55 protein-coding genes are annotated in these 56,552 nt (G+C 61.7%); 25 read left to right on the top strand and 30 right to left on the bottom strand.

The genetic code is table 11. The features are described from left to right. The 5 genes from RH950_RS18240 to RH950_RS18260 all read right to left on the bottom strand — a co-directional run. A partial coding sequence (locus RH950_RS18240) for a bifunctional alpha/beta hydrolase/OsmC family protein (RefSeq protein ID WP_350059176.1) occupies window positions 1–1,188 on the bottom strand: 1,188 nt, incomplete at its 3' end. Between the two features lie 267 nt (window positions 1,189–1,455). Beyond that, window positions 1,456–2,091, bottom strand: coding sequence for a DNA-3-methyladenine glycosylase I (locus RH950_RS18245; RefSeq protein WP_350059177.1), 636 nt, complete (start codon window positions 2,089–2,091; stop codon window positions 1,456–1,458). Between the two features lie 4 nt (window positions 2,092–2,095). Beyond that, entirely contained in the window at window positions 2,096–2,392 is a 297-nt protein-coding gene (locus tag RH950_RS18250) for a YciI family protein (protein ID WP_350059178.1), read from the bottom strand. A gap of 16 nt (window positions 2,393–2,408) precedes the next feature. Beyond that, entirely contained in the window at window positions 2,409–3,011 is a 603-nt protein-coding gene (locus RH950_RS18255; RefSeq protein ID WP_350059179.1) for a TetR/AcrR family transcriptional regulator, read from the bottom strand. A gap of 104 nt (window positions 3,012–3,115) precedes the next feature. Further along, on the bottom strand, window positions 3,116–4,069 hold the full coding sequence (locus tag RH950_RS18260) for a GlxA family transcriptional regulator (protein WP_350059180.1): 954 nt from the start codon (window positions 4,067–4,069) through the stop codon (window positions 3,116–3,118). 82 nt (window positions 4,070–4,151) lie between these two features. Between RH950_RS18260 and RH950_RS18265 the strand changes: the two genes are divergently transcribed. Next, entirely contained in the window at window positions 4,152–4,817 is a 666-nt protein-coding gene (locus tag RH950_RS18265; RefSeq protein WP_350059181.1) for a DJ-1/PfpI family protein, read from the top strand. 175 nt (window positions 4,818–4,992) lie between these two features. On the opposite strand, the gene serA is transcribed toward RH950_RS18265, so the two are convergent. Both serA and RH950_RS18275 read right to left on the bottom strand, forming a co-directional pair. Next, entirely contained in the window at window positions 4,993–6,570 is a 1,578-nt protein-coding gene (gene serA / locus RH950_RS18270) for a phosphoglycerate dehydrogenase (protein ID WP_350059182.1), read from the bottom strand. 100 nt (window positions 6,571–6,670) lie between these two features. Beyond that, window positions 6,671–7,834 (bottom strand): phosphoserine transaminase, encoded by a 1,164-nt coding sequence (locus RH950_RS18275; protein ID WP_350059183.1) that lies wholly within the window; start codon window positions 7,832–7,834, stop codon window positions 6,671–6,673. A gap of 611 nt (window positions 7,835–8,445) precedes the next feature. Between RH950_RS18275 and RH950_RS18280 the strand changes: the two genes are divergently transcribed. Next, window positions 8,446–8,952, top strand: a complete 507-nt coding sequence (locus tag RH950_RS18280) for a hypothetical protein (RefSeq protein ID WP_350059184.1) — start codon at window positions 8,446–8,448, stop codon at window positions 8,950–8,952. A gap of 281 nt (window positions 8,953–9,233) precedes the next feature. On the opposite strand, the gene RH950_RS18285 is transcribed toward RH950_RS18280, so the two are convergent. The 3 genes from RH950_RS18285 to RH950_RS18295 form a co-directional block, all read right to left on the bottom strand. Beyond that, a complete protein-coding gene (locus tag RH950_RS18285; protein ID WP_350059185.1) occupies window positions 9,234–9,614 on the bottom strand; it encodes a hypothetical protein in 381 nt (126 codons plus the stop codon). Between the two features lie 121 nt (window positions 9,615–9,735). After that, window positions 9,736–10,404, bottom strand: a complete 669-nt coding sequence (locus RH950_RS18290) for a hypothetical protein (RefSeq protein ID WP_350059186.1) — start codon at window positions 10,402–10,404, stop codon at window positions 9,736–9,738. 80 nt (window positions 10,405–10,484) lie between these two features. Continuing rightward, entirely contained in the window at window positions 10,485–11,459 is a 975-nt protein-coding gene (locus tag RH950_RS18295; RefSeq protein ID WP_350059187.1) for a glutathione S-transferase family protein, read from the bottom strand. Between the two features lie 126 nt (window positions 11,460–11,585). Between RH950_RS18295 and RH950_RS18300 the strand changes: the two genes are divergently transcribed. Continuing rightward, window positions 11,586–12,257, top strand: coding sequence for a Fe2+-dependent dioxygenase (locus tag RH950_RS18300; protein ID WP_350059188.1), 672 nt, complete (start codon window positions 11,586–11,588; stop codon window positions 12,255–12,257). Between the two features lie 14 nt (window positions 12,258–12,271). Here RH950_RS18300 and RH950_RS18305 read toward each other — a convergent pair whose 3' ends face one another. After that, window positions 12,272–12,859 carry an NUDIX domain-containing protein gene (locus tag RH950_RS18305; protein WP_350059189.1) on the bottom strand — a complete coding sequence of 196 codons (588 nt, stop codon included), beginning with the start codon at window positions 12,857–12,859 and terminating at the stop codon, window positions 12,272–12,274. 75 nt (window positions 12,860–12,934) lie between these two features. Continuing rightward, a complete protein-coding gene (mdoH, locus tag RH950_RS18310; protein WP_350059190.1) occupies window positions 12,935–14,767 on the bottom strand; it encodes a glucans biosynthesis glucosyltransferase MdoH in 1,833 nt (610 codons plus the stop codon). A 324-nt stretch (window positions 14,768–15,091) separates the two neighbouring features. Here mdoH and RH950_RS18315 point away from each other — a divergent pair, with 324 nt between their 5' ends. Beyond that, the gene (locus RH950_RS18315; RefSeq protein WP_350059191.1) at window positions 15,092–16,303 is read left to right on the top strand and encodes an OpgC family protein; all 1,212 of its coding nucleotides are present in this window, start codon (window positions 15,092–15,094) and stop codon (window positions 16,301–16,303) included. Beyond that, the gene (locus RH950_RS18320) at window positions 16,300–17,175 is read left to right on the top strand and encodes an alpha/beta hydrolase (RefSeq protein ID WP_350059192.1); all 876 of its coding nucleotides are present in this window, start codon (window positions 16,300–16,302) and stop codon (window positions 17,173–17,175) included. The genes RH950_RS18315 and RH950_RS18320 overlap by 4 nt, the downstream gene beginning before the upstream one ends. 7 nt (window positions 17,176–17,182) lie before the next feature. Here the strand turns inward: RH950_RS18320 and RH950_RS18325 are convergent, their stop codons facing one another. Further along, entirely contained in the window at window positions 17,183–17,353 is a 171-nt protein-coding gene (locus RH950_RS18325; protein ID WP_350059193.1) for a hypothetical protein, read from the bottom strand. Between the two features lie 184 nt (window positions 17,354–17,537). Here RH950_RS18325 and RH950_RS18330 point away from each other — a divergent pair, with 184 nt between their 5' ends. The 5 genes from RH950_RS18330 to RH950_RS18350 all read left to right on the top strand — a co-directional run bounded on the left by RH950_RS18330 (window position 17,538) and on the right by RH950_RS18350 (window position 22,670). Then, entirely contained in the window at window positions 17,538–19,076 is a 1,539-nt protein-coding gene (locus RH950_RS18330) for an acyl-CoA synthetase (RefSeq protein WP_350059194.1), read from the top strand. Between the two features lie 41 nt (window positions 19,077–19,117). Further along, window positions 19,118–20,011, top strand: coding sequence for a dimethylarginine dimethylaminohydrolase family protein (locus tag RH950_RS18335; RefSeq protein WP_350059195.1), 894 nt, complete (start codon window positions 19,118–19,120; stop codon window positions 20,009–20,011). Between the two features lie 80 nt (window positions 20,012–20,091). After that, window positions 20,092–21,147, top strand: a complete 1,056-nt coding sequence (locus RH950_RS18340; protein WP_350059196.1) for a nucleotidyltransferase family protein — start codon at window positions 20,092–20,094, stop codon at window positions 21,145–21,147. A gap of 182 nt (window positions 21,148–21,329) precedes the next feature. Next, window positions 21,330–21,506, top strand: coding sequence for a hypothetical protein (locus RH950_RS18345; RefSeq protein ID WP_350059197.1), 177 nt, complete (start codon window positions 21,330–21,332; stop codon window positions 21,504–21,506). A 123-nt stretch (window positions 21,507–21,629) separates the two neighbouring features. Beyond that, window positions 21,630–22,670 carry a DUF3179 domain-containing protein gene (locus RH950_RS18350; RefSeq protein ID WP_350059198.1) on the top strand — a complete coding sequence of 347 codons (1,041 nt, stop codon included), beginning with the start codon at window positions 21,630–21,632 and terminating at the stop codon, window positions 22,668–22,670. On the opposite strand, the gene RH950_RS18355 is transcribed toward RH950_RS18350, so the two are convergent. From RH950_RS18355 to RH950_RS18375, 5 genes are all read right to left on the bottom strand, one after another. Then, window positions 22,667–23,050 carry a VOC family protein gene (locus RH950_RS18355; protein ID WP_350059199.1) on the bottom strand — a complete coding sequence of 128 codons (384 nt, stop codon included), beginning with the start codon at window positions 23,048–23,050 and terminating at the stop codon, window positions 22,667–22,669. The genes RH950_RS18350 and RH950_RS18355 overlap by 4 nt on opposite strands. Window positions 23,051–23,082: 32 nt before the next feature. Further along, on the bottom strand, window positions 23,083–24,333 hold the full coding sequence (locus RH950_RS18360; RefSeq protein ID WP_350059200.1) for a TIGR04372 family glycosyltransferase: 1,251 nt from the start codon (window positions 24,331–24,333) through the stop codon (window positions 23,083–23,085). 3 nt (window positions 24,334–24,336) lie between these two features. Further along, the gene (locus RH950_RS18365) at window positions 24,337–25,254 is read right to left on the bottom strand and encodes a heme-dependent oxidative N-demethylase family protein (RefSeq protein WP_350059201.1); all 918 of its coding nucleotides are present in this window, start codon (window positions 25,252–25,254) and stop codon (window positions 24,337–24,339) included. A gap of 6 nt (window positions 25,255–25,260) precedes the next feature. Beyond that, a complete protein-coding gene (locus RH950_RS18370) occupies window positions 25,261–26,016 on the bottom strand; it encodes an FKBP-type peptidyl-prolyl cis-trans isomerase (protein WP_350059202.1) in 756 nt (251 codons plus the stop codon). Between the two features lie 81 nt (window positions 26,017–26,097). Next, window positions 26,098–26,787 carry a tetratricopeptide repeat protein gene (locus tag RH950_RS18375; protein ID WP_350059203.1) on the bottom strand — a complete coding sequence of 230 codons (690 nt, stop codon included), beginning with the start codon at window positions 26,785–26,787 and terminating at the stop codon, window positions 26,098–26,100. Between the two features lie 552 nt (window positions 26,788–27,339). On the opposite strand from RH950_RS18375, the gene speB reads away from it, so the two are divergent. From speB to RH950_RS18395, 4 genes are all read left to right on the top strand, one after another. Continuing rightward, on the top strand, window positions 27,340–28,296 hold the full coding sequence (gene speB / locus RH950_RS18380) for an agmatinase (RefSeq protein WP_350059204.1): 957 nt from the start codon (window positions 27,340–27,342) through the stop codon (window positions 28,294–28,296). Window positions 28,297–28,391: 95 nt separating this feature from the next. After that, window positions 28,392–28,634 carry a type II toxin-antitoxin system RelE family toxin gene (locus RH950_RS18385; RefSeq protein WP_350059205.1) on the top strand — a complete coding sequence of 81 codons (243 nt, stop codon included), beginning with the start codon at window positions 28,392–28,394 and terminating at the stop codon, window positions 28,632–28,634. A gap of 12 nt (window positions 28,635–28,646) precedes the next feature. After that, on the top strand, window positions 28,647–29,036 hold the full coding sequence (locus RH950_RS18390) for a helix-turn-helix domain-containing protein (protein WP_350059206.1): 390 nt from the start codon (window positions 28,647–28,649) through the stop codon (window positions 29,034–29,036). 216 nt (window positions 29,037–29,252) lie between these two features. Then, window positions 29,253–30,827 (top strand): ATP-binding protein, encoded by a 1,575-nt coding sequence (locus tag RH950_RS18395; RefSeq protein WP_350059207.1) that lies wholly within the window; start codon window positions 29,253–29,255, stop codon window positions 30,825–30,827. A 65-nt stretch (window positions 30,828–30,892) separates the two neighbouring features. Here the strand turns inward: RH950_RS18395 and RH950_RS18400 are convergent, their stop codons facing one another. The 7 genes from RH950_RS18400 to RH950_RS18430 form a co-directional block, all read right to left on the bottom strand. Then, a complete protein-coding gene (locus RH950_RS18400) occupies window positions 30,893–32,038 on the bottom strand; it encodes an iron-containing alcohol dehydrogenase (RefSeq protein ID WP_350059208.1) in 1,146 nt (381 codons plus the stop codon). Window positions 32,039–32,043: 5 nt separating this feature from the next. Next, window positions 32,044–33,426, bottom strand: coding sequence for an aldehyde dehydrogenase family protein (locus tag RH950_RS18405; RefSeq protein WP_350059209.1), 1,383 nt, complete (start codon window positions 33,424–33,426; stop codon window positions 32,044–32,046). Window positions 33,427–33,433: 7 nt separating this feature from the next. Then, a complete protein-coding gene (locus RH950_RS18410) occupies window positions 33,434–34,801 on the bottom strand; it encodes a glutamine synthetase family protein (RefSeq protein WP_350059210.1) in 1,368 nt (455 codons plus the stop codon). A 155-nt stretch (window positions 34,802–34,956) separates the two neighbouring features. Further along, on the bottom strand, window positions 34,957–36,012 hold the full coding sequence (locus RH950_RS18415; protein WP_028465556.1) for a TRAP transporter substrate-binding protein: 1,056 nt from the start codon (window positions 36,010–36,012) through the stop codon (window positions 34,957–34,959). Between the two features lie 141 nt (window positions 36,013–36,153). Further along, window positions 36,154–37,479 (bottom strand): TRAP transporter large permease, encoded by a 1,326-nt coding sequence (locus RH950_RS18420; protein WP_350059211.1) that lies wholly within the window; start codon window positions 37,477–37,479, stop codon window positions 36,154–36,156. After that, window positions 37,479–37,985: a TRAP transporter small permease subunit gene (locus tag RH950_RS18425; RefSeq protein WP_350059212.1), complete on the bottom strand. Its 507-nt coding sequence runs from the start codon at window positions 37,983–37,985 to the stop codon at window positions 37,479–37,481. The genes RH950_RS18420 and RH950_RS18425 overlap by 1 nt, the downstream gene beginning before the upstream one ends. Continuing rightward, on the bottom strand, window positions 37,978–38,787 hold the full coding sequence (locus tag RH950_RS18430; protein ID WP_350059707.1) for an N-formylglutamate amidohydrolase: 810 nt from the start codon (window positions 38,785–38,787) through the stop codon (window positions 37,978–37,980). The genes RH950_RS18425 and RH950_RS18430 overlap by 8 nt, the downstream gene beginning before the upstream one ends. Before the next feature lie 157 nt (window positions 38,788–38,944). Between RH950_RS18430 and RH950_RS18435 the strand changes: the two genes are divergently transcribed. After that, complete coding sequence (locus tag RH950_RS18435) at window positions 38,945–39,820, top strand: MurR/RpiR family transcriptional regulator (RefSeq protein WP_350059213.1); 876 nt, start codon at window positions 38,945–38,947, stop codon at window positions 39,818–39,820. 24 nt (window positions 39,821–39,844) lie between these two features. Here RH950_RS18435 and RH950_RS18440 read toward each other — a convergent pair whose 3' ends face one another. Beyond that, the gene (locus RH950_RS18440) at window positions 39,845–40,882 is read right to left on the bottom strand and encodes a glycosyltransferase (RefSeq protein ID WP_350059214.1); all 1,038 of its coding nucleotides are present in this window, start codon (window positions 40,880–40,882) and stop codon (window positions 39,845–39,847) included. 90 nt (window positions 40,883–40,972) lie between these two features. Here RH950_RS18440 and RH950_RS18445 point away from each other — a divergent pair, with 90 nt between their 5' ends. After that, entirely contained in the window at window positions 40,973–41,992 is a 1,020-nt protein-coding gene (locus RH950_RS18445) for a glycosyltransferase family 9 protein (protein WP_350059215.1), read from the top strand. A 26-nt stretch (window positions 41,993–42,018) separates the two neighbouring features. Here RH950_RS18445 and RH950_RS18450 read toward each other — a convergent pair whose 3' ends face one another. Continuing rightward, window positions 42,019–42,372, bottom strand: coding sequence for a PilZ domain-containing protein (locus RH950_RS18450; RefSeq protein ID WP_350059216.1), 354 nt, complete (start codon window positions 42,370–42,372; stop codon window positions 42,019–42,021). Window positions 42,373–42,557: 185 nt separating this feature from the next. Here RH950_RS18450 and RH950_RS18455 point away from each other — a divergent pair, with 185 nt between their 5' ends. The 7 genes from RH950_RS18455 to RH950_RS18485 all read left to right on the top strand — a co-directional run bounded on the left by RH950_RS18455 (window position 42,558) and on the right by RH950_RS18485 (window position 50,515). Further along, window positions 42,558–43,316, top strand: a complete 759-nt coding sequence (locus RH950_RS18455; RefSeq protein WP_350059217.1) for an ABC transporter ATP-binding protein — start codon at window positions 42,558–42,560, stop codon at window positions 43,314–43,316. A gap of 171 nt (window positions 43,317–43,487) precedes the next feature. Continuing rightward, window positions 43,488–44,408, top strand: a complete 921-nt coding sequence (locus RH950_RS18460) for a sulfite exporter TauE/SafE family protein (RefSeq protein ID WP_350059218.1) — start codon at window positions 43,488–43,490, stop codon at window positions 44,406–44,408. Next, the gene (locus RH950_RS18465; RefSeq protein ID WP_350059219.1) at window positions 44,401–45,177 is read left to right on the top strand and encodes a TIGR02186 family protein; all 777 of its coding nucleotides are present in this window, start codon (window positions 44,401–44,403) and stop codon (window positions 45,175–45,177) included. The genes RH950_RS18460 and RH950_RS18465 overlap by 8 nt, the downstream gene beginning before the upstream one ends. A 30-nt stretch (window positions 45,178–45,207) precedes the next feature. Further along, window positions 45,208–45,693 carry a universal stress protein gene (locus RH950_RS18470; RefSeq protein WP_350059220.1) on the top strand — a complete coding sequence of 162 codons (486 nt, stop codon included), beginning with the start codon at window positions 45,208–45,210 and terminating at the stop codon, window positions 45,691–45,693. Between the two features lie 179 nt (window positions 45,694–45,872). Next, a complete protein-coding gene (locus RH950_RS18475) occupies window positions 45,873–48,752 on the top strand; it encodes a molybdopterin oxidoreductase family protein (RefSeq protein ID WP_350059221.1) in 2,880 nt (959 codons plus the stop codon). Beyond that, entirely contained in the window at window positions 48,749–49,555 is an 807-nt protein-coding gene (locus RH950_RS18480; protein ID WP_350059222.1) for a 4Fe-4S dicluster domain-containing protein, read from the top strand. The genes RH950_RS18475 and RH950_RS18480 overlap by 4 nt, the downstream gene beginning before the upstream one ends. A 9-nt stretch (window positions 49,556–49,564) precedes the next feature. Next, a complete protein-coding gene (locus RH950_RS18485; protein WP_350059223.1) occupies window positions 49,565–50,515 on the top strand; it encodes a dimethyl sulfoxide reductase anchor subunit family protein in 951 nt (316 codons plus the stop codon). Here RH950_RS18485 and RH950_RS18490 read toward each other — a convergent pair. Further along, complete coding sequence (locus RH950_RS18490) at window positions 50,494–51,843, bottom strand: MFS transporter (protein ID WP_350059224.1); 1,350 nt, start codon at window positions 51,841–51,843, stop codon at window positions 50,494–50,496. The two genes, RH950_RS18485 and RH950_RS18490, sit on opposite strands and share 22 nt — an antisense overlap. 219 nt (window positions 51,844–52,062) lie before the next feature. Between RH950_RS18490 and RH950_RS18495 the strand changes: the two genes are divergently transcribed. Then, on the top strand, window positions 52,063–52,275 hold the full coding sequence (locus RH950_RS18495; RefSeq protein WP_350059225.1) for a DUF2842 domain-containing protein: 213 nt from the start codon (window positions 52,063–52,065) through the stop codon (window positions 52,273–52,275). A 42-nt stretch (window positions 52,276–52,317) separates the two neighbouring features. Here RH950_RS18495 and RH950_RS18500 read toward each other — a convergent pair whose 3' ends face one another. Together RH950_RS18500 and RH950_RS18505 are read right to left on the bottom strand one after the other, a co-directional pair. Next, on the bottom strand, window positions 52,318–53,535 hold the full coding sequence (locus RH950_RS18500) for a sigma-54-dependent transcriptional regulator (protein WP_350059226.1): 1,218 nt from the start codon (window positions 53,533–53,535) through the stop codon (window positions 52,318–52,320). Beyond that, window positions 53,532–55,247 carry a sensor histidine kinase gene (locus tag RH950_RS18505; RefSeq protein WP_350059227.1) on the bottom strand — a complete coding sequence of 572 codons (1,716 nt, stop codon included), beginning with the start codon at window positions 55,245–55,247 and terminating at the stop codon, window positions 53,532–53,534. The genes RH950_RS18500 and RH950_RS18505 overlap by 4 nt, the downstream gene beginning before the upstream one ends. 228 nt (window positions 55,248–55,475) lie before the next feature. On the opposite strand from RH950_RS18505, the gene RH950_RS18510 reads away from it, so the two are divergent. Then, window positions 55,476–56,480 (top strand): DctP family TRAP transporter solute-binding subunit, encoded by a 1,005-nt coding sequence (locus RH950_RS18510; RefSeq protein WP_350059228.1) that lies wholly within the window; start codon window positions 55,476–55,478, stop codon window positions 56,478–56,480. The last annotated feature ends 72 nt before the right edge of the window (window positions 56,481–56,552 follow it).

The raw sequence follows: 56,552 nt of genomic DNA on the forward strand, positions 1-56,552 counted from the left end.
CGAATGCAGGGTCCGGTGCACCGGGCACTTGTCGGCAATCTCCCGGAGCTTTTGCCGCTGCGCCGCGTCGAGCGGTCCTTCGATGATGATCTCCCGGCTGATCCTGTCGATCTTTCCGGCCTGCGTCTCACAGGCGGCACAGTCGTCTGCATGAACCTTGCCGTGCCGCAGCCGGGTCTCGAGGCGGTCGATCTGCCAGCCCTTGCGCTCGGCATAGATGGACAGGGTCATGTTGGTGCAGGCGCCGAGGCCGGCCAGCAGGAAGTCATAGGGCGCGGGGCCGCTATTGTCGCCGCCGACGCTTTTCGGCTCGTCCGCCCGCAGCCGGTGCCCCGCCGCGCGGATGGCCTGCGGGAACTTGCCCTCGCCCAGATGCGCGACCACGACCTCTCCCTCGCGTGCGGCGAGCTGCAGCGGCGCCTCTTCCGGAACAAGGCGGCCTGCCCATGCGGCAATGACCGAGGCGACATAGGCCGCGTCCGCCGGCCGGGTGAGCAGATGGTCCGCCTTGTCGAGCGAGACAAAGCTCTTCGGGTGTTTGGCAGCGGCGAAGATCCGGCTCGCATTCCCGATGCCCACGGTCATGTCCAGGGGGGCGTGGAAGATCAGCAGGTCCCGCTTCAGGTCGGCAATCCGGGCTTCCAGATCATGCGTCTTGAGATCGTCCACAAAGGACTTCCGGATCCGGAAATTCCGGCCGGCGAGCGACACCTCCGCCTCTCCGTCCCGCTCGATCACGTCCAGATCCGCGCCGAAATTATGCACGACATGCTCCGGGTCCGCCGGCGCGCCGATGGTCGCGACCCCCCTGGCCTCCGGGATGTGAGCGGCCGCCGACAGAACCGCGGCCCCGCCGAGCGAATGCCCGATCAGCACATCCGGCGCCATCCCCTCGCCGCGCATCCAGTCCGCCGCCGCGACGAGGTCCTGGATGTTCGAGGCGAAGGTCGTATTGGCGAACTCCCCCTCGCTGTGGCCGAGCCCCGTGAAATCGAACCGCAGCACGGCGAGTCCCTGCGCGGCCAGACCGCCCGCGATCTGGCGCGCGGCGGCAATGTCCTTCGAGCAGGTGAAGCAATGGGCGAACAGCGCATATCCCCGCGGCTTGCCGACCGGCAGATCAAGCCGCGCCGCCAATGTGTCGCCCTGCGCTCCCGCGAAACTGACTCTTCTGGTCTCGACCGACATGGGCTGCCCTTTCTTGTAAATCGACGAATGGATACAGGCTCAACTGGCCATGGTGACCAGATCATAACCGCCCTGGCTGATATATGCAGAGCTTGGGGAAATTGACTTCATATCCGCGCGAGCAGAGCGAGATGGAAGGTTGACGCTGTGCCAGACGCCATCCGAGAACCGCCCGCTCCCGAACTGCGATACAGCGTAGCCCGCCATACCGGCCGAAAAGCCGACCCGGATGATCATGGAATCGCGCCGCCGTCCCCTGATCCCGCATCAATTGCGGGATGACGATGCGGGGATGGGAACGGGAGGGGTGAAAGTCGCCCGCGCCGCCGCCACACGTTCCCGCACCGCACAGGCGTCGACATGATCGTTGATCAGCCCCATGGCCTGCATGAAGGCATAGACCGTGGTCGGGCCGACGAATTTCCAGCCGCGCTTTTTCAGCTCTTTGGAGAGCGCAATCGACACCGCAGATGTTGACGCCGTCTGCGGGGCGGCAAGATCCGCCGCGCCCGGCTCATGGCTCCAGAAGAAAGCCGCGAGGGAGCCTTCGCGCTGCACCATCTCCACCGCCCGGGCCGCGTTATTGATCACCGCCTCGATTTTGCCCCGATGACGGACGATGCCGGCATCGCCGAGCAGCCGTTCCACATCCTTGTCCGTGAAGGCCGCAACCTCCCCGAATGCGAAATTGCGGAAGGCGGCACGGAAATTCTCCCGCTTTGCCAGGATGGTCCGCCAGCTCAGGCCGGACTGGAAGCTTTCGAGGCAGAGTTTCTCGAACAAGCGCCGGTCATCGGCCACCGGGAATCCCCATTCCGTGTCGTGGTAGGGCAAAAATTCCGGCGCACCGCCACACCAGCGGCAGCGCGGCTTTCCGTCCGGCGCGATGAAAGGCTCGCTCATGAATTCAGCCCCCTCGGGTGGCGAGAAAATCGAGACGCGGATCGGTCATGGCCGGGGCGATCTCGATGATTTCGGGACGCACCACGTCTTCGGCGACGAACGGATCCTCGGCCAGCCGGGCCTCGAGAGCCTCCCGATCGAGATTGTGCACAAGGATGCCCCCGCCCGCACCCGGCGGCAGGCTTCCGGCCAGCAGAAAGACACCATCCTCGAAGCCGCGTTTCAGCCAGGCCTTGTGCCCGTCCATGAAGTCGCCGGCGCGGTCTTTCTGGCTGGAAAATTTCAGCAGGGCGACAAACATCGGATCACTCTCCCGGTCAGTGGGGTTTTGTGGGGGATGGGACGGCAGCGCCGCCTGCGACCTCGTCCGCCAGCCAGGCGCACATGGACACGACCTCGCGCTCGACAAAGGCCGGGTCCCGATAGGCGGCGGACAGCGTGGCGACACCCTGGCTGCGCACCAGCAGATGCATGGCGAGCGCGTCAGCGTCGGATGCCCGGCCAAGCTTCTCGAACTGCCGGCGAAGCCAGACCCGGAACAGGGTGAAGATCCGGGCCGCCTCCTCCTGGGCGGTATGATTGAGCTTGGCGAGTTCGGTGCTGAGAGAGCCGACGGGGCAGCCGTACTGTTCGATCTTGTCCCGGTTGCGGATCAGGATCTGGATGAAGCTGCGGATGCGCTCCGCCGGATCTTCCCCGGTGATCTCCCAGTCCCGCAGCATGACCGAGGTGTTTGCCATCCGGCGCGCGATCACGGCCTCCAGCAAATCGTCCTTGGCCTTGAAATGGTAGTAGAAATTGCCCCGGGAGATACCGACGGCACCAGCAATATCGGCGAAGGATGTCGCCTCGAAGCCCTGCCGGTAGAACAGATCGTCCGCGCAATCGACAATCCGCTCAGCAGTCTTTCCGTCTTGCATTCCCGGCCCCCGATTGAGCAAAACATTTCTGGGACAATTGTCCTATAACTTTGATTAGGACCAACGTCCTAATTGGTCAAGGCCGATTAACACAGATGCGCCGATCAGACGAACCGCTCACGATACTCTTGCGGACTCGCGCCGAGGCGGCGCCGGAAGACGCGGCGCATGGTTTCCTCCGTCCCGAACCCGCAGAGTTGGGCAACCCGCGAGACGGAACCGTTCTGCTCAAGCAGGCGCCGGGCGGTTTCCAGGCGCATGTCCTCGAGCGCGTTTGCCGGGGTCCGGCCCGTTGCGCTCCGGTAATGCCGGGAGAAGCTCCGCACGCTCATCCCCGCCCGGGTGGCAAGATCATCAATGGCCAGACGGCGCCGGAGATTCTGCTGCATCCAGGCATGCAGCTCGTCGAACCGCCCCTCTCCGCCCTGCAGTGCCAGGATTGTGCTGAACTGGGACTGACCGCCCGGCCGCTTCAGGAACACGACCAGTTGCCGGGCCACGCTCAACGCCATGTCCCGGCCGAGATCCTCTTCCACCATGGCCAGCGCCAGATCGATCCCCGCCGTCACGCCGGCAGAGGTCCAGACATCGCCGTCACGCACGAAAATCGGATCCACTTTCAGACGAACCTTGGGGAAGCGCCGGGCGAATTCCTCACAACGCTGCCAATGGGTCACCGCCCGGCGGCCGTCGAGCAGTCCGGCGGTCGCGAGCAGAAACGCGCCGCTGCAGACCGACGCGGTCCGGCGCGCCGACCGGGTCCGGTCGCGCAGCCACCTCACCAGCTCCGCATCCTCGCAAGCAGCAGTGACGCCCACGCCACCGGCCGCGATGACCGTATCGAGAGGCCGGTCCGGCGGCCCCATCGCCGCCACCGCAAGAGACAGGCCGGCACTGGTTCTGACATCCGGCCCGCGCCCGACGACGACAGCCACATAAGGCGCCTCGGCGCCATCCGCGCCTGCCAGGTCATTGGCCGTGGAAAAAACCTGCAACGGGCCCGCGATATCAAGCAGTTGGCAGTCCGGAAATCCCAGTATCTCGATATGGCGGGTCATATTGGCCCAATTTGTTGGAAGATTGGCAGTACGGCCAAAATAATTGGCTGTAAGCTCTTCACAGTCAACCAGGAGCACTCACATGACGGTCAAGATCGGTCTTCTTCTTTTTCCCGGCGTCCAGTTACTCGACTTCGTCGGTCCCTATGAAATCTTCACCGCGACGCGCGATACGGAAACCCTTCTGATCGGCGCGGACACACAGCCCATTGCCGCCTCCTGCGGCCTGCCCCTCCAGCCCACAGTCTCGTTCGATGACTGCCCGCAGCTCGACGTGATCTGCGTGCCGGGCGGCGGCGGGGTCAATCCGCTGCTGCGTGATGAAGCCACCCTGTCCTTCATCCGGCGTCAGGCCGGGGGTGCGCGCTATGTCACGTCTGTCTGCACCGGCTCCCTTCTGCTCGGCGCCGCGGGACTGCTGAAGGGCAAGAAGGCAACGTCGCACTGGTATGCGGTCGATTTTCTGGAAAAGTTCGGCGCCATTTACACACCGGGGCGTGTCGTGCGCGACGGCAATCTCATCACCGCCGGCGGCATCACCTCGGGCATCGATTTCGGACTCGTCCTGATTGCCGAGCTGTTCGGCCAGGAAGAAGCCGAGGCCGTCCAGCTGGGGATGGAATATGCGCCGCAGCCGCCCTTCAACAGCGGAACACCCGAGGATGCGCCCGCCGGGGCCAGGGCCCTGGCCGAGCAGCGGCTGGGAGGCTCCCGGAAAATCCGGGAGCAGATCTTCGCCGGCATGTGAGTGTCGGAGATAGCCGCACGTCACGGCCGCTATTCGCCCCACCCAAATTCGTCATCCCCTCGCACGAGGGGACCCAGAGGAAGACGATCTCCGCTTTTTGATCCTCTGGGTCCACGATCAGGTCGGGGATGACGGTGGTGGGGTGGGGATGACAAAATTTTGGTGTTGGTTATGGTCAGAAGTTCAGCGCATCCACCCGTGCGACGTTCGGCAATGCCTTCACCGCATTCAGCAGGTCCTCGCCCACCGCGCTGTCCACTTCGACAAGGGCCACCGCCTCACCACCCTCTTGCCGGCGGCCGAGATGGAAGGTGGCGATATTGACCCCGGCATCGCCGAGGGCAGAACCCAGAGAGCCGATAAAGCCCGGCTTGTCGTAGTTGCGGACATAGAGCATGTGCGCGCCGAACTCGGCCTCGATGGCGATGCCCTGAACGTCCACCAGGCGCGGCAGGTTTCCGGCGAACAGCGTGCCCGCCACCGTCCGGGTGCGCTCTCCGGTCTCGACAGTCACCCGCAGCATGGTCTGGTAGTCGCAGGGCCGGTCATGCTTCATTGTGGTCACGGCGATCCCGCGCGCCTGGGCTTCCGCCGGGGCGCTGACCATGTTGACCGACGTTAATGTCGGCTTGAGCACACCCGTGAGAGCGGCGGCCACCACCGGCGCCGGATTGATGTCCGCCGCCAGCCCCTCGAACTCGATGGAAATCGACTTGATCGCACTGCCGATCACCTGACCCGAGAATGCGCCGAGATTTTCCGCCAGTTTCATATAGGGCTTCAGCAACGGTGCCTCTTCCGCCGTGACCGACGGCATGTTGACCGCGTTGGTCACCGCTCCCGTCAACAGATAATCGGCCATCTGTTCCGCCACCTGCAGGGCGACTTTTTCCTGCGCTTCACTGGTAGACGCACCAAGATGCGGGGTGGCGATGAAGTTCGGCGCGCCGAACAGCACGTTCTCCTTGGCCGGCTCCTCGACGAAAACGTCGAAGGCGGCACCGGCGACGTGACCGGTCTCCAGCGCACCGCGCAGGGCCACCTCGTCCACCAGGCCGCCACGGGCACAGTTGATGATCCGCATACCCGCTTTCATCTTCTGGATTGCGCCCGCATCGATGATGTTGCGCGTGGCATCGGTCATCGGCGTGTGCAGGGTGATGATGTCCGCCTCGGCGAAGAGCTGGTCGAGCTCCACCTTGGTGACACCGAGCTGCGCCGCCCGTTCCTCGCTCAGATACGGATCATAGGCGACGACCCGCATTTTCAGGCCCCGCGCCCGCTCGGCCACGATGGCGCCGATATTGCCGCAACCGATCAGGCCGAGGCGCTTGCCGGTCAGCTCGACGCCCATGAATTTGGTCTTCTCCCACTTGCCTTCCTGGGTCGAGCGGTCGGCGGCGGGGATCTGGCGGGCCAGCGCGAACATCATCGCAATGGCATGTTCCGCTGTCGTGATCGCGTTGCCGAACGGCGTGTTCATCACCACCACACCGGCGGCCGTGGCGGCGGCGGTATCGACATTGTCGACCCCGATCCCGGCCCGGCCGACGACCTTGAGATTTGGCGCCTTGGCCAGAACCTCTTTCGTCACCTTGGTCGCGGACCGGATGGCGAGGCCATCGTAATCACCGATGATGTCGAGCAATTCCTCGGCGGAAAGGCCCGGCTTGAAGTCTGTTTCGAGGCCACGCGCGCGGAAGATATCCACGGCGGCGGGGCTCAGCTTGTCTGAAATAAGAACTTTGGGCACGGCATGCTCCTCGTGCGCTCGTAACTTTGCGCTGTATGGGCGGATTTCTGGGCAGTGCATGGAAAGACGCTCCCGGCCGGTTGCCGGGAGCATTTTTCGATCAGGCGGCCTGTGACCTGGACTGCTTCACCTGTCCGTAGGCCCAGTCGAGCCACGGCAGCAAAGCCTCCATATCGGCCGCTTCGACGGTCGCCCCGCCCCAGAGCCGGAGACCGGCCGGCGCGTCGCGATACCCGTTGATGTCGAAGGCAACGCCTTCGGCCTCGAGCAGGGCGTCGATCTGTTTCATCGCCGCCCGCTGGTCGTCCTCGGACAGACCGTCGAACCACGGATCGGAGGCGGAGATGCAGATGGACGTGCTGGAACGCACGGCCGGATCGGCCGCGAGGAAGGCGGCCCAATCGCTTTTCTCGACCCAGGCGGAAACCGCCGCCAGATTGGCTTCGGAACGGGCGATCATGGTTTTCAGGCCGCCGATCCCCTCCGCCCATTTCAGGGCGTCGAGCACATCCTCGACAGCGAGCATGGAAGGCGTGTTGATCGTCTCGCCCTTGAAGATGCCCTCGATCAGCTTGCCGCCCTTGGTCATGCGGAAGATCTTCGGCATCGGCCAGGCCGGAACATGGCTTTCCAGCCGCTCCACAGCGCGCGGGCTGAGGATCAGCATGCCGTGCGCGCCCTCACCGCCCAGCACCTTCTGCCAGGAATAGGTGGTGACATCGAGCTTGTCCCACGGCAGATCCATGGCGAAGACGGCCGACGTGGCGTCGCACAGGGTCAGCCCCTCGCGGTCATCGGCGATCCAGTCGCCGTTCGGCACCCGGACGCCGGAGGTCGTGCCGTTGAAGGTGAAGACGATATCGCGCTTGGGATCGGAGGCGGAAAGGTCCGCGATCTGACCGTACTCGGCCTCAAGCACCCGGACATCCTCAAGCTTGAGCTGCTTGACCACATCCGTCACCCAGCCGGAACCAAAGCTTTCCCAGGCCAGCAGATCGACGCCGCGGGCGCCGAGCATGGACCACATGGCCATCTCAAAGGCACCGGTATCGGACGCCGGCACGATGCCGATGCGGTAATCGTCCGGCACACCCAAGAGGGCGCGGGTCCGGTCGATGACTTCCTTGAGTTTGGATTTTCCGATCTTGGATCGGTGAGAACGCCCTAAAGCGGCGTCAGCAAGTGCAGCGGGGCCCCATCCGGGTCGCTTAGCGCAAGGTCCGGACGAGAACTGGGGAGCACGCGGGGTTGCCGTCGGCTTCATCGTATCATCCTTAACATGTAACCACTCGTTGGGGAGTGGCGGCCCGCCGCAGACGCTATGGATTTCATCGAGACTGTCAACAGGTGAATTGTCATCATATAATGTTGCAGTGCGATAAAAACACTCTCTCTCCATGCGCATTCGGCGTCAAAGTGGATGGTAACGGCGCCACTCGATCCTGTTTATTACGGTTAAATTTGCCCTAAATGACGTGAAAATGTTGCAATTACATCACATTACATTTGAGAAACCAGCTCATTCCAAATCGATATCAATTTCATCAGATGAATGGGTTGCACCGCGAAAGTTTGCAGCATATATTGTGCACTGCAATACGGAGTGCCCAGCCGTATTGTTTACTTCTTGGGCGTTTCCTCCCTTAACTCGGGCCGCTGTGAAGCGGCCCTTTTTTTTGCCTACCGGCCATATTTGACCGGCAGAAACCGCCTGCCGCATAACTGGAATTGCCTGCAACCGCATTGCGGATTGAATTATTTAATTATTTTGAATCAATAACTTGCCCCGCATCAGGCAAATCCGGGATCGTCTGGCCCGGGACTTGCTCTTCCTGTTCGGACAATCAACGCAGCACCCGACAGCTGGAGCAAAAAATGGCAGATACCGATTTCCGCACCTGGCCCGCCCACGGTTCGAACTTTGAACATTCCGACCGGAAGTGGATGACACCCGCCGGCCGCTTCAACCGCGGATTTACCTCTGCCGACCAGTCAAATGGTGAGCATCCGGCCGCGAACCAGAATATGGGAATGCCCGCCTTCTCCCTGGCCGATCATCTTCCGGAGATGATCGTCGACGCCATCGGCGAGTGGGCAGTTCATCTCCGGCCCCAGAGCTGGCGCCTGCGCCGGCGTGCGCTCTCCCGTTTTGCCGAAGCCTTCGCCGATCAGTTCGTCGCCCTGAACCCGGCCCTGAGCGATGAGGAATACGAGAGCCTGACCGAGATCGGCTACACCTGCCTGCTCGAGAAGCTGGACGACGGCCAGCCGATCTCCGAACTGGACCAGGCCCATTGCTACAAGCGCAGTGTGCATGACGAGCACCGGTTCGCGGCCGATATGTTCATCGAGATGAGCGCCCCGGCGGCAACCATTCACTAATTCCCCCGCGCCTTCCCCCAAGGCGCCTCCCCCAGCTAAGGGCCGCATATGCGGCCCTTTTTTTGTCCGGAACGCTCAAGTGCCTGAAGCAGGAGGAATATCCTCCGACTGCCGGCAGCCGTGCTCTAAAGGCGGACAGGTGGTGGCGCACAGCCTTGGACGCCAAAGAAAAGGCCGGTGGTCACGGTTTTATCCGCGGTGCAAGTCCCGGATCATCAAACCCGCACGCCGCGCTCGGCGACGGCAAGGTCTACACAATCACTATGGGTCACTGGATGGACTCAATCGGACGCGGCGAGCCACAGGCAGGCCTCGTCATAATCCGGGAACAACACCGTCGACTGCCCGTACCTGTCCGCAGAGACCACACGCCAGAGTTCCAAGAGAAGTAAATCGGGTTTCTTTGCAGCAAGCAAGGCGATCCGTGCGGATCGCCGCTTCGGTGTCTGCTCCATGAATTCCAGGATGGTTTTCATTTCACCGACCGAAAGCTCAGAAAGGTCAGCCTCGCGAAAATCCCACAATGAGTTCAGGCCGTCAGCATATCCGTCGACCTTGCGCATTTCCGTAATCGCATCTGCCACTGAAGCGCTCGTTACCGTGCCCCCGCATGCACATTCGACGAATTTCCCGTCAGGCCGTTCGCGGATTTCAAATATCATTCTGGCTGCGCAGCTGTTCCTGTACTGCGCGGCATAGCAAGCCCCGGGCTTGGATACAATGAGAGAGTCGGCGCGTCAGGTGTGCACCTGCACTCCTGACGATATCGACCGAATTCCCGTCCTAACGGCGCTTCGACATCCCCGCGACAGATATGTCGCCTGCCTCAATCGCATCCCGCATGGCTTCGAAGCCCTGCGTCATTTCCTCGTACATCTCGCGATAGAACTTGAGCTCGGCAATCTCCGCTTCCTGCAGGAAGCCATGGCGCGGTGCGCCGGCATCCAGCAGTTTCGCGAAATAGCGGCCGCGGGCTTTCGCGGCCATCTGGGCAATGCCTTCGAGTTCGCCGGCGGCTACATCCATGACGGTTTCCTGGGTCAGATGCCGGTTCTGCTCTGTCCTGTAACGGTCCAGCTCGCGGGCATATTGCTGCGGATTGACCCGAATGGCGCTGTCTTTGCCATGCAGCCAGGGGGCGTTTTTCGCCTGTGCCGGCTTGGATTTCTGCGCCTGCTGAGCGGCCCGCTCGGCGGCATTCGCATTGGCAGGACGCGGTGTCCTCGCAGGCGCGGCAACGGCTGCCGCGGGACGTTCCGCCCGATCGGCGCGCAGTGGCTGTTTTACCGCCGGAACGGCCGGAGGGGCCGCCTTTGCGGGAAGTCTCGACGCGCCTGACTGCTGTTCCTGACCGTCTCCAGGATAGGGATCCCACTCGGCACCCGTGCCGGTACCCGAAAGATCCTTCAGGCGGGAACCCAGACCTGCTTTCAATGCTGACGTCAGGGACATGTGCTGCTCCTCTCATTCCAGGGCCGGCACTGCGCCGGCATCTCGTACAAGGATAAAGCAAGGAGCGTGCCGGTTTTCACTCAGGCAGCGATAAGCCGACCCCGGTCATGCGGCCGGTCCAGATCAAGCGTCGGTCCTTTCGGCACGATCCCTTTCGGGTTGAGGCTCTTATGGCTGCCGAAATAGTGCTGCTTGATATGCCGCATATTCACCGTCTCGGCGATGCCGTCGACCTGGAACAGTTCCCGCAGGTAATTGGAAAGGTTCGGAAAACCGGAAATCGTCTGGCGATTGCACTTGAAGTGCGTGAAGTAGACCGGATCGAACCTGACCAGCGTGACGAACAATCTCCAGTCGGCTTCCGTGATCCGGTCTCCGACGAGATAGCGTGTCCGTCCCAGGGTTTCTTCCAGCCTGTCGAGGCGGGCAAAAAGCGCATCGTAGGCGTCCTCATAAGCCTCCTGCGTCCCGGCAAATCCGTTCCGGTAGACCCCGTTATTCACATCGGCATAGACGCCTTCATTGACCGCGTCGATTTCCGCGCGCAGATCCTCCGGATAGAGATCCAGTGCCGCATTCACACCGTCCAGCCGGTTGAAGGCGCTGTTGAACATGCGCAGGATCTCGGAGGATTCATTCGAGACGATCGTGCCCTCTTTCCTGTCCCAGAGCACGGGCACCGTGACCCGGCCCGTATAGGACGGATCCGCCTTCACATAGATCTCGCGCAGAAAGGTGGCGCCATTGACCGGATCGTCCGTGCCGTCCGGATCGTCACCGAAGTACCAGCCATCGGCGCCCATATGCGGATCGACGACGGAGATGCCGATATGCGGTGCGAGCCCTTTCAGGGACCGGGCGATCAGCGTGCGGTGCGCCCAGGGGCAGGCATAGGAGACATAGAGATGGTAGCGCCCTGACTCCGGGCCGAACCGGGCGCCAGGCCTGTCCTCAACCGCGTCGCGGAAGGCCGAGTCCTGGCGCTGAAAACGGCCATCCTGCGTTTTCCCCACAGCATCGTCCGGGTGCCATACGCCATCGATCAGCATGCCCATATCCGGTCCTCCAGTCTTCATTTCAACCGCTTAGATCTGGCGGTGGAATCGGTTACATCAAGCTCGCAATTGGAAACGGTCCTGTTACCATGCCGGCCAATCGAAATGCGGGAAGGAAGTGGGACCATGGTTGCGGTAATTCGCGGGCTTTTGAACAAGGATCAGGTCAAGACAATCGCGGCGAAGCTGTTCTCGGCGCAGTTCGTCGACGGCAGTTCGAGCGGCGGCCCGCTCGGCAAGGACATCAAGAAAAACACCCAGGTATCGCCGAGCAGCCCGCATTACCGGGAAATGTCGGAACTGGTGATGGGCGCGATGAAAGCCAATGAGACCGTCGCCATCAAGGCCCTGCCAAAGCGCATCCTGTCGCCGATCTTCGCCTCCTACACCACAGGCAGCAAATATGGCGAGCATATCGACGCGGCGCTGATGGGCCCCTATCCCGGCATGCGTACCGACCTGTCCATCACGATCTTCCTGAACCAACCCGATGCCTACAAGGGCGGCGAGCTCGTGCTCAGCACCGATTTCGGCGAGCAGGTCTACAAGGAGAACCCGGGCGACGCGGTGCTCTATCCGACGCATTACCTGCATCATGTGACCCCGGTGACCTCGGGACGGCGTCTCGCCATTGTCACCTGGATGGAAAGCATGATCCCCGACCCGCAGAAACGCGAGGTCATCGGCGACCTTGCCGAAACCCAGGCAATCCTGACCCAGTCGGACGTGGACAAGAGGGCCGTGCTGATGCTCGAAAAGGGCCGGCTCAACCTGCTGCGCATGTGGGCCCAGACCTGAGCCTTGCCGGCGCCCTAGATGAAATGCTGCGCCAGCCCGGCCGGTAATGCGCCACGCCGGGCCAGCGCGTCGGCCTTCAGCAGCATGGTCTGGGAGAAGGCATCCACGATCTCGCCGCTGAGCGCCATCGCGACCGCGTCGCGCACCGGCACCCGGCGCAGCTCAAGGCGCTCGCACGCTTCCGGCTGGGCCGCGCCTTCCTTCAGGTCCCAGGCGAGATAGCCGATCGCCTGCTCGTCCGTGATCGCGTTCGAGAGATCCATCCGCAGGAATTCCTGCCAGGCCCCGGCCTTCAGCCCGGTCTCCTCAAGCAGCTCCCGCTCGGCGGAGCCTTGCGGGTCATCGAAGGACCCGCCACCTTCCGGCAGCTCCCAGCTGTAATAGCCCCGCGGAAACCTCTGCTGGCCGACCAGCCAGGTCATCCCCCCGTCATCCACCGGCAGGATACCGACGGCGAGGCCATGCACCCTGACAACGCCGTACAGCCCCGGATTGCCGTTCGGGTCGACCACGTCATGTTCGGTGATGCGGATCCACGGATTGTCGTAGATCTCGCGGGTCTCGACCACTTGCCAGGCCGCTCCGTCCTGTCGCTCTTTCATGCCCGTCGGCTCCCATGGCAGCACGGGCGGAACCCTAATGGAGCATGGACGGCAGCGGAAGAGCGGGGATCCGGCTCAAGCCCTCTCGGGGTCGGCAAACTGACCGACTGGCGCGGGGGCAGGAAGATCCATGACGGCAGGCGCTGTCTCCAGGGCGGCCTGCGCCTGCTTCAGAACATCGGGTGTCAGGTGCTCCTCGGGAACGGCGCACAGCCCCGCGCCCTTGAAAAGCCCGCCGAGAGCCGGCGTGGCGGTCACGACAGCGAACGGAACGGAGAGCAGCAGTCCCGCGATCACAGGGGCCGCCCAGGGCAGGATGTGCGGCGCAAGGTCTGCCAGTACGGTCAGGAACCCGGCTCCCAGCAGAGTTTGCAGCCAGAGTCCGCCGGCGGCCTCGCGGACTGACACGCTGCGATCATCCCTCTCCTGCGCATCCCAGCGAATCCGCTTGCCGAAAAACAGCCCGAAGACGAAGACCGTCTGCGCCAGCGCAACGACCGGCGACAGCAGCAGCGAGAACAATGTTTCCAGCAGGGTTCCGGCAGCGATCCTGGCTGTGCCGCCATATGCCTGTCGCGCGTTCCGGCGCAGCGCGACATCAAGAACACCGAACAGTTTCGGCGCGAAGGTCATGCCGATGACCGAAGCGAACAGGATGAGTCCGAGGACAGGCGGCGGCGCCGGTGTCACCGTCCAGCCGTTCATTGATGCGGCCATGACGAGATCCGCCAGCCCCAGCGCCATGAAGGCGTACCAGAGCGGTGCGCCGGTATACATCATGATGGCCAGCAGCAATTGCAGCCGGCCCATCGGCCGGACGCCCCGGATCAGCGATGGGTGCCGGAACAGTTTCAGATATTGCATGTTGCCCTGGCACCAGCGCAGATCGCGGGTCAGGAAATCCGGCAGTGTGGTCGGGTTTTCCTCGTAGCTTCCATCTTCCAGGGGCAGCACGCGGACCTCGTAGCCGCCGCGGCGCATGAAGACCGCCTCGACCTGGTCATGGCTCAGGATCTCCCCGCCCAGCGGACGGGCGCCCGGGAGAGCCGGCAGCACGCAGTTTCGCCGGAAGGCCTGCAATCTCAGGATTGCATTGTGCCCCCAGTAAGGCCCGTCCGGCCCCTGCCACCAGGCACTGCCGGTGGTGTAGGAACGCATGCCATGGCGCATGCCGAACTGGAACATGCGGGCGAAGGCACTGCCGGCGGGCATGCCCGTCACCAGGGTCTGCAGGATGCCGAGGGCCGGATTGAGCTGCATCAGCCGGACCAGCCGCAGGATGGCGGAACCCGACATAACGCTGTCCGCATCCAGCACGATCATGAAGTCGAAGCCATCGCCCCAGCGGGTGCAAAAATCCTCGATGTTGCCAACCTTCTGGCGGGTATTGTCCGCCCGGCGCCGGTAATGCAGACGGTCCGGGCGCCCGTTTCCCTCGCGCCATGCCTCGAAAAGGGCTTTCTCCCGTCCGGCGATCACGGGATCCGTGGTGTCGCTCAGCAGAAAGATGTCGAAACTGTCGGAGAACCCGGTCGCGTCCAGGCTGTCGGTCACTGCCTTCAGGTTGCCGACGACCAGATCGGGGTTCTCATTGTGCACCGGCATGATGATTGCCGTCCGGCCGCCGATGGCAGAACTCTCGTCGTCCAGCCCGGCGAGGCCTGTCACCGAGCTCAGCCAGTTGCGATTGAAATGCAGCAAAGAGAAACCGATCGCCGCGTTCCAGAAACCGATCACCATCCAGGGCGTGTTCAGGGCGAAGACGACAATCATGGCGATTTCGACGCCGCGCAGGCCATCGCCTGCGAACACATGGATCAAGCCCGACACCAGGGCGAGAATGGTGCCGCACACAAGGGCGGTGAAAAACAGACGGCGGCCCGTCATCCTGCGCCTGGAATTCGACATGCACAGCCCCAACCGATGTCCTGCGTCCATAAATCTGAGTCCCGTTGGCCGAGCACTTACCCTAGGCGGATCAGGAGACGGCCCGTCCCTTTCCGCACATCTGCGCCGGTATATAGTCGAGTGGTCACCGCAGAGGACACATCCGTCTTCTCCACGGCAGTCGAACACAGACAATTAAGCGAGTTGGTGGCGGGGTCAGCAAAACAAGCTTCACAAAGCCGCGAGAGCAAATTGACTGGAGTTCCACCGCATTCCACCGCTTATTGGCGCTATGGCAAGATGGTATCGGCACGCGTTTGTTTTAAGTGCCGGTGAGTGGAGCAGATGACAACACAATCGACCAGGGCACGGCGGCAGCGCGATCCGCGACTCGATTTCTTCCGCGGTGTCGCGATGTTGATCATCTTCATCGCGCATGTTCCGAAGAACCACTGGTCGAACTTCATTCCGGCGCAGTTCGGGTTTTCGGACGCAGCGGAAATGTTCGTGTTCTGCTCCGGGTTTGCGGCCGCCATCGCTTTTGGCGGCACCTTCATCCGTGCCGGATTCTGGCACGGCACCGGCCGCGTCTTCTACCGTATCTGGCAGCTTTACACGGCACATATCCTGGTGTTTTTCCTGATCGCCGGACTGATGATTGCCGGCAATGCCGCCTTTGCGGAACCGGACTATATCGGCCGGCTGAACCTGCATTTCTTCTTCAGCGAGACCCCCAAGGCGCTGCTCGGCCTGCTGACCCTGACCTATGTGCCAAACTATTTCGACATCATGCCGATGTATATGGGCGCGCTGCTGATGATTCCGGTCTTCATGGCCCTGGCGCGGATCGATCCGCGGCTTGCCATTGCCTTCTCCCTCGCGGTCTATTGCCTCAACTGGCTCATCGACGGCGGCCTGCCCGCGCATCCGGACCATCCGGAAATCGAGTGGTTCTTCAATCCATTCGGCTGGCAGCTGGTGTTTTTCACCGGTTTCGCGATATCCCGCGGATGGCTGACTCCGCCGGGCTACAACCGCACCCTGATGGCGGCCTGCATCCTCTTCGTCGTCGCCGCCGCGCCAATCTCCCACTGGTGGTTCTTCGTCGGCTATCAGGACAGCCTGCCATTCCTTGCCGACTGGCGCGAGGCGACCCTTCCCTGGCGGGCCAAGACCGACTACGGCATCCTGCGTTTTGTCCATTTCCTGGCTCTGGCCTATATCGTCATCAATCTCGTGCGCGGCCGGGAACAGCTGCTTCTGCACAAGGCCTTCCACCCGGTCCGCACCGTCGGCCAGCAGGCACTTCCGGTTTTCCTGCTGAACATGTGGCTGGCCCAGCTCGGCGGCATGGTGCTGGACCAGCTCGGCCGCAGCCAGGCGACCTGGGCGCTGGTGAACCTGGCCGGCCTCGCGATCGTCGTGCTGTTCGCCTATCTGGTCACGGCAATCAAGAACGAGTGGTGGCGCAAGGTCATCGAGGAGAAATCGGCCCGTCAGGCCGGGCCCGACAACACGGCATCCCCTGCCGGCTCCATGCTCTCTCCGGCGGAATGATCCACAGGCGATCCTTTATCCGACGGGCGGCTGCCGCACTGGCCGTCCTCGCGGCCGTGCCGACGGCAGCAGCCGGTGAACTCAAGGAAAGCCTTTCCATCGAAAGCCCGTCGCTCGGCCGGGAGATGACCTATTCCATCTTCCTGCCGGACCCGGCCCCCGGCCCCCTGCCGGTACTTTACCTCTTGCACGGCCTTGGCGGGCATGAGCGCGACTGGCAGGTGCTCGGCAAGATCGAGGAAACTGCGAGCAGGCTGATCCGGGAGGCCGCGATTCCGCCGATGGCAATCGTCATGCCCGACGGGGCGAACAGCTGGTATGTGAATTCCCCGGCCCACGGGCGCTACGAAGACGCCATTCTGAACGATCTCATCCCCATGGTGGAACAGAAACACCGGGTCGGCGGCGACCGGTCCCGGCGCGGGATCGCGGGACTCTCCATGGGCGGCTATGGCGCCTTCAGGCTGGCGTTCCGGAATCCCGGGACATTCTCAATGACTGCCGGGCTCAGCGCCGCGATCTTCCCGGACCTGAAAAAGCCGGGGGATGTTTCCAACCAGCAGATCGGGTTTTTCAAGGGAGCCTTCGGGGAGCCGTTCGACGTTGCCGCCTTCAACCGGCAGAATTTCTTTTCGGATATCCCGTCATTGAAGGCTGCCAGCACGCGGCCGGCGATCTGGATCACGGTCGGAGACGATGACGGGTTTCGCCTCTACGAGGGAAATATTGCGCTCTATCTGGCGCTGAAACAGGCCGGTATTCCGGTCGAGTTCCGGATGACCGACGGTAATCACACCTGGCGGCTCTGGCGCTCCGAGATCGAGAGCGTCCTGAGATTCTACGGGCGCATATTGCGCGCCAGAGCCGAATAGATACCCCTCAATTGACGAGCACCATGTCCAGTTCGAACAGCTCGTCCTCGCTCAGTGACCAGTCCTCCGCCAGCACCTCGACCATGTCGCTCGCATCATTGAACAGGAACGCCGAGTCAAAGGAATCGTCGCGGCCGCTTACGCCGTAATCGTCTGAATGTTTCGGAATGTAACGCATCGTATCCTCCTCAGTCATATGGCTGGTTCTACGTTTCACTCACTCCCGAACTCACATCTCAGTCACAGCAAATGTCGTGCCAGATTTGCCATAATTCTGGTGTCGGTAAGCGAGGCTCTGGTCATCCGGCGGGCCGGGCTGATACGGTTTCCGCGGCCGACGCAAGATTGGCGGGGAGGACGAAATGAACCAGGCTGCACTTCTGGCACAGGTGGCACGGATCCACGGAGACCGGCCGGCGATCTCGTTCGGACAGCGGGTATGCCGAACCTATGCCGAGTTCGGCGCGCGCGTGGCGCGGCTCGCCGGTGCCTTGCGCAACGAGCTCGATCTGGTGCCCGGCGACCGGGTCGCACTGGCCATGAAGAACGACCCGCTCTATCTGGAAATCCTTTATGCCATCTGGCATGCCGGCCTCGCCGCCGTACCGATCAATGCCAAGCTGCACCCGAAGGAATTCGCCTTCATTCTCTATAACAGCGGCGCCAAGGCCTGTTTTGCCTCGCCCGATCTCGCGGTCACCCTTGCCGACGTGAAAAACGAGGCTCCCGATCTGGAGCATCTGATCGCCATCGACGATCCGGATTTCGAGGATTTGTTCGCAGCGCCGCCGATCCCGGCCGCGACGGTCGATCCGGACGGGCTGTGCTGGCTGTTTTACACCTCCGGCACCACCGGCCGCCCCAAGGGCGCGATGATCACCCACCGCAGCCTGATGTTCGCCACCACGAACTATCTCGCCGACGTGGACCAGATCAGCGAGCTGGACTGCATGATCCACGCGGCACCGATGAGCCACGGCTCCGGTCTTTACGCCATGCCGCATGTCGCCCGCGGGGCAAACAACGTGGTGCCGCAGAGTGGCGGCTACGATGTCGAAGAAAGCCTGGAACTGATCCGGCACTGGCCCGGCGCCAGCTTCTTCTTCGCGCCGACCATGGTCAGCCGCCTGATCAATTACCCGGGCACGGCCACCGCCGATCTTTCGAACCTGAAGACCATCGTCTATGGCGGCGGTCCGATGTATCTGGAAGACACGCTGAAAGCGCTGGACACGCTCGGCCCGAAGCTGACCCAGATCTACGGCCTCGGCGAAGCGCCGATGACCATCACCGGCCTGCCGAAATCAGCCTATCTGGACAGAAACCACCCGCGCTATCTCGCCCGCCTCGCCTCCGCCGGGTTCGCCCGCACCGGTGTCGAGGTCAGGGTGGTGGATGCGGACGGCAAGGAGATGCCATACGGAGAGACCGGAGAGATCATCTGCCGGGGCGATATCGTCATGGGAGGCTACTGGCTGAACCCGGATGCGACGGCCAACACCCTGCGCGATGGTTGGCTCTGGACCGGCGACCTGGGCGCCATGGACGAAGACGGCTACGTCACCCTGAAGGACCGCTCCAAGGACATGATCATTTCCGGCGGCACCAACATCTATCCCCGAGAGATCGAGGAAGTGCTGCTGCGCCATCCGGATGTCTATGAATGCGCCGTGGTTGGCCGCCCGCATGCGGACTGGGGCGAGGAAGTGGTGGCTTTTGTCGTTCCCCGGCCGGACCGGGAAATCGACACGGCGGAGCTGGACACGCTCTGCCTCGACAATATCGCCCGCTTCAAGCGGCCAAAGGAGTATCGGCTGGTCACGGCTCTCACGAAAAACAATTACGGTAAAATCCTTAAGACGGAGCTTCGCGACTTGCTGGCGGCGGAGGCGGAAGGCTAAGGTGCCCTCTCATTTTGCGACCAATCTTTCCGGATAAACCCATGACCTCTGGCACGAACGCCTTCGCTGTCGCTTCCGAGTTCGGCGTCCTCAAGGACGTCTATCTCTGCCGCCCCGATAATTTCCAGTGGTCCGACGTTGCCAAGGAAGACACCACCGCCAATGCCGTGGTCCGGGCGACCCTGCGCGACGGTGTTCCGTTCGACAAGGCTGCCGCGCTTGCCGGCTACCAGGAATTCATCGATGCCTATGAAGGCGCCGGCGTCACCTGCCATTTCGCCGACACCGATCCGACTTTGAGCTACCAGATCTATACCCGCGACCCGTCCGTGATGACGCCATGGGGCGTGTTCCTCGGCCAGATGTACCGCCAGCAACGCCGGGGCGAGATCGCCACCACATACCGGTTCTATGAAAAACGCGGCATCCCGGTCTGGAACTGGGCGACGGCAGGGCCGATCGAGGGCGGCGATATCCACTTGATCAAGCCCGGCGTTGCGGTCATCGGCTATACTGGCCAGCGCACCTGTGAGCCGGCAGCGAAACAGCTTCAGGCCTGGCTCCAGGCCGAAGGCTGGGAATGCCGCATCCAGAAATTCGCCGAGCACTTCCTGCATCTCGACCTGCTCTACGCCACGGTGAACGACCGCCTCGCCCTGATGTGCCTCGACGTGCTGGACGACGATTTCGTGGAATGGGTTGCCGGACACGGCATCAAGCCGGTGCCGGTCAGCTACAAGGAGGCGATGCAGCTCCAGTGCAACTGCATGTCGCTCGGGAATGACCGGGTGATTTCCTCGAAGAGCGCCAAGCGCGTTAACGAGGCCCTGCGCGCGGAAGGCATCACGGTGCTCGACCCGGATCTGTCGATGTTCACCCAGGCCGGCGGCGGTCCTCGGTGTCTCTCGATGTCACTGCTGCGGGAAGCTGTTTGAAGGCAGCGGAATCCTTGCCACACAAAATAACTCTTGTGTGGCAAGGATAAATAATCCACACTTGCCACACAAGAATATTTTTGTGTGGCAAAATCCTTATGGCTGAGATTTACCAGAGACACTCGCCAACCGCACTTGCGGCTTACCATGATCTCGTAGCGCTCCTCATGGACGATGCCGTATCCGAAATTCGCGGCACACTCGCTATGCGCAAGCGAGGCGGACGTCAATACTGGTACGACCGGTACCGGGTTGGTACCGAAATCAAGGAACGCTATCTCGGCGAAGACATCGATGAATTGAGACAGCGTTTAAATGACCACGAACACCTTGGCACACAGCGTGATGCAAGGCGCAAGGAACGCACGCGGCTCGTACGGCTGCTCCGTAGTGAACGCTTTACCGGCATGGACGGCGCAACAGGGAGCCTGATTGCCGCCCTCGCTCGATCAGGCACCTTCAGGCTCGGCGGGGTCCTCGTCGGCACCAACGCCTTCCGTGTTTATGAAGGTGAACTCGGCCTCCGCCTCACGCTGGATCAGGCGGCGATGACAAACGATATAGATATTGCCAGTTTCGAAAAGCTCTCCCTTGCCCTCGGGGAAGAGGTCCTGCCCTCGATCGACACTGTGCTCGCTGACTTCGAATTCGATCCCGTCCCTAGCCTCAACACCGGACAGGTATGGCGCTGGCGGCAAAGCAAGAGCCAGACCCTTGTCGAATTCCTGACACCATCCTTCGACGAAAAGGAAGATCTGCGTGAGCTCGCCGCACTTGGCGTCAGCGCCCAGTCTCTTCATTATCTGAACTACCTGATTGCCGAACCGATCCAGGCCGCCGCAGTCTATCGCGATGGCATATTGGTCCAGATACCGCGCCCAGAACGATTCGCCATCCACAAGCTCATCATTGCCGATCGCCGGGTTGGCGGCCCCGAAAGCCTGAAGGCCCGCAAGGACAGGCTTCAGGCCGAACTCCTGATAGCCGTCCTTGCCGAAGACCGGCCGAGCGAACTGGCGGAGGCCTATGAGGATGCGATGGAGCGCGGACCGCGCTGGCGCGAACGCCTCGGCCGCAGCCTTGAAAAATCCCCCGAAACGAAAAATCTGCTGATGAAAACATCCAGCACAGACTGACCTAACGCGGAAAAGTTACCACTTCGATCTTGTTGCCATCCAAGTCGCGGATGAAGGCACCGTAACAGACAGTCATCCGTACCTGCCTAGTTACCCGGCGCACCATCGTCTCGACCGCCTTGTGTGAGCGCGACGGTATGGAAAGCGTCTACCGCCTCCTTGGAACTGGCACGGAGGCAGATATGGATGCCTGCTCCCTCGGGAATGACCGGGTGATCTCCTCGAAGAGCGCCAAGCGCGTGAACGAGGCCCTGCGCGCGGAAGGCATCACCGTGCTCGATCCGGAGCTGTCGATGTTCACCCAGGCCGGCGGCGGTCCTCGGTGCCTGTCGATGTCGCTGCTGCGGGAAGCTGTGTGACAGTCTGTTGTTTCAGGCTCGCAAGCTCACTTCACGGTGTAACGACGTGACACGCTAGAGAACGGTAGCTGCGCTATACTGGCCCTCAGTCGATACAGTCTGAGGTGAGTCATGCAAATCCGAATGCAACGCGGATTGAGTCTGGCCATCATCATGGCCACGCTCTTCCTGACCAGTCCCCTCGGCGTCCGGGCGGATGCGCGGCTGCAGGCCGAGCAGGAAGTCCCCGGGCATTGGAAAGCAGAGTGGCCGAAAACCGATTTCAAGCGATCCCTTGTGGATTTCTCGGAAATCTTCTCGGGTGGTCCTCCGAAAGACGGTATTCCGGCTATCGATAACCCCGTCTTTGAGTCCGTCGATGCCGCAGGTACGGCCGCCCCGGGGCCGACAGAGCCGGTGATGAGCCTCGCTATCGCGGGAGATGCGCGGACCTACCCGTTGCGGATATTGATCTGGCACGAGATCGTCAACGATACGGTCGGCGGGACGCCAGTATCAGTGACCTTTTGCCCTCTCTGCAATTCCGGCGTCGTCTTCCACCGGCAGGTGGCGGGCGAGGAGACCACATTCGGCACCACCGGGCGGCTCAGAAACTCGGATCTTGTGATGTATGACCGGGCGACAGAAAGCTGGTGGCAGCAATTCGTGGGCCGGGCCATCGTGGGATTGCGAGCAGGGACAGAGCTCGAACGCATTCCGGCACGTCTCGAATCCTACGCCGATTTCACCGCGCGGCATCCAGCTGGAAAGGTCCTGGTTCCGAACGGGCGGCACTTGAGAGATTACGGGCGCAATCCCTATGCGGGCTATGACCGTTCGCCGAAACCGTTCCTCTATACCGGCGACTATACAGGGCCGGGCCGGCCGCTGATGCGGGTGGTGTCTGTTCCGGGCGCGAATCAGGCCTGGAGTATGGAACTCGTGAAGCAACAGGGTGAAATTCGGGCCATCGGAACGCCCGTCGGGGACCTGCTGCTGAGTTGGAAAGACGGACAAAACTCTGCCCTGGACACATCGACGATCTCAGAAGGCCGTGATGTCGGGACAGTCGTCGTGCAACGCCGGACGGTAGCCGGGGCACTGCAGGATGTCGTCTACGACGTTCCCTTTGCTTTCGCCTTTAACGCCTTTCACCCGGATGCGCCAATCCACCATGTGGACTAGATGTCCTTGCGCGGAAAAGTCACCGCCTCGATCCTGTTGCCGTCCGGGTCACGGATGAAGGCGCCGTAATAGACGGTCATCTGGGCCTGCCGGTCACCCGGCGCGCCGTCGTCGCGACCGCATTGCGCTAGCGCGGCCGTGTGGAAGGCGTCGACGGCTTCCCTGGAGCTGGCGCGCAGGCAGATATGGATGCCAGTCCCTTCCGGGACGGCGTCCATGCCAGAGCGGAGATTGAGCCAGAATTCCGGATACGTCTTGCCGAAGCCGATGGTCCGCTCCCGCTCGGCGAGGCGGGTAAAACCGAGAGGTGCCAGAACCGCGTCATAGAAGGCCGCACTGCGTTCGAGATCGGAAACGGCGATGGAGACATGGTCGATCATGGCCCGAGCCTAACCGGCTCCGGACGGTTCCGTCACGCAAGAAACCACGGATTGAGCCGGGCCCAACTTGCCGAAAGTGTGCCCATGTTGTGGGCGTAGGCATAGACGTCGTTGCCCTGGAACCGGGCGATTTCATTGTCCCGGATCTGGCTTTCATAGCTCTTGCTCATCGCCACGAACCGCGCGTTGGCCACGTCATCCGGCGCCGCCCCGCCACCAATCCGATCATGCATTTCCTGCACCGCCGCAAGCAGATCCTCCGCCGTACAGTCTTCCGCCCGGATATTCTGTTCCTCGTACCAGTTCTGGTCCGGAAGCGGGCCGGAGATCAGCCGGTTGGGCAGCATGAATTCAAGCTGCTCCGCGTATGACAGCGGTGTTGCGCTGTCTCCGCGATAGAGCGGTTTGAAGAGGAAAAGATCGCTGTCGAGATGGTGGCTCATCACCGTCGGCAGGAGGTTGGTATTGACGCTCGGACGCCCGAACGCACGGGCCAGGGCCTCCGGGCCGGACTGGCAGTTCAGCGAGAAGCTGCAGGTCGCCATCAGGTATATGTCGAGGAAGTCTTCGGCGCGCGGATCATGGGCCAGATCGATCACCTTTCCGGACGGATGGGTGAACAGATCGGAGTTTTCTCCCCCCAGACGGAACACCGTGTAACCGGCCTCGACAAGCCAGTCGACGGCCGGCCGGAAGTTGGCGGGGTCAACCGCACGCAGCTTCCCGTAAGGCGCGCTGCCGGCATCATGCGCATATCCCTCTTCCCTCATATGCAGGGCAACATATGGGTTGCCCGGCTCCAGACCGATGCCCGCAAGCCAGCGCTCCCCCACCGTGCGCATTTCGTCATCGAGCTTGAGATGTACCAGCGGCTTTCGCGCCGCGCGATGCTGAGTATAGGCGCGGTAGAATTTGTGGGTGTGCACAAGGCAGAGATCGAACGGCCCCATCCGGACGATCCCCCGGTCGAGATCCCGCAACAGCAGCAAGGGCGCATGCTGGGTTTCCGCCATGCCGAAATCCCGGGCCAGCAGGTCATATAGCGGGCGTTTCATGCTCGGCACGGCGCGGGGCGGTGTCAGCAGCACGACCCGGTCATATTCCGCGCCATAGAGCGAGGCCAGGTAATGCGGCTCCGGCGCCAGATGGCCGATTGCGTCCGCATAGGGCATCGGATAGACCAGCGTGCGGGCGCCATCTGTCAGATGCGGCTCCAGCACCTGGCCCAGAATATTCAGCGTCTCCGGCTTGCGCAGCTCGGCAAGCAGGGTTTCCGTATCCATCCGTCAGGCAGCCCGTTCCATCAGGGCTCCAAGATAGCCGTCCAGCGCCGCGCGAAACGGGATCAGGCTTTTGTAGCGCTGCATGCCTTCCGGCATCTCCGCGATCGCGGCGCGCAGGCCGGCGGCAAGGTCCGGCCGCGCCGCCAGCGAGGAGAGCGGATCGACAAAGGTGCGGATGGTGAACAGGATATCGCCGGAGTCCGGCAGCCGGCGCAGGGTCTGCCGTTCAACCCGGAGCCAGAGCCGGTCGCCCGCATTCTCCGGCGTGATCACGCTCTGGCCGTCATTCCGGAACTTGCCGCTGGTCTGGAACAGGGCCGGGTCGTCGACAACGGACCAATTGAGCCGCGCCACCGGTTTGTCCGCCTTCAGATGGGTAAAGAAACGGTCCACCGGCCTGCCCAGCTTCTCCGCATAGCCTGAAACATGCTCGTGAATGCCCATCATTGGCCGGCCGAGCTTCTCGGCGAGCACCCAGCGCGCCGGAAAGCAGAGAGAGGCGGCATGCAGCACGTAGCCCTCCTCGCCCGGTGTCATCAGGCAGAGATCCTCCTGCACCAGCCGGCCGGCGAGATCCAGCGCATGGTCGGCAAAACCGGCAAGCCGGTAGGTTCTTCCGGTTTCCGCGACCGTGACCATGCCGTCGTCGCACGAGATCAGTCCCGGATGACAGCGCTCCAGATTATCCAGCAGGAGCATCAGGACCTCGCGCTGTGCCGGCGCACTGCCCGGCAGATCGCCGAACACCGCTTCGTGCTGCACCGCCAGCAGCCGCTCCTTCTCGCAGAGCTCCGCCGCGCGGCTGTCGTCGACATCGATCCAGTCCGTCAGGTCGAGCGCAACGAGGCCCATGGCCATCTGGAAGCGGCCATTGGCATAGGGCGCATATCGCGGCTCCTTCGTTTCCGATACCGCATCCATCGCCGCCTACTTTTCCACCCGATTGCCGGCCTCGATCCAGTCCACCATGCCGGTGGCATGGGTATAGACCTTCGTGAAACCCGCCTGATCGGCCATGGCGCGTGCCAGCGCGAGAGAGCGTCTGCCGGTGCGGCAGATCAGCACCACCTCCACATCCCGGTCGATCAGCGCGTCGAGTGCATCGGGGAAGGTGGGAACGAACTGTCCGTTCTTGTCGAAGGCGGTCAGCCGCTGCACGCCCGGTATGGTTCCGGTCTCCGCCCATTCATCGGCACGGCGGATATCCAGCACGGTGACGCCGCGCTGCATCAGGCTTTTCAGGTCTTCATTCCCGATCGCCTTGAATTTCGGCGGGGCGACCGCGAGCAGTTCGACCTCGAAACGCAAGGTCGCATTCGGCGGAATCACACCTCCGGCGCCGCGTTCGCCGTAGCCAAGGTCCGGCGGAATCGTCAGCTCACGGGTACCGCCGACCTTCATGCCTTTCACCCCCAGATCCCAGCCGCGGATCACCCGCCCGGCGCCAAGGGTGAAAGTGAGAGGCTGTTTCCGGTCGTGACTGGAATCGAACTTCGTTCCGTCCAATAGCCACCCCGTATAATGCACGGTGACCGAGGCATTCTCGACAGCGGTCGCGCCGGTGCCCAGCGCCATGTCGAGGACCCCCAGTGTGCCCGGCGTATATTCCTCGGTCGTCTGCGCATGTGCAGTGGACCAGCTCAGCGCGAGTCCCACGAGGGCGGCTAGAACGGATCTCTTCATGGGATCAATCCTTGTATGGACATGTCTGACCGTCAGGGTAGCGGGACTTGCCGATGAGTCCAGCCGAAGCCGGCGGAAAAGCTATTCCGGCAAGGTCATGCGCCAGGCTTCGGCCCGCTTCTGGGCTTCCGCCTGGGCTTGCTCGTCAAGGGCGCCACGCACGGCATGCATGGCCGGCCCCACGCCTTCGGCATCCGCACGCACGGCGAGAATGAGCCATTTCAGGGCCTCGACGAGATCGCGCTCGACCCCTTCGCCGCGGGCAAACAGGATACCGAGCGGCAGGAACGCCTGACGGACGCCCTTGCCGGCGGAAATCTCATACAGCCTGGCAGCGCCTTCCGGGTCGCGCGGGCCGCCTGCGCCGGTCTCCAGCATGACCGCATAATTGAACTCGGCCTCGCGCAGTCCGGCCTCTGCCGCCGCGCCGAACCATTTGCGGGCCTGGCCGAGATCCTTCTCGACCCCCTGCCCGATCTGGTACAGCACGCCGAGCCGGTACTGGGCCAGCGCATAGCCGCCTTCGGCGGCATTCTTGTAGAGCTCGACCGCCTGGGCGCGGTCCGCGTCCCCCTTGCTGCCCTGGGCGCCGCGCTCCAGCGCCAGTCCGTAATAGAACTGCGCCTTGGCGTCGCCGGCTTCGGCCTGCGCACGATACCAGTCCATGGCTTCGCCATAGGTCTGGCGCTTGCTGTCCGCCGCGACGGACACATCGGAACACAGGCTCAGAAACGCGAATGCTGCGAGGAGTGGCGGGAGTACCCGTTTCAAGGAAAAATCCGTCAATTGATGGGATGCAGGGCCGTTACGGTGAAAGCGGTCCGGTGCCGGCGTTCGGGCGTGGAGCGGGCCCCTCGAATCCGACAAGACGGTTTGCTTCCGAACCGTCCAGCGGCTGGGTGTAGCAATTGATCTTCCCGAGAGTCTTGTAGCAATAGAGGGGGTCCGGCGCCGGAGCCGGTTCAGGTTGGGAGCGCGCAGCGGTCTGGAACGGCAAGTTGGCGCATGCCGAAACAAGAAAACAAATCAGCAAAATGAACGTACGAACCGCCACCAAAGTCTCCAATGGGTGCCCAAGTCATTCTGAATGTGACTTTTTTGCCCGTCCTTGGCAATTGAAAAGCAGACAACGCGAAGATCTGTCGCATCTCAGGCACTTCAAATATTTCAACAAGGTCAACCGACCAGAGCCGGAATGTCGCGCCGCCGGTCACTCATGCATTCGCTGTGCTCCCGAGCCGACAGGAACAGGATTGCACCATTCGACGGAATGGCCTGGAATGCCGTCACGTCTCATCGCCTCCAAACCCCCGGGATAATCTCATGTCATCGCACGGATACGAAACGGGCCGCCTCAACCTCCCCTTCGTCGGTATCGCAACCTTCGGCAAATATCCCTACCAGCCGGATTGGGATGCCATCGAGGCGGATGTCGCGGTGCTCGGCGCGCCGTTCGATTTCGGCACCCAGTTCCGCCCCGGCGCCCGTTTCGGCCCGCGCGGCATCCGGGAGGCCTCCACCCTGTTCTCCTTCGGGCATGGCGGCGCCTACGATCATGAGGACGACATCACCTACCTGCCGGCGGAAACGACGCGGATTGTCGATCTGGGCGATGCGGACATCATCCATACGGATACGGAACAGAGCCACGCCAATATCGAGTTCGGCGTGCGCAAGATCCTGAAGGCCGGCGCCATCCCGGTGGTGCTGGGCGGCGATCATTCGGTGAACATACCCTGCATCAACGCCTTCTCCGAGGAGGAACCGGTGCATCTGGTGCAGATTGATGCCCATCTCGATTTCGTCGACGAACGGCATGGCGTGCGTTCCGGTCACGGCAACCCGATGCGGCGGGCGGCGGAAAAGCCCTACGTCACCGGCCTCAGCCAGATCGGCATCCGGAACGTGTCATCGACTGCGCGCGAAGGCTACGAAGATGCCCGCGCCATGGGCTCCGACGTCCTCTCCGTCCGGCAGTTCCGCAAACTCGGCGTCGAGGGCGTGCTGGAGCGCATTCCGGCCGGCAAACGCTATTACGTTACCATCGATATCGACGGCTTCGACCCCTCCATCGCCCCCGGCACCGGCACGCCGAGCCATGGCGGCTTCACCTATTACGAGGGGCTGGAATTGCTGGACGGGCTGACCAGGCGCGGTTCTGTGGTCGGCGTGGATCTGGTCGAGGTTGCGCCGGATTACGATCATTCCGGCAGCACCACGACGCTGGCGGCGCAGTTGCTGCTGAATTTCATCGGACGGATTCTGCATCACCGGAAGTGAATTCCGGACCTAGTCGGCCAAAATACTCTCAAAACCGCTCATATACCGAATAGCGATACTGGCAATAACGTCAATCGCATTTAACGATATCGGTTATGAGCGAAATCCAGTACACTACCACCGCGCTGAAGCAGATGAGGAAACTGGCGCCGGAGATCCGAGAGCGGCTCCGGTCGAAAATTTCCGAATATGCCGAGACAGGAAAAGGCGACGTCAAGGCAATGCAGGGTGAGCCCGTATTCCGTCTCAGGGTTGGTGATTACCGTGTCGTCTTCAGCGACAGTCCCGCCGGCATTTCAATTCTGCGCGCAGGACATCGCCGCGACATCTATCGGTAGGACACCGTCGATATGAGCAAAATCCAGATCATCACCTCACCGTCCGGCGAGCAAATGGTCGTCCTCTCCAAGGAGGAATTCGACCTGATGGCCGCCAACCAATTCGATGAAGATGCCGAAACCTTGCGCATCTATCGGGAATCCATGGCCGCCATCGAACGCGGCGACGATATCGCCTTGCCGGAAGCCGTCTGGGACCGACTGGAAGCGCGCGAAAGCCCCGTCCGCGTTCTGCGGGAGTTCCGCTCCATGACCCAGAAGGAACTGGCGGAGGCCGCGGGTATTTCCCAAAGCTATCTTTCCGAAATCGAGCGCGGCGCCCGTGAAGGAACACTCAGCACGATCAAGGCCATCGCCAAGGCGCTTGCCGTACCGCTGACGGTTCTGACCGAGGATTACTGAACAAGAGCCAGAACATGACCATTTCGGCTGCGCGCGCGGCAGCTGCTGAACTTCATCGGGCGAAAGCTGCACAATTGCAGAACGTCACTATCTGCACGTGCACACAATTGGCCACCACAATTCCGACTAAATGCGGTACGTTGAAATTAGTATAGTGAATGCCGATAGAACCACCACACTAGGGGTGTCGAGCTACGCTCAACATACTATATATAGATGAACAAACATACTGAACAGCTGGATCTACCATTCGACGAGCCGTTCTCGACGAACGACCGACCAGAACTGTGGACACCCAGAGATATTTGGAATCGCTTCACACAGAGGATGTTACCCCATTTCAAGGAAGATCGCAGAATTGAATACAAAGCTACCCCAAAGATTAATTGGGAGGATCTATCCGCTTATTATAGCGCTTTCTCAAATACCCCCGAAGGAGGAGTTCTTATCATCGGAGTTGCAGACAATGGAACTCCCACCGGCTGTAAAAATCTTTCCCAAAAACAGCTAAATAATATTGAAAAATTTCATATACAAATGTGCCCACAAGCTCGCCCCGAAATTAAAAGAATTCCCGTGGCAAGTCCCGATGAAGAGAATTTTATAGCAGCTATATATGTTCCTTTTATTGGAAAATTAGTCGAAAATCACAAAGGAGAGGCTTGGATTCGATATGGAGACTCCAAACACAAATTATCAGAAGAAGAAAAAAGAGACTTTCGATCAACAAGAAATGAACTATCTTATGAACTTGAAATTGCCCCTTATATTTACCCAAAAGATTTTCGATTAGATATTATTCAAGATTTCTGTGATGCCTTCCGGCAACGAGAATTTAGAACTGATTGGAGTAATGAAGAAGTCCTGATCGACAGACACCTTCTCAGAGAAAATGATGGAAAAATAGAACCGCTTAACTCCCTTGTTTTGATAGCGGCAAAAGATCCTCGAAAAACAATCCCGGGCTGTAGAGTGAGAATTCAAAGATTTGAAGGAACATCTGAAGGAACTGGAGAAGGTTACTCTCCTATTAGAGATAAGTTCTCAGAAGGAAATCTAGTTGAAGTAATAAAGAATGCGTCAACAATAATAGATGATACGCTTCATGACGTTACTTGGCTAAACAAAGAAGGAAAATTTGTAACAACACCAGAATATCCTAGATGGGCATGGTTCGAAGCACTTGTGAATGCATGCGTTCACCGCTCGTATGGATATTCCGGCACTGAGGCAACTGTAAAAATATTTAGCGATAGGATGGAAATAGAGAGTCCGGGTGGATTTGTGCCTCCTGTGAACGAACAAACAATTTACGTAACTCGTGCGGCCAGAAATCCTCACCTAATGGATGCTTTACGCTATTTAGGATACGTACAAATGGCGCGCGAAGGAACACGAAGAATACGTGACAGCATGAATGAGTACGGGTTACCCGACCCACAATTCAAACAAGAAGTTCTTCATGGGATTGTGGTTCGAGTTTCGCTGAAAAACGATCAAGAGACAAGAAAGCGTGCGACAGATCGAGATGTGGCCATACACTTTGGCGTTGATCTTTGGAAAAAACTTCAAGAGCATGAAGTTAAGATCGCAGCTTACACGTTCAGAAACGGAACGATCCAAGTATCTGAGGCACAAAGACTCACAGGACGGACTTGGGGGACATCCAAGAAAGATCTTGAACGGCTCTGCAGGAAACAGGTTTTAGCTTTCGTTCCTGGAGAATTTCCAAGAGATCCCAAAGCTCATTACGTCTTACATAATCCCAAAGGGCTTCAGGATGATGAGTGAAAAACCAGCCTCATCGGCGGGCGAATAACTCCGCCCGCCATTTTGAATTTCAGGACCGAAACAACTCAGATCGACTGCTTGAACAGCTCTGTCAGGTTCGCAACGGTCAGTTCCACCGGGTTACCGCCGCAGCTCGGGTCATCAATGGCCATGGCGGCCAGCTCGTCGATCCGGTCGGTGCCGACACCGAGGGCGGACATCTTGTCGGGGATCGAGAGGTCCTCGCGCAGCTTCAGCACGTAATCGAAGAAGCCGTCAAAACCGCTGGTAATGCCGAGATAGGCCGACGCCTGGGTCAGCCTGTCCTCGATGGCCGGGCGGTTGAAGCGCAGCACCGGGGGCATGACCACGGCGTTGGTGGTGCCGTGGTGGGTATTGTAGACGGCGCCCAGAGGGTGGGACAGCGCGTGAATGGCGCCGAGGCCCTTCTGGAAGGCGGTCGCACCCATGGCGGCCGCGCTCATCATGTGAGCACGGGCTTCAAGATCGGAGCCGTCCGCATAGGCGCGCGGCAGATACTCCTTCACCAGCCGCAGGCCCTCGAGCGCGATGCCCTGGCTCATCGGATGGTAATGCGGGCTGCAGAAGGCTTCCAGGCAATGCGCGAAGGCATCCATGCCGGTGCCGGCCGTGATCGGCTTCGGCATGCCGACGGTCAGCTCCGGATCGCAGATCACCACGCTCGGCAGCACCTTCGGATGGAAGATGATCTTCTTCACATGGGTCTCGGAATTGGTCAGCACGCTGGCGCGACCGACTTCGGAGCCGGTGCCCGCCGTGGTCGGCACGGCGACGTTCGGATAGATCGCGTCGGCGTCGGCCCGGGTCCACCAGTCGCCGATATCCTCGTAATCCCAGACCGAGCCTTTCTGGTCCGCCATGAAGGCAACCATCTTGCCGAGATCGAGACCGGAGCCGCCGCCGAAGGCGATGACGCCGTCATGATTGCCGTCCTTGAAAACCTTGATACCGGCGTCGAGATTCTTCTCGTTCGGGTTCGGATCGACTTCCGAGAACATGGCCCGGCCGAGCCCGGCGGCGTCCATCAGATCCAGCGTCTTCGCGGTGATCGGCAGGCTCGCCAGTCCCTTGTCCGTGACCAGCAGCGGGCGCTTGATGCCGGCTGCGGCGCATGCCTCGCCGATTTCGGCGATCCGTCCGGCACCGAAGCGGATCGCGGTCGGGTAGCTCCAGTTGGCTTTGATGCTCATGGCACTCAGGCTTTCTTCAGATGGTATGATTTCGGTCGGGTCAGGTTCTGGAAACCGATGACGGACAGCGCACCGCCGCGGCCGGTATCCTTGCAACCGGTCCAGCACAGGCCGGGATCGAGATAGTCGGCGCGGTTCATGAAGACGGTGCCGGTTTCAAGCTGCGCGCCAATGTTGGCGGCCCGGTCGGTGTCTTTCGTCCAGAGCGATGCAGTCAGGCCGAAATCGCTGTCATTCATCAGCCGGATCGCTTCCGCGTCGTCACTAACCTTCATGATGCCGACGACCGGGCCGAAGCTCTCTTCCCGCATCACCCGCATCTCGTGGGTCACGCCGGTCAGAATCTGCGGCATCAGATAGGCGCCGCCGTCATCTTCCGGGAACAGTTTCGGGTCGACTAGCGGCGTCGCGCCGAGGGCGACGGCCTCCTTGGTCTGCTCACGCACCAGAGCGGCAAAGCGCTTGTGCGCCATCGGACCGAGCGTCGTTGCCTCATCCATCGGGTTGCCGAGCTTGTAGCCGGAAACGATGGCAACGGCCTTCTCAATGAAAGCGTCATAGAGGCTCTCATGCACATAGATCCGCTCGATGCCGCAACAGCACTGGCCGGAATTGAACATGGCGCCGTCGATCAGCGTATCGACAGCTGCATCGAGATCGGCGTCTTCCATCACATAGCCCGGATCCTTGCCACCAAGCTCAAGACCAAGCCCGGTGAAAGTTCCCGCCGCCGCCCGTTCGATGGCACGGCCGCCACCGACGGAGCCGGTGAAGTTGATGAAATCGAACTCGCGAGTGCCAATCAGAGCCTCGGTCGTGCCGTGATCGAGGAAGAGATTGACGAAAAGCCCCTTCGGCAGCCCCGCTTCCTCGAAGGCGCGAACCATACGCTCACCGACCAGCAGGGTCTGCGTCGCATGCTTCAGCGCCACCGCATTACCGGCGATCAGTGCCGGTGCAACGGTGTTGATGGCCGTCATGTAGGGATAGTTCCAGGGCGCAATGACGAAGACCAGACCGTGCGGCTCCCGCATGATGCGGCGCTCGAATTTGTCCGAATTCTCCACCACGATCGGCGCCAGCGCCGTCTCCGCGATATCGGCCATGTAGGAGGCACGCTCGTCGGTGCCACCGAACTCGCCGCCATAGCGCACCGGGCGGCCCATCATGTGGGCCAGCTCCGGCACCATCTCGGCCTGCATCTCGCCAAGCCGGGCAACACCGGCGCGGACCACCGCAACCCGGTCGGCCAGCGGCCGTGCCGCCCATGCGCGCTGGGCATCACGCGCCGCCGCGAGAATCTCGCGCGCTGCTGCCTGCTCGATCACCGGACGTTCCGCGAAGACGGAGCCGTCGATCGGCGAAATACACTGAAGCATCTTGGTCATTGAAGTGTCAGGCCCTTTCAAACCCGCGATTGACTTCCCAGTCAGTCACGCGGCGGTCATATTCAATCTGCTCCCACCGGGCAGCATGCACATAATGGTCGATCACCTCGTCACCGAAGGCCGACCGCAACATTGTCGATCCATCAAGCGCCGCGGTCGCTTCCCGCAGCGTCGCCGGGATCTCGCGGATATTGGCTCCGCCATAGGCGTCGCCCTTGAATTCCGGCTCCAGTGCCATCTTCTTCTCGATCCCGTCAATGCCCGCGGCGAGCAAAGCCGCCATGGCGAGATAGGGATTGAGGTCGGCGCCGCCGATCCGGCACTCGACGCGCACCGCCTTGGTGCCGTCGCCGCAGACCCGGAAGCCGGCCGTGCGGTTATCCATGGACCAGACAGACTTGGTCGGCGCGAAGGTGCCTGCCACGAAGCGCTTGTAGGAATTGATGTAGGGCGCAAGGAAACAGGTGATCTCCCCGGCATGAGCCAGCAGCCCGGCAATGTAGTTCTGCATCAGCTCCGACATGCCGTATTTGGCCTCCGGGTCGAAGAACAGCGGCGTGCCGTCGAGCGACCAGAGCGACTGGTGCACGTGCGAGGAATTGCCCGCGTAATCGTAGTGCCATTTCGCGAGGAAGCTGATCGCGTGCCCCTTGGCCCAGGCGATTTCCTTGCAGCCGTTTTTGATCAGCACGTGTCGGTCCGCCATGGTCAGGGCCTCGGCATAGCGGACATTGATCTCTTCCTGGCCCGCGTCGGCCTCGCCCTTGGAATTCTCCACCGGGATGTCGGCGCCGTGCAGACCGTTGCGGATGGCCCGCATCACCCCTTCTTCCTTGGTGGTCTGGAAGATGTGGTAATCCTCGTTATAAGGGCTGATGACATCGAGGTTGCGATAGCCTTGGGCGTGCGCTTCCTCGAAGCTCTGTTTGAACAGAAAGAATTCCAGCTCGGTGGCCATGAAGGCCTTCATACCCATCGCTTCCAGCCGGGCGACCTGCTTCTTCAAGATCGCGCGCGGCGAATGCGGAACTTCCTCGTGCGTGTGATGGTCGAGCATGTCGCAGAGCACCAGCGCCGTGCCTTCCAGCCAGGGAATGCGGCGCAGCGTGGAGAGGTCCGGCTTCATCGTGTAATCGCCGTAGCCCGCTTCCCAGCTGGTCGATTTGAAACCCTCTACCGTATTCATCTCCATGTCAGTCGCCTGAAGATAGTTACAGCTGTGAGTCTCTTTGTATGCGCTCTCGCAGAAGAACTCGGCATGGAACCGCTTGCCCATCAGCCGGCCCTGCATGTCGATCTGCGCCGCAAGTACGGTGTCGATTTCGCCGCTCGCGACCGCCGCGCGCAATTCCTCAAGGGTGAGTTTGCCTGCCATGCCGATAACCCATCATTCCTGTGTTCGGGGATGATCCCGGTGTGTCATCTGTCAGCGTCCAGGCCGGAAGGCCCGGGACGAGATCCGGCCGCCGTCTTCCCCTCCCGGGGTATCAGGCGGCCGGTATTGGTAACTCCCGAAAAGAGAGTCAGGTCTTAGCTATAGCGGTACGGCTTGCCGGCCTTTTTCATATCCGCCGCATATTGCTTGAAGATCTCGACCACCTTCTTCGTCCGAGGCGTCCGGTCAGCAATTTCCTCCCAGAACTTCTCGGCCTCGTTCTCGACCGTCTTCCACTCGGCGTCGTCGATGGAGGTGAGCTTCAGCTTGGTGCCATGGACACGCAGCTTGGCTTCGCCGCCCCAGTACCAGTGCTGACGGTAGTAGTGCGAGCTGTCCATGCAGAGCCGGAACAGGGTCTTCAGATGTTCCGGCAGCTCATCCCAGCGTTCGGAATTGGCGAAGTAGGAACCGCACCAGGCACCGGAGATGTTGTTGGTCAGGAAGTAGTTGGTCACATCCGCCCAGCCGACGGTGTAATCCTCGGTGATGCCGGACCAGGCAATCCCGTCCAGCTCGCCGGTCTGCACCGCGACCTCGATATCTTCCCACGGCAGGGTGACCGGCACCACGCCGAAGCGGGACAGGAACTTGCCCGCGGTCGGGAAGGTGAAGATCCGCTTGCCCTTCAGGTCATCCAGCTTGTTGATTGGATCGACCGTGTTGAAGTGGCACGGGTCCCAGGCGCCGGCGCTGAGCCAGGTCACGCCGTCGACCTCGCCATAGGCCTCTTCCCAGATTTCCTTCAGGCCGTACTGCTCGAACAGCACCGGCACGTCGAGGCTGTATCGGGTGGCGAAGGGGAAATAACCGCCGAATACCGAGATATCGACCGGGGCAGCGATGGAATCGTCATCGCTCTGCACCGCGTCGATGGTGCCGCGCTGCATGGCACGGAACAGCTCGCCCGTCGGGACCAGCTGGTCGGCGAAGTAGAGCTCGATTTCCATCTCGCCGTTGGCGACCTTGTTGAAGGCGTCGATGGACGGCTTGATCACGTGCTCGGCAAGAGCCGGACCCGCATAGGTCTGCAGGCGCCATTTGATAGTCTTGTTGGTCGCCGCCTGAACGTAAGGCGCGCTCAGTGTCGTTGCGCCGGCCCCCGCCGTCGCGACGGCAGCCGTCTTCAGAAAATCGCGTCTGTTCTTCATCTCACCAATTTCCCTCTTTGATGGGGTTCATTTGAACCCGTTGCCCCGATGCGGCGGCTGCAAGAAACCGTCACATCTCCCTGTTGTGGCGCGTCGCGCCGTTCTTCCCTGCTTTGTTTTCTTTTCATCACGGCCTGGCTGCTAACGGCCATAGAAGGTGTTCGGCAACCAAAGCGCGATTTCAGGGAAGATCATGACCAGAATGAGCGCCAATGTCATGACCAGCACGAAGGGGCCGATGGACCGGTAGATGTCCGACAGCGTGACCTCCGGCGGCGCCATGGCGCGCATCAGGAAGAGATTGTAGCCGAATGGCGGCGTCATATAGGCGATCTGGCAGGTGATCGTGTAGAGCACGCCATACCAGACCAGATCGAACCCCAGCAGCTTCACCAGCGGCACATAGAGCGGCGCGACGATGACCAGCATCGCGGTGTCGTCCAGGAACATGCCCATCAGGATGAAGGAAAGCTGCATCAGGATCAGGACTTCCCACGGGCTGAGGCCGAGCTTGCCGATAAAGAAACTTTCGATGGCCTTGACCGCGCCCAAGCCGTCGAATACCGAGCCGAAACAGAGCGCGGCCAGGATGATCCACATGAACATGCAGCTGATGCCGAGCGTCTTGCGCAGGGTCTCTTCCATGACATGCGCGGTCAGGCGGCGCTTTACCAAAGCAGCAAGGGTCGCGGCGGTGGCGCCGACGGCGGCGCTCTCGACCAGGGATGTCACGCCCATCAGGAACAGGCCGGTCATGGAGAAGAAGATGAAGAGCGGCAGGATGCCGGCCTGCAACAGCCGGAATTTCTCCGCCCAGCTGATCTCCTCGCGTTCCTCCTTGCTGAGGGACGGGCCAAGATTCGGCTGGAACCAGCAGCGGATGACGATATAGGCGATGAACATGCCCGCCATCATCAGGCCCGGGAGCGCACCGGCGAGCCAGAGCTGGCTGACCGGCTGGCGGGCGATCATGCCATAGAGCACGAGCACGACGCTCGGCGGCACAAGAATGCCTAGCGAACTGCCGGCCTGGATAACCCCCGTCACCATGATCTTGTCATAGCCGCGCCGGAGCAACTCCGGCAGCGCGATACTGGCGCCGATGGCCATGCCCGCGACGGAAAGCCCGTTCATGGCGGAGACGGCGACCATCAGCAGGATCGTGCCGATGGCGAGGCCGCCGTTCAGCGGCCCCATCCAGACATGGAACATGCGGTAGAGATCGTCGGCAATCCGCGATTCCGACAGCATGTAGCCCATATAGACGAACAGCGGCAGGGTCAGCAGCGGATACCATTTCATCAGCTTCATGGCCGCGCTGAAGGCCATTTCCGAGCCGCCGTCACCCCACATCAGGAGGGCTGCGGCCGACGCGACGAAACCGATGGCTCCGAAGACCCGCTGCCCCGTCAGGAGCAGCAGCATCATCGAGGAAAACATCAGGAGGGCGATCAGCTCATAGCTCATCAGAGCTCCTCCCCGCGGGCGGCGGCAATGTCCTTGAAGAGAGTCGCCAGTGCCTGCAGCAGCATCATGAAGACGCCGAAGGTCATGACGATTTTCACCGGCGCCATATAGGGCGCCCAGGCGGAATAGCTCTGCTCGCCATACTGGATCGCATAGGCGGTAGAGGAATAGCCGCCATAGAGCAGCAGGCAGAGATAGAAGATCAGGAACAGCACGGTGATCGAGTCGACCAGGGACCGTGTGCGCGGCTTCCAGGTCGAGTAAAGCAGATCCATCCGCACATGATCGCCAAGCTGCATGGAATAGCTGCCGCCGAGCAGGTAATAGGCCACCATCAGGAACTGGGCCGTCTCCAGGGTCCAGTGCGCGGGCAGGAACACGGTCTTCGAGAAGGACGAATAGAGCAGCACGCCCAGCATCGCGAAGATCAGATACATCGCGCACCGGCCGATCGCCCGGTTCACCTTCTCCACATACCTGACATAGAGCCGTATCGCTTTAGGCATCCCCGACCTCTTGCGTCTTGTGAGGAACCGGGGTGATGCAGCAACTGATCGCATCCCGGATCACGTCCGCGAAAATCCCTGCCATCGCCGTCTGCTCCGACGGCTCGCGGATCACATCGTTGCGGATTTCGATCATCACGTTGAGCAGGCCGCGCGGCAGCGCGTGCTTCTGCAATGTGTGGGTGACCCCGTCGGCCGGACCGTACGGTTCGTTCCGCCGCACATCCAGGCCCTCGAAAGCCCCGGCCCTGCCGAGCATGGCATCGGCGAGCCGGGCGTCTTCGTCATGCAGAATGCCGATTTCGAATGGGCGTCCGGCGCCGTGATAGGTCGGCGTGAAGGAGTGAATGGTGACGATGGCGGGCGATGCACCGGCCGCCACCCGTTTCTCGATCACCGAGCCGACCGCAGCATGGAAGGGATTATAGACCAGTTCCACACGCTCCGACCGTTCACCGTTCGAAAGGTTCTGGTTGCCGGGGATCGGGAAGATCTCGCTGACCGGCGGCATCGCGCTTGCGGCGCTCGGCGGGCGATTGCAGTCGTAAACAAGCCGCGAGATGGAAGCGGCCACCATCGGACAATCCAGCGTCGTCGCGATAATCGATGCCACAGCCAGGGCGCCGGGGTCCCAGGCCACATGACTTTCGCAAACAGCCGCTTCGAGACCGAGATCGTTCAGTGCGGGGGGAATGAAATTCGAGGCATGCTCGCAGACAATGATGGCCGGCCCGCGTCCGCTCTCATTGGTTACCCGTACCGGATCCCCCCAGGCGGATGCACCGGACATTGGCTGAGCCATCGTCGCCACTCGTATTCTCCCTGCCTCTCGCAGGCATCTTTTCAGTTTTGATCAGGCAGTCAAGAATAATTCTGAAAATTCTTCTTCTCTGATTTTCAAAATGTAGCATTATTTTCATAACAAAGAACGGCGCCAAAGCGCTGACCGGGAGGATCAAGTGTCGGAAACCTCAGCAGGGACCGTCGCGGAGCGCATCAGCCGCCTGTTTGAAACGCTGACGCATGCGGAGCGGAAACTGAGCAATGTGATCCTCGATAACTACCCGGTCTCCGGACTCGGCACGATCACCGCACTCGCGGAAACTGCCGAAATATCCGCCCCGACCGTTGCCCGGATGGCCCGAAAGCTGGGGTATGGCGGGTTTCCGGAAATGCAGGCCGCGCTCCGGGCCGAGCTGGAAGCGACGCTGTCGAACCCGATCACCAAGCACGACACCTGGGCCGCAAATGCCCCGGACACGCATATCCTGAACCGATTTGCCGATGCCGTGACGGATAACTTGCGACAGACCTTGCAGCAACTGGATCTGGAGGATTTCGATGCGGTGGTTGATCTGCTCTCGGACCCGTCCCGCAACATCTATGTCGTCGGCGGCCGCATCAGCCGCTCCCTGGCGGACTATCTGTTCACCCATATGCAGGTCATCCGGGATCGGGTGATACTGATTCCGCCAAACTCGAACACCTGGCCGCACTATGTGTTGAACATGACGGAAGGCGACGTCCTTGTGGCGTTCGACATCCGGCGCTACGAGCACGACACCCACCGCCTGGCGGAGATGGCCACGGAGCAAGGCGCCCAGCTTGTATTGTTTACCGATCAGTGGGGCTCGCCGGCCGCGAAACATGCCAGCCACGGTTTCCGTGCCCGGATCGAGGCGCCCTCCGCCTGGGACAGCTCGGTCGTCATCATGTTCATTCTGGAAGCCCTGATCGCGGCCGTGCAGACAGAGCGCTGGGAGGAAACCCGAGACCGGATGAAGACGCTCGAGCAGCTCTTCGACAGGACGAAACTGTTCCGCAAATTCACCTGAAACCGCGAAAGGTGCGCAGCGGCGCTATCGCCGGAATGACGAAAGCAGTTCCAGATACTGGCGCACCACCGTATCCTCTCCGAACTTGCCTTCAAATTCGGCCCGTCCGGCCGTGACGAGCGACGCGGCCAGCGCCTTGTCCGCAATCACCGCTTTCACCTGCGCCGCCAATCCTTCCGCATCCTCAAGATCAGCCAGCAGGCCGGTCTCGCCATGGCGGATCAGATGCACCGGCCCCTCGCTCCGGGCCGCCACCACTGGACGATCCCGCGCCCAGGCTTCGATGACGACATTTCCCAGCCCCTCGACCCGGCTGGAACAGACCAGAATGTCGGCACTGGCCAGCAGATTCGCCGTATCGTCGCGCCAGCCGAGAAAGACAATGCGCCGGGCCACACCGAGTTCCGCGGCAAGCGCCTTCAGGGCTGCTTCCTCTGGTCCGGTCCCGGCGATCCAGAGATGCGCGTCAGGAACCTGCGCCAGGGCGCGGATCAGGACGTCGAATGCCTTGTTCCTGTGCAGCCGTCCCAGCGCCAGCAGCAGCGGCGCATCCGAGGGTGTTCCGAGGATGGCACGGTCAAGCGCCGTGCCTGGCGCCGCATCGACAAAGTTCGGAAGATAATGCGCCCGCTCCGGCGGCCAGCCCTGGGCGGTGATATGCTCGATCAGTCCCGGCGCATTGCAGATCAGATGATCGAAGCCGCGATAGTATTTTATGTCGTAATAACCGCCGATCCGGCCAGCCCGGATGTAATCTCCGGGCGGGGTTTTCGCGGCGGCACGATTCATCCAGGCCAGCACCACATCCGGCGCGAAGGCCCTGGTATCCTTCCGCAAGCGCCATGGCGTCAGGAGATCGAGCGCACCGCCGAAACCAAGTTCGGTAAAATCCACACCCGCTGCGCGCAGGATCCCGGCACGGCGCGGGTCCCGGCGGATCGCCACGCGCTGAGCCACCTCCGCGCTGCGGGCAGGTTTCGCCATGGCGGATGCCAGCCGCTCGAAGAACACTTCGGCGCCGCCGTGGCGCGCCCCTGCCATGGTCTGATAAAGACGGATCATGCAAATATCGGAAAAGCCTGTGACAACGCGGCGCATTGTGGTGTAGCCCGGACATGACCGCAAGCGTAGCCAGCTCGGGAGCCATCGGACGTGGACGCTGAAACCGCCGGAACAAACCCGCGCCATATCGGCGGCACGCTGGTCATCCAGCCGCTGCCCGGTGTCGGCGATGCGATCTGGCATCTGCCGCACCTGAAAAGCATCGCCGCAGAGACCACGGAAAAGGCGGTCACGCTGCTGACCAAGAAGCGCTCCCGAGCGGACTCTCTGTTCCAGCATATGGACTGCGTGCGGGACGTTCTGTGGCTGGATGATGAGCGGCACCGGGGACCGCTGGGCGGCTTCCGGCTCGGGGCGGCACTACGCCCCTACGGCTTCAGTACTGTCTGGATCCTGCACACCTCGTTGCGCTACGGGCTGGCTGCCTGGCGTGCCGGAATCGGCGAGCGGAACGGCTACGGCATCGGCTGGCAGGACGCATTCCTGACCTCGCAGCATGGCCTCGCACGCACCGCCCGGGGCTTTACCGCCATCGAAAAGGCGAACCAGCTCTTGCTGAACCACTCTGTGCCGAAGCTGGAGCCGATGCCCCACCTGCCGATCCCGGCCGCCATGCTGGAGGAGACAAAGCGCCTCTATGCCGCCCTGCCACGCCCCTGGATCAGCTTCATCATCGGCGCGAGCGAACCGTTCAAGCAGTGGGGCGTCAATAATTTCGGAGCGCTTGCCGACCGCGTGCGCCGACAGACCGGCGGCACGATCTTCCTGATCGGCGGTCCCGGCGAAACCGATCTGGCAGACCGGCTGCAGACCCGTTTCGGCCGGCCGGACTGGATGGTTCCGGTGCTGAACCTGCCGATATTGGAAACCGGGGCCGTCATGGCGGCGACCGATCTGGCGGTCGGCAATGATACAGGCTTTCTCAATGTGGCGGCAGCGACGGATGTCCCCTCGATCGGCCTGTTCGGCGGCTCCCCGCCGATGATGGAAGACAGCAGGATCGATGCCATCACGGCCTACGGTGAGCTGCACTACGGCAGCGACCGCATGGCGGAAATCGGCCCCGATCGTGTTGCCGACAGGGTCGTCTCGAACCTCTCCGCGGACTGATTTTCCGCTGCTCGCAATCGCGCGCCCTAGACGCCCGGTTCCTCGCTTTGCTGCTCGTGCATCATCCGCACCCAGACGGACACAACCGCGCCGGCTTCCGCCGAATTGAAGTTTATGCGCGAACCTTTGCTGTCATTGCCAATCAGCCGGCCTGTCAAATTGAGCCCCGATTCCGTATGCCTGATCGTCAACTCGGAGCCGGGCTCTGCATCCACCGCAGGTTCAAGCCGCAGGCCTCCTGCCGAAACATTATCGACAATGCATTTATGCGCGACACCGTTCACTGTGACCTCCAGGGGGGAGGTGACGGGGTAGCGTTCGAATTCACGCCTCTCGTCTCTAGAGGAAAGGCCGATGGCCTTCAGGATCGCGCTTAACATGGTTCAGGACTCCTCCGGCACGACCGCCAAACGTTCAACCAATGATACGCACTCAGTTCCAGATTTGAAACGTGGTCTGTGCAAAAACAACACAAGAGGCATTAATTTCCAGTCTCCACCAACGGCCAGTTTCGAATAAAGCATTCTGCCGACGAGCACCAATCCAATTGGACGGACCGATTAACGTGGCAAAACTTACTGTGGACAATGTCCGGCACCGCTTCGACGCAGCGCCGCCCTCCGCCGCGATCCACGCGGTCGGGCCGACCGGTTTTTCCCTGTCCGATGGAGAGTTCCTGGCGATTGTCGGGCCGTCCGGGTGCGGAAAGTCGACCCTGCTGCGTCTGGTCGCCGGACTCATTGCGGTCCGCGATGGGCGCATCACGTTCGACGGAGATCCCGTAACGGGCCCCAGTCCGCGCCGGGGAATGGTGTTCCAGCAACCGGCCCTGTTCCCGTGGCTCACGGTGGAACGCAATATCGCTTTCGGAGCGCGATTCCGGTCGCTGTCCCGAACCACCGCATCGCAGCTGACCGAGGAACTGATCAGCGCGGTCGGGCTGGAAGGGTTCGAAGCCTTCTATCCCTCCGCCCTGTCAGGCGGCATGCAGCAGCGGGCGGCACTGGCGCGAACGCTTGCGGGCGGGCCGGATCTGCTGCTGCTGGATGAACCCTTCGGCGCCCTTGACCAGCAGACCCGCGGGAAAATGCAGGTCTGGCTGGCCGGACTTCTGGCCGAACGCGGCATCTCGGCATTGCTGGTGACGCACGATATCGAGGAAGCAGCGTTCCTCGCCGACCGGGTACTGGTGATGAGCGGCAGGCCGGGCCGCATTCTCCGGGACATGGCAATTGATCTGCCCCGGCCGCGCGCGGCCCGAATCCGGACAGAGGCCGGCTTCGTCGCCACCAAGGCCGAAATCAGCGCCGCTTTGGAGGTCTGACCGGACCATATCACCGCAGCAAGAGCTCCCTGCAGCCACTTAGTTGGAACGGCTACAAACAAGTCGTGGCCCCAGCGCATACTTTTCTGTTATCAAAGAGGGAATCGTTCGGGTGGGCGTATCTGCGACCGTCCGGTATCTGGTTTATCCCTGACCGTCCCCGCGGGGCCCATGTACATCTACCTGCCCATCGCAGAGATGTCGGTAAACGTCCTCACAATTCTCTTGATGGGCGGTGCCATTGGATTTCTGTCCGGCCTGTTCGGCGTCGGCGGCGGCTTCCTTATGACTCCATTGCTGATTTTCATTGGTGTCCCGGCCCCCGTTGCCGTCAGCACCGGTGCGAATCAGATCGTTGCCAGCTCGATTTCCGGCGTCATTGCGCACTGGCGGCGCGGCAATCTCGATTTCACCATGGGTTTCGTCCTGCTGGCGGGCGGCATTGTCGGCTCCAGCTTCGGCGTGCTGCTGTTCAAGTTCCTCGAAAGCCTGGGCCAGATCGATCTGGTGATTAAGCTCTGTTACGTCGTTTTCCTCGGCGTGATCGGCTGCCTGATGTTGCTGGAGAGCATCCGCACCATTCTCCAGGTCCGGCAAAGCGGCGCGCGCCGCCGCAAGCTGCATCAGCACACATGGATGCACGGTCTGCCCCTGAAGATCCGGTTCCGTAAGTCCAAGCTCTATATCAGTGCCCTGCTGCCTCTCGGGATCGGGTTTTTTGTCGGTATTCTCTCCGCCATCATGGGCGTCGGCGGCGGCTTCATCATGGTGCCGGCAATGATCTACATGCTCGGCATGCGGACATCCATGGTGGTTGGCACCTCACTCCTGCAGATCATTTTCGTTACCGCCAACGTGACCTTCCTGCAGGCCATCTCGACGCAGACAGTCGACGTCGTCCTCGCCATCCTGCTGCTGATCGGCGCCGTAGTCGGTGCCCAGTTCGGCAGCCAGTTCGCCGTCAAACTGAAAGGCGAGCAGCTTCGCGGGTTGCTGGCACTCCTGGTGGTGTCGGTCTGCCTCAAGCTCGCATTCGATCTGGTGGTCACGCCGGACGACATCTTCTCTATCGTGGTGGCCAACAATGGTTAGGCGGCTGGGCATCATCACGCAGTTTCGCCTGCTGTCACTCGCCGTCATTGCGATGCTGTGTGCAACTGGTGACAAAGCCGCCGCGCAGGATCTGATCGCCGATCTGTCCAGCCACCGCGTCGATATCACCACGGGATTTACCGGCGCCGATCTGCTGTTGTTCGGGTCGGTAGACGATGACGGCGATATCGTCATCACCGTCTCGGGCCCGCGCGAAACGGTTGTCGTACGGCGCAAGGAGCGGGTTGCCGGTATCTGGATGAACACCCGCAGCATGCTGTTCGACAACGCCCCCAATTTCTACGCCTTCGCGACCAGCCGGCCGCTGGATGAGATCGCCCCGCCGGAGGTTCTCGCCCGCCAGCAGATCGGGGCGGACCATCTGCGGCTGCGCCCGGCCGCAAGCGACGAGAAACTGTCGCCCGAGGACGAAGCCACGTTTCGCACCGCCCTTGTGCGTCGCAAGCAGGTACAGGGGCTTTATGCAAGCGACCCCGGCCAGGTCACGGTCATTGCCGGCAAGCTGTTCAGGACGCAGATCCATTTCCCGGCAAACCTCGCGACGGGAACATATACCGCTGTCGTCTACCTGATCCGCGGCGGCCGCATCGTGCATGCCCAGACAACGCCGCTGCTGGTGGAAAAAGTCGGCATCGGCGCGGAGGTTTACACATTCGCCCACCGGCATTCCGCAATCTACGGACTGGCCGCGATCCTGATCGCTGTCGCCGCGGGCTGGCTTGCCGCCGCTGTTTTCCGTAAAGTCTGAATCAGTGTTGGCAGAGCGGATGGGACGCATATGAGTCAATTGACGGACGGATCAAAGCCTCGGGTCTTCCTCGTTGTTGTCGATGACAGCGAGGAGATGATGATCGCGCTGCGCTTTGCCTGCCGCCGGGCCCGCCACAGCGGCGGCCATGTGGCTCTGTTCCGCGCTATTGAGCCGCAGGAATTCCAGCACTGGATGGGTGTCGGCGAATTGATGCGTGAGGAGGCCCGCGAGGATGCGGAAGAATTGCTCGGCCAGCTCTCCGAGCGCGTGGTCGAAATCTCCGGTCAAATCCCGATCATCTATGTCCGCGAGGGACTTGTGAGGGACGAGCTGCTCAATCTGATCGACGAGGAACCAAGCATTTCGGTACTGGTGCTCGGTGCAAACACGCAAGGCGAAAGCCCGGGACCGCTGGTCACCTACATGACAGGCAAAGGCGCTGCGCGGATGCGCGTACCGGTCACCATCGTACCCGGCAATCTCACAGACGAGCAGATCGACGCAGTGACCTGACGTCCGGGGCAACCGGTTCGGATACCGACCGCCTTGTGGCAAAAAGTCAAATCGTCCAGCAATTCCGGATCGAAGAAAAAGTCTTGTTTCGATCCTGACTTTTTCGGATCGGTCCTGCTATTGTCAGCGGCAATCAAGAAGCCGATGCGCCGTTCAGGCCTTCCCGCCCCGGAGAGATAATGAGCATCAACCCGTTCGAGACGGTGGTTGAAACTGTCGACACGTCGCCGACAGTGTCCGACGAGACCAAGTTCACGACCTGCTACATGTGTGCCTGCCGCTGCGGCATCAAGGTGCATTTGCGCGACGGCACCATCCGTTACATCGAGGGCAACAGGAACCACCCGGTGAACAAGGGCGTGCTGTGTGCCAAGGGCTCCGCCGGGATCATGCAGCATTACTCGCCGGCGCGGCTGACCAAACCGATGAAACGGGTTGGCGAGCGCGGCAGTGGCGAGTTCAAGGAGGTCGAGTGGGACGAAGCCCTTGCGACTGCCGCCGACTGGCTCGGCGACATCCGCAAGAGCGACCCACGCAAGCTCGCCTTCTTCACCGGACGGGATCAGTCCCAGTCGCTGACCGGCTGGTGGGCCAGCCAGTTTGGGACGCCTAACCATGCCGCCCATGGCGGCTTCTGTTCCGTCAACATGGCAGCGGCGGGGCTATATTCCATCGGCGGCTCCTTCTGGGAGTTCGGTGAGCCGGACTGGGAGCACACCAAGTATTTCATGATGTTCGGCGTCGCCGAGGATCATGATTCGAATCCGATCAAGATGGGCCTCGGGCATATCAAGACCCGTGGCGCAAAGTTCGTTTCCGTCAATCCGGTGAAAACCGGCTATTCCGCGATAGCGGATGAATGGGTCGGTATCCGGCCCGGCACGGACGGGCTGTTCATTCTGGCGCTGGTGCATGAGCTGCTGCGCGCCGGCAAGGTCGATCTGCACTATCTGGTGCGCTACACGAACGCGCCCTGGCTGGTGATCCAGGATCCGGGTGCCGCCGATCACGGCCTGTTCGCCCGCGATGCCGAGGGCCGCCCGCTCGCCTTCGACAAGAGCAACAGCAAGGTGGTCTCCGCTCTGGAAGCAGATATTTCGCCCGATCTCGCCGGTGAGCATGTCCTGCCGGACGGCCGGAAAGCCGTGCCGTCCTTCAAGCTGCTGGCAGAGCGTTATCTCGATCCGTCCTATGCGCCGGATGCCGTTGCCGCACAGACCGGCCTTGATGCCGCGACGATCAAGCGGCTGGCCGCCGAGATCGCCCATGCCGCCTTCGAGCAGGAAATCACCCTCGACGTGCCCTGGACCGACTGGGCCGGCCGCCGTCACGAGAAGATGATTGGCCGCCCCGTCGCCATGCATGCCATGCGCGGCATCTCGGCCCATTCCAACGGCTTCCATACCTGCCGCGCCCTGCACATGCTGCAGATGCTGCTCGGCAGTATCGATTGCCCGGGCGGCTTCCGTTACAAGCCGCCCTTCCCGCGCCCGGCCCCGCCGCCGCTGAAACCTGTTGGCCGTGCGGAACAGATCAAACCCGGCACCCCGATGGCAGGGCCGCCGCTCGGCTTCCCGATGGGCCCGCAAGACCTGCTGGTGGACGAGGCCGGCAACCCTGCCCGGATCGACAAGGCCTTCTCCTGGGATGCGCCGATGGCCGTGCACGGCATGATGCACATGGTCATCCACAATGCCTGGGCGCAGGACCCGTACCCGATCGACACCCTGTTCATGTACATGGCGAACATGAGCTGGAATTCGACGATGAATTCCAAGGGGACGATGGAGAAACTAACGGACAAGGACCCGGAAACCGGCGCATACCGTATTCCGAAAATCATCTATTCCGACGCCTACGCCTCCGAGATGGTGGCTTATGCGGATCTGGTACTGCCTGACACCACCTATCTGGAGCGCTGGGACTGCATCTCCCTGCTGGACCGGCCGATCTGCGACGCCGACGGAGCGGCGGACTCTATTCGCCAGCCTGTCGTGGCGCCGGACCGTGACGTGCGGCCCTTCCAGGAAGTGCTGATCGATCTCGGCGTCCGCCTCGGCCTGCCTGGCCTGACGCATGAGGATGGCTCTGCGAAATATCCGGGCGGCTATCCCGACTACATTGCCAACCATGAGCGCGCGCCCGGCATCGGCCCGCTGGCCGGCTGGCGTGGCGTGGATGGCACCGAAGGCGGCAAGGGCGCGCCGAATCCGGACCAGCTTAAGCGCTACGTGGAGAACGAATGCTTCTGGCGGCACGAATTCAAGCCGGAAGAGCGGTACTACAAGCACGCCAACAAGACCTATCTCGAAACCGCGACACGTCTCGGGTTCATAGGCGCCCCGAACCAGATCATCATGCAGCTCTATGTCGAGCCGCTGCAGCAGTTCCGGCTGGCGGCCGAAGGTCATGGCGCCAACCAGCCGCCGGAGAAGGATCGGGAGCGGATCAAACGCTATTTCGACCCGCTGCCGATCTGGTATCAGCCCTTCGAGGAGAGCCAGGTCGATACCGACAGCTTCCCGATGCACGCGATCACCCAGCGCCCGGCAGCGATGTACCATTCCTGGGGCAGCCAGAACGCCTGGCTGCGCCAGCTGCACGGCAAGAACCCGCTATTCATGAACCGCAAGCAGGGCGAAAGGCTCGGCATCGCGGACGGGGACTGGGTCTATGTCACCTCCCATCACGGCCAGATCAAGGTGCCGGTGAAGCTGATGGAAGGCGTCAATCCGGACACGGCCTGGACCTGGAACGCCATCGGCAAGCGCCGGGGCTCCTGGAACCTCGGCAAGGACGCGCCCGAAGCGACCAAGGGCTTCCTGCTGAACCACGTGATCTCCGAGCTGCTGCCCGCACGCAAGGACGGCTACCGCTATGCCAACGCGGACCCGGTCACCGGTCAGGCGGCCTGGTACGACCTCAGGGTCAGGATCGAGAAAGCGGCGGATGACCGGCCGGAGACGGTTTCGGAACCGCAATTCCCGGTGTTGAAAACCGCCCCCACGGCGGAACGGCCGAAAGGGCCGCTCCAGTTCAAGGGGAGGCGCGGCCAATGACCTCTCTTCCGACAGCCCTACCCGCCTCGGCCGGAGGCACGAAACTTGGCCTGGTCATCGATCTCGATATCTGCGTCGGTTGTCATGCCTGCGCGGTGAACTGCAAGGAATGGAACACCAGCGGCCACTCGGCGCCGCTGACCGACTGGAACGCCTACAGCGCCGACGCAGAGGAAGACGGCGACGAAGGCGCCTGGGGTGTCTGGTTCAATCGCATCCACACCTATGAAGCCGGCGACGGCGCGGATGCCCGCACGGTGCATTTCCCGCGCTCCTGCCTGCATTGCGAGACACCGGACTGCGTCACCGTCTGCCCGACCGGCGCGTCCTACAAGCGGGCCGAGGACGGCATCGTGCTGGTCAACGCGGATCTCTGCATCGGCTGCAAGCTCTGCTCCTGGGCCTGCCCTTACGGCGCGCGGGAATACGACAAGACCGAGGGGGTGATGAAGAAATGCACCCTCTGCGTTGACAAGATCTACAACGAGAATCTGGAAGAGATCGACCGGGTGCCGGCCTGCGTTTCCACCTGCCCGGTCGGCGCGCGGCATTTCGGTGATCTCGGCGATCCGGATTCCGATGTCTCGCAACTGGTCGCCGAACGCGCCGGCTACGAGCTGATGCCGGAGATGGGCTACAAGCCCGTGAACCGCTATCTGCCGCCGCGCCCGCGCCGGGACAAGGCCGAGGATATTGGTATGCCGGAACGGCTTGCCGACCTTGCCCAACGGGTTCCCGCAGGTGAGACGACTTCCGGCGCCAGCGGTCTGCTCGGCTGGCTCGACACCATGCTTTCCCGCTGAGGCCCGCAGATGCATCCCGCCCTCTCCGTTATCTTCTTCACCACCGCTTCCGGCGCCGGCTACGGTCTGCTGGTCTGGCTCGCGCTCTATGCCGCTCTGACCGGGGATGCCGATCCGCTCATCGGATGGGTCGGCCTTCCGCTCGCCCTCGCCCTCGTGACCGCAGGACTGCTGAGCTCCACCTTCCATCTCGGACACCCGGAAAGGGCCTGGCGGGCAATGAGCCAGTGGCGCAGCTCCTGGCTGTCCCGCGAGGGTCTTGCCGCGGTGCTGACCTATATCCCGGCCGGGCTGTTCGCCGCCGGCTGGCTTCTGGCGGACAGGAATGACGGCATCTGGAGCATCGCCGGGCTGGTCACCGCTCTGCTGGCCCTGGTCACGGTCTATTGCACCGCGAAGATCTACCAGAGCCTGAAGACCATCCCGCGCTGGCACAACGGTTTCACCGTGCCCGGCTATCTCGCCATGGCGCTGGCCACCGGCGGGCTCTGGATGCTGCCTATGCTGGCGCTGTCCGGCGCCGAGCTTCTGCCTATAGCTTTGCCCACAACGGGCTTCCTGCTGCTCTCGGCCGTGATCAAGTGGCGCTACTGGGCCGTGACCGACCATGCGGCGCCGACCGCGACATCCGGCACCGCGACCGGACTCTCCAGCCTCGGGACCGTGCGTCTGCTTGAGGGACCGACGACATCGGAAACCTATGTGATGCGTGAAATGGGATACAAGATCGGCAGGAAACATGCGGTGAAGCTGCGACAGCTCGCCGCGCTGTTCGGTCTGCTGATCCCGATTGCCGTGCTGGCGGCGGTCCTCGCCATGCCCGGCTCGGGCATCATGGCCGGTGGACTCGTCCTGCTTGCCGCATTGTCAGGCAGCATCGGCGTTGTCCTGGAACGCTGGCTCTATTTCGCCGAGGCCCGCCATGTGGCGACGCTCTATTACGGCGCAGAGTTCGCCTGAACCCACTCTTCTGCCTCGCCTTCCACGGCGGATTCGATGACTTCCTCGTAGGAGAAGTCCTTCGGCAAGGTCTCGTCCATCACGTTCGGCTCAATCTCTTCGATGAATTCACCGCGCGGATCGAGTTCGGCAGCAAGCGCTGATGTCCGCGCATAGGCGACATACGGCCCCTGCTCTTCCCTGGCCGGTGCCGGCCGCCGGAGCATCCGATAGACCGCGAAGATCCCAACAGAAAAACCGATAAAAGCGGTGAACTGGAACAGGCCGCCAGGTCCGACATGATCCATGGCGAAGGCAGCGACAATTGGGCCGATGGTCGATCCGAGGCTCGCCGCGATCAGGATGCCGGCCGCCGCCGGGACCAGGTCGGACGCGTCGACATGATCATTCACATGGGAAATGGCCAGGGGATAGAGGGCGAAGTTCAGCCCGCCGAAGACCACCATCAGGCCGAGGAACACGAAGGTGTCGCCCTCGAACAGAAGCGCGATGGCGAAGGACACACCGCCGACGGCAAAGAGCACGACGGCGATCACCGTCCGCCGATCGAAGAAGTCCGAGAGTTTGCCGATCGGATATTGCAGCAACAGCCCGCCGAACATGGTGACCGTCATCATGGTTGCGATTTGCGCCACCGAGAAGCCGATCTGATTACCGAAGATCGGACCGAGGCCCATGATGACCGCGCCGAGGATGCCACTGGCAAAACTGCAGATCATGCCAAGCGGCGAAACCTTGAACAAGGCGGCCATGCTGAGTCGCGACGGCGCCAGCTCGCCGGCTGTCGCCCGGCTGGCAAGCGCCAGCGGCACCAGGGCCAGCGAGAACAGGATTGAAGCCACGCTGTAGAGAATGAAGCTGGTCGGCGGCGAGAGATTGAGGATCTGCTGGCCGGCCGCCATGCCGAAATAGATCACCACGACGTAAATCGAGAGCATGCCGCCGCGCTGCTTGTTCGAGACCGCACCGTTCAGCCAGCTTTCCGCCACCATAAGAGCGCCGGCGATGCATATACCGGTGGCGAAGCGCAGCAGGGCCCAGAAATATGGATCGACGAAAACTGCGTGGGCGATGGCACAGGCCGAGATGACCGAGGCAAAGGCTGCGAAGGAACGGACATGGCCCACGCTCTCGATGATCCGTCCGCACAGGGCAGCGCCGACAAGCTGGCCGAAGAAATAGGCCGCGGTCACCAGACCGGCGACCGTGGTGTCGAATCCCTCCTGACTCATGCGCAGGGCGATCAGACTGTGGAACAGCCCGTTCGCCGTCCAGAGAAAGGCAACGGAGATCATCAGGGCGACGATCGGGTGACCAAGCATGTTCATCGGAAGTCCGTATCGGTATCGGTTGCGCGGTCAATCTAGGAGGCTGCCCTTAGAGCGAGAAAGGCAGGACAGTCTCGCTCCGGGGCGACGCAAGCGACGTAATCAGGATGATTCACGCGTCTGCCACGGATATTTCATCTGCACGACGTGTCGTGGCAAATGTTGACACTGCCCCCGCACGACGCATATCGATGCCTCTCACCCGAACGGAGCGTCTCAATGCGCTGGCGTACAGCTCTCGGCGGCATCATCATGATTGTCGGCCTCACTGCCTATATCGCAGCAGTCGTCACCATCGCAAATCATCTTCTGCCGCAGCACTGGTTGGCTGACCTTGTTTTCTATCCGGTCGCCGGTTTCCTCTGGATCTTTCCAGCCATTCAGCTGATCGGCTGGACGAAGAAGGACAAGGAGCCGCCGCTGAATTTGTAAGTGGTCGCGTTTCGGCATCGGCGGCAGAGCTCTTGTCCGACGTCAGTTATCGCGAAAATCCTTTGCCGACAGTCCAAAGCGGGCAAGGCGGTCATAGAAGGTATTCCGCGGCAACCCCAAGGCTCTGGCGGCCTCGGTTGCCTTGCCGCTTGTGCGCTTCAGGGTCTCCGTTAGAACCATTTTCTCAAACGCTTCCATCTGTTCGGCAAACGTGCCATGCCCGACGCTGTCGTTCTGGACTCGCGTTCCGAGAGCATAGGTCATCGCATAACTCCGCAGCTCCGGAAGGCTGCCGGGCCAGGACCGGGTCATGACGTCTGTCAGAGTGGCAGTGGAAATCTCCGGCATGTCCGTGTCCAGACTGCGCACTGCCAGTCGCACGAAGTTCTCGAAGATCTCCGGCAAATCATCCCGCCGCTCATCAAGCGTCGGAACCCGGATCTCGACCACGGTGGTACCGCTCTCGCCTGCCTCAAAATGCTCCAGATCCGCCAGCGTCATAGCGGAAGACGAAATCACGCGCAGATCGGAACACCGGCGCAAGAGCGCGCGCAGATCGGCGACCTGTTCCGGCGCGGCGTTTTCGACATTTTTCAGCGACAGATCCGCCGGATCTTCCGGCGGCCGCAATCGGCGCACCGCATCAGCCGGGGCATTGAGCAGGTTCAGAGTGAGAAACGCACGCGGTTCCGGCGCCAGGGCGTTGATGGCAAAGGCAGCTTGCTTCTTGCCCGTGCCTTTCGGTCCGTGCAGATGAACGTGGCAATCGCTCGCCGCAACCCTGCGCAAGGCCGTCCGTAGGCCCGTCGATACGGGCCCGGACCCCGGAAAACTGCGGGCCGCCGCGTCGCTGCGCTCCAGCGCCCGCTCGATACGCCGGGATATCAGCACCAGGTCCCGGTGCGCGATCGCCCGGCTCACCACATCGACAAGCCGCTCCGTGCCGACCGGCTTCTCCAGATATTCGTAGGCACCTTCCTTCATGGCCCGCATTGCCGTCGGCACATCGCTGTGCCCGGTCAGCAGAATGACCGGCAAATCCGGATCAGCGCTCCGGGCCGTGGATAGAACGGAAAAGCCATCCTGGTGCGGCATCCGGATGTCGGACAGGATCACCCCCGGAAAATTCGCCCGGATGCTGCGCTTGGCCTGCACATAGCCGACCGCCGGTATCACCGTGAGATCGGCCAGCTCCAGAGTCTGCGCCAGCGAATGCCGAAGGGCGTCATCATCCTCGATCAGAAGCACCTGTCCGCTCATGGTGCCGCCCCTTCCGTCAGCGGGAGGCGGATGGTGAAGACGGCCCCGCCATCCGCCTTGTTGCGGCAGGAAAGCATCCCGCCAAAACTGAGAATGATCCCGTAGGAAATCGAGAGTCCGAGGCCAAGACCTTTCGAGGCACCAAGCTCCTTGGTCGTGTAGAACGGCTCGAACACCCGTGACGGGTCCGGAATGCCGGGACCGGAATCGGCAATTTCCAGGACCGCTTCTGCCGTACCTGTTGCCAGCGTCACGTCGATCCGCTTCGTCTGCGCTCCCGTCAACGCATCCTGTGCGTTCGAGAGGATGTTGAGCACGACCTGCTGCAGACGCACCTCGCCTCCGACAACGAGCATGCGGCGCGTGGGCTTGGACCAGGACAATTGGATGCCGGCTTCTTCCAGCGACGGCAGGGTCAGGGCGATCGCATCGTCGACCGCTGCAACGAGGTCCACCGGCTCCCCGCCCTCGCCTTCGTTGCGCGCAAAGGCGCGGAGATTCCGGATGATCCTGTCGATCCGCTGTACCTGCCCGGATATCTCCGCGAGATTCCCTGCCGCCTCGTCGAGCCGGTTCCGGTCGAGCAGCTTCCGTCCGTTTTCCGACAGATTGAGAATGGTGGCGAGCGGCTGATTGAGTTCGTGGCTGATCCCGGCGGACATCTCTCCCAGCGCTGTCATTTTCGACGCCTGAACCAGTTTGTCCTGCGCCACTTTCAGCTCGGACGTGCGGCGGTCGACCCGTTCCTCAAGACGCGCATTGGCTTCCGCCTCGATCGCCAGCCGGTCCGCCATGCGGCGGCGCCACAAAGCCGCAATCAACATGGCGAGGCCGAGAGCTCCCAGCGCGGTGACGGTCAGCGTGCCGCGCAGGAGTGCGGCGGTCCGGGCTGGCGCCGTATCGAGGAAACCCCTGGCAACCATGTTGACCTGGGGCAGGTGCCGGGTCACCACAAGGGCGCGGAGCGGCAGGGCCTGCGCCGCCGAGAAAGCCCAGATCTCGTGTCTGCCGTCTTGCTCGAGTGCATGTTCGGGAAAGGCCGCAAACCGTGAATCACTGTCATCCGGGCTCTTGTCCTGATGCATCAGCAGGGCCTGCCGGGTCGAGGCGAAGACGGTCTGCTCCCTGTCGAAGAAACAGATGACTTCCGGGTCAATACCCCATTCGAATTCCAGTGCCGCCACATCGATCGTAACGAAGATCGCGCCTTTCGCCGGCGCCGTGCCGTCCAGCACGCCGCGGCTCAGCTGGATCACCCGCCGGCGGTCTTCCAGTGCCGCGGCCAGTCCGAGACGCCCGTTCAGCGCAGCGCGCAAGAGCGCCGGATCGACGGGCGCATGCGCCCGGCCGGGCGCGAGCTCCGGTGAAGAGGACGCGACCACACGGCCGTCACGATCCGTCACGGTGATGCGTTCGGCGCCATAGGTCAGGACGGAGTCGAGCAGCAGGTCATCGACCGTCTCGTCGGCGGTCTCGCTGACCACGCTGCGGATGGTCTGCGGATGCCGGGCCAGCAGGTTGATCAGATAGGAATATCCGGAAAGCTGTCCCATCAGGCGATCGCCAGCCTGCTGCACCCGGATTCGTCCGGTTTCCTCCAGACGGTCAAGCGTCTCAAGATACGCAGCGCGATAGACCAGCCATCCCGCAAGCAGGGAGACCAGCGCATAAAGCGCGCAGACGGTACCGGCAATGACTTTGGTCCGGGACATGGCCTCCGACCCGATGATCGCATGCCCCCATCGATGACCGGGTCCACAGCGAATGACAAAACTGCCCGAAAATTCGGACAAATCGATTTCGACCAAAAAGTACTAGAAGTTAAAGGACTGACTTTAAAGAAAAAAAGATTTTGTCCAATTCACGATTGCCGAGTTGATGCAGGCAATTTCTTGTACGCATCTATGCGGATTCAACCGCGTGTCTATTGGGAGGACACCATGAAGAAGATTTTTGCCGCCGCCATTGCGGCTGCCGCCCTTATCGCACCCGGCGCGGCCTTTGCCGCCTGCGATGACGGCGAGGTTGTCATCAAGTTCAGCCACGTTACCAACACCGACAAGCACCCCAAGGGTATTGCCGCGACGCTGCTCGCGGAACGCGTCAACACAGAGATGAACGGCAAGGCCTGTATGGAGGTTTTCCCGAACTCGACGCTGTATAACGACAACAAGGTCCTGGAAGCGATGCTCCAGGGCGACGTGCAGCTCGCTGCCCCGTCCCTGTCGAAATTCGAGAAGTTCACCAAGAAATTCCGCCTGTTCGACCTGCCCTTCATGTTCAAGGATGTGAATGCGGTCGACGCCTACCAGAACTCGGCAGCCGGCAAGAGCCTGCTCGACAGCATGCAGCGCCGCGGCCTGCAGGGCTTGGCCTACTGGCACAATGGCATGAAGCAGATGTCGGCCAGCAAGCCGCTGCTGCTGCCGTCCGATGCGCAGGGCCTGAAATTCCGCGTGCAGTCGTCCGAAGTGCTCGTCGCCCAGATGGAAGCCATCGGCGGTACCCCGCAGAAGATGGCCTTCTCCGAAGTTTACGGCGCTCTGCAGCAGGGTGTTGTCGACGGTCAGGAAAACACCTGGTCCAACGTCTACGGCAAGAAGTTCTTCGAAGTGCAGGACGGCACCACCGAGACCAACCACGGCATCATCGACTATCTTCTGGTCACCTCCGTCGACTGGCTGGAAAGCCTGAAGCCGGACGTTCGTGACCAGTTCCTGAAGATCGTTGCCGAAGTGACCGAGACCCGGAACAGCGAATCCACCGCCGTGAACGAGGCTGCCAAGCAGTCCGTGATCAAGGCCGGCGGTATCGTCCGGACCCTGACCCCGGAGCAGCGCGCTGCCTGGATCGAGGTCATGAAGCCGGTCTGGGCCAAGTTCGAAAAGGATGTGGGTGCGGACAACATCGCCGCCGCGCAGGCCGCGAACCAGTTGACCAACTAAGGCGGCCACGTCAGCCTTTAGCCTTGTCGCGCGGTGCGGAGTCCCTCCGCACCGCGCTTGTTTTCTGAGGGC

Origin of the sequence: Nisaea sp. (assembly GCF_040217065.1) — a bacterium.
Taxonomy (GTDB): Bacteria; Pseudomonadota; Alphaproteobacteria; order Thalassobaculales; family Thalassobaculaceae; genus Nisaea.

Excerpts from the sequence above, each read along its gene's own strand:
- RH950_RS18365 (WP_350059201.1), bottom strand. The coding sequence starts at position 25,254 with ATGGATGCGGTATCGGAAACGAAGGAGCCGCGATATGCGCCCTATGCC.
- RH950_RS18320 (WP_350059192.1), top strand. The coding sequence starts at position 16,300 with ATGATCCACAGGCGATCCTTTATCCGACGGGCGGCTGCCGCACTGGCC.
- RH950_RS18300 (WP_350059188.1), top strand. The coding sequence starts at position 11,586 with ATGGTTGCGGTAATTCGCGGGCTTTTGAACAAGGATCAGGTCAAGACA.
- RH950_RS18420 (WP_350059211.1), bottom strand. The coding sequence starts at position 37,479 with ATGAGCTATGAGCTGATCGCCCTCCTGATGTTTTCCTCGATGATGCTG.
- RH950_RS18495 (WP_350059225.1), top strand. The coding sequence starts at position 52,063 with ATGCGCTGGCGTACAGCTCTCGGCGGCATCATCATGATTGTCGGCCTC.
- RH950_RS18510 (WP_350059228.1), top strand. The coding sequence starts at position 55,476 with ATGAAGAAGATTTTTGCCGCCGCCATTGCGGCTGCCGCCCTTATCGCA.
- RH950_RS18480 (WP_350059222.1), top strand. The coding sequence starts at position 48,749 with ATGACCTCTCTTCCGACAGCCCTACCCGCCTCGGCCGGAGGCACGAAA.
- RH950_RS18325 (WP_350059193.1), bottom strand. The coding sequence starts at position 17,353 with ATGCGTTACATTCCGAAACATTCAGACGATTACGGCGTAAGCGGCCGC.
- RH950_RS18400 (WP_350059208.1), bottom strand. The coding sequence starts at position 32,038 with ATGAGCATCAAAGCCAACTGGAGCTACCCGACCGCGATCCGCTTCGGT.
- RH950_RS18470 (WP_350059220.1), top strand. The coding sequence starts at position 45,208 with ATGAGTCAATTGACGGACGGATCAAAGCCTCGGGTCTTCCTCGTTGTT.
- RH950_RS18255 (WP_350059179.1), bottom strand. The coding sequence starts at position 3,011 with ATGCAAGACGGAAAGACTGCTGAGCGGATTGTCGATTGCGCGGACGAT.
- RH950_RS18465 (WP_350059219.1), top strand. The coding sequence starts at position 44,401 with ATGGTTAGGCGGCTGGGCATCATCACGCAGTTTCGCCTGCTGTCACTC.
- RH950_RS18295 (WP_350059187.1), bottom strand. The coding sequence starts at position 11,459 with ATGGGCATGCTGATCGATGGCGTATGGCACCCGGACGATGCTGTGGGG.
- RH950_RS18330 (WP_350059194.1), top strand. The coding sequence starts at position 17,538 with ATGAACCAGGCTGCACTTCTGGCACAGGTGGCACGGATCCACGGAGAC.
- RH950_RS18350 (WP_350059198.1), top strand. The coding sequence starts at position 21,630 with ATGCAACGCGGATTGAGTCTGGCCATCATCATGGCCACGCTCTTCCTG.
- RH950_RS18260 (WP_350059180.1), bottom strand. The coding sequence starts at position 4,069 with ATGACCCGCCATATCGAGATACTGGGATTTCCGGACTGCCAACTGCTT.
- RH950_RS18460 (WP_350059218.1), top strand. The coding sequence starts at position 43,488 with ATGTACATCTACCTGCCCATCGCAGAGATGTCGGTAAACGTCCTCACA.
- RH950_RS18280 (WP_350059184.1), top strand. The coding sequence starts at position 8,446 with ATGGCAGATACCGATTTCCGCACCTGGCCCGCCCACGGTTCGAACTTT.
- RH950_RS18475 (WP_350059221.1), top strand. The coding sequence starts at position 45,873 with ATGAGCATCAACCCGTTCGAGACGGTGGTTGAAACTGTCGACACGTCG.
- RH950_RS18450 (WP_350059216.1), bottom strand. The coding sequence starts at position 42,372 with ATGTTAAGCGCGATCCTGAAGGCCATCGGCCTTTCCTCTAGAGACGAG.
- RH950_RS18395 (WP_350059207.1), top strand. The coding sequence starts at position 29,253 with ATGAACAAACATACTGAACAGCTGGATCTACCATTCGACGAGCCGTTC.
- speB (WP_350059204.1), top strand. The coding sequence starts at position 27,340 with ATGTCATCGCACGGATACGAAACGGGCCGCCTCAACCTCCCCTTCGTC.
- RH950_RS18485 (WP_350059223.1), top strand. The coding sequence starts at position 49,565 with ATGCATCCCGCCCTCTCCGTTATCTTCTTCACCACCGCTTCCGGCGCC.
- RH950_RS18415 (WP_028465556.1), bottom strand. The coding sequence starts at position 36,012 with ATGAAGAACAGACGCGATTTTCTGAAGACGGCTGCCGTCGCGACGGCG.
- RH950_RS18370 (WP_350059202.1), bottom strand. The coding sequence starts at position 26,016 with ATGAAGAGATCCGTTCTAGCCGCCCTCGTGGGACTCGCGCTGAGCTGG.
- RH950_RS18425 (WP_350059212.1), bottom strand. The coding sequence starts at position 37,985 with ATGCCTAAAGCGATACGGCTCTATGTCAGGTATGTGGAGAAGGTGAAC.
- RH950_RS18490 (WP_350059224.1), bottom strand. The coding sequence starts at position 51,843 with ATGAACATGCTTGGTCACCCGATCGTCGCCCTGATGATCTCCGTTGCC.
- RH950_RS18405 (WP_350059209.1), bottom strand. The coding sequence starts at position 33,426 with ATGACCAAGATGCTTCAGTGTATTTCGCCGATCGACGGCTCCGTCTTC.
- RH950_RS18335 (WP_350059195.1), top strand. The coding sequence starts at position 19,118 with ATGACCTCTGGCACGAACGCCTTCGCTGTCGCTTCCGAGTTCGGCGTC.
- RH950_RS18500 (WP_350059226.1), bottom strand. The coding sequence starts at position 53,535 with ATGAGCGGACAGGTGCTTCTGATCGAGGATGATGACGCCCTTCGGCAT.
- RH950_RS18345 (WP_350059197.1), top strand. The coding sequence starts at position 21,330 with ATGGATGCCTGCTCCCTCGGGAATGACCGGGTGATCTCCTCGAAGAGC.
- RH950_RS18440 (WP_350059214.1), bottom strand. The coding sequence starts at position 40,882 with ATGATCCGTCTTTATCAGACCATGGCAGGGGCGCGCCACGGCGGCGCC.
- RH950_RS18390 (WP_350059206.1), top strand. The coding sequence starts at position 28,647 with ATGAGCAAAATCCAGATCATCACCTCACCGTCCGGCGAGCAAATGGTC.
- mdoH (WP_350059190.1), bottom strand. The coding sequence starts at position 14,767 with ATGTCGAATTCCAGGCGCAGGATGACGGGCCGCCGTCTGTTTTTCACC.
- RH950_RS18410 (WP_350059210.1), bottom strand. The coding sequence starts at position 34,801 with ATGGCAGGCAAACTCACCCTTGAGGAATTGCGCGCGGCGGTCGCGAGC.
- RH950_RS18290 (WP_350059186.1), bottom strand. The coding sequence starts at position 10,404 with ATGTCCCTGACGTCAGCATTGAAAGCAGGTCTGGGTTCCCGCCTGAAG.
- RH950_RS18315 (WP_350059191.1), top strand. The coding sequence starts at position 15,092 with ATGACAACACAATCGACCAGGGCACGGCGGCAGCGCGATCCGCGACTC.
- RH950_RS18430 (WP_350059707.1), bottom strand. The coding sequence starts at position 38,787 with ATGGCTCAGCCAATGTCCGGTGCATCCGCCTGGGGGGATCCGGTACGG.
- RH950_RS18245 (WP_350059177.1), bottom strand. The coding sequence starts at position 2,091 with ATGAGCGAGCCTTTCATCGCGCCGGACGGAAAGCCGCGCTGCCGCTGG.
- RH950_RS18505 (WP_350059227.1), bottom strand. The coding sequence starts at position 55,247 with ATGTCCCGGACCAAAGTCATTGCCGGTACCGTCTGCGCGCTTTATGCG.
- RH950_RS18385 (WP_350059205.1), top strand. The coding sequence starts at position 28,392 with ATGAGCGAAATCCAGTACACTACCACCGCGCTGAAGCAGATGAGGAAA.
- RH950_RS18360 (WP_350059200.1), bottom strand. The coding sequence starts at position 24,333 with ATGGATACGGAAACCCTGCTTGCCGAGCTGCGCAAGCCGGAGACGCTG.
- RH950_RS18305 (WP_350059189.1), bottom strand. The coding sequence starts at position 12,859 with ATGAAAGAGCGACAGGACGGAGCGGCCTGGCAAGTGGTCGAGACCCGC.
- RH950_RS18275 (WP_350059183.1), bottom strand. The coding sequence starts at position 7,834 with ATGAAGCCGACGGCAACCCCGCGTGCTCCCCAGTTCTCGTCCGGACCT.
- RH950_RS18250 (WP_350059178.1), bottom strand. The coding sequence starts at position 2,392 with ATGTTTGTCGCCCTGCTGAAATTTTCCAGCCAGAAAGACCGCGCCGGC.
- RH950_RS18285 (WP_350059185.1), bottom strand. The coding sequence starts at position 9,614 with ATGATATTTGAAATCCGCGAACGGCCTGACGGGAAATTCGTCGAATGT.
- RH950_RS18265 (WP_350059181.1), top strand. The coding sequence starts at position 4,152 with ATGACGGTCAAGATCGGTCTTCTTCTTTTTCCCGGCGTCCAGTTACTC.
- RH950_RS18355 (WP_350059199.1), bottom strand. The coding sequence starts at position 23,050 with ATGATCGACCATGTCTCCATCGCCGTTTCCGATCTCGAACGCAGTGCG.